The 56,397-nt window shown below is 69.9% G+C and carries 54 protein-coding genes (1 of these 54 only partly in view); 35 read left to right on the top strand and 19 right to left on the bottom strand.

The genetic code is table 11. The annotated features are described in order from the left end of the window. The 4 genes from ABTX24_RS09850 to ABTX24_RS09835 form a co-directional block, all read left to right on the top strand. On the top strand, positions 1-46 hold the 3' portion of the coding sequence (locus ABTX24_RS09850) for an SDR family NAD(P)-dependent oxidoreductase (RefSeq protein ID WP_350839226.1). It extends 833 nt beyond the left edge of the window; 46 of the gene's 879 nt are visible here — the last part of the coding sequence; its start codon lies beyond the left edge, outside the window; the stop codon is at positions 44-46. Continuing rightward, positions 46-804, top strand: coding sequence for a glucose 1-dehydrogenase (locus tag ABTX24_RS09845; protein ID WP_160023228.1), 759 nt, complete (start codon positions 46-48; stop codon positions 802-804). Before ABTX24_RS09850 ends, ABTX24_RS09845 begins: the two co-directional genes overlap by 1 nt. Positions 805-921: 117 nt before the next feature. Then, on the top strand, positions 922-2,106 hold the full coding sequence (locus tag ABTX24_RS09840; RefSeq protein WP_350839224.1) for a hypothetical protein: 1,185 nt from the start codon (positions 922-924) through the stop codon (positions 2,104-2,106). Beyond that, positions 2,103-2,990: a hypothetical protein gene (locus ABTX24_RS09835; protein ID WP_350839222.1), complete on the top strand. Its 888-nt coding sequence runs from the start codon at positions 2,103-2,105 to the stop codon at positions 2,988-2,990. The genes ABTX24_RS09840 and ABTX24_RS09835 overlap by 4 nt, the downstream gene beginning before the upstream one ends. A 3-nt stretch (positions 2,991-2,993) precedes the next feature. On the opposite strand, the gene ABTX24_RS09830 is transcribed toward ABTX24_RS09835, so the two are convergent. After that, the gene (locus ABTX24_RS09830) at positions 2,994-3,629 is read right to left on the bottom strand and encodes a TetR family transcriptional regulator (protein WP_160023234.1); all 636 of its coding nucleotides are present in this window, start codon (positions 3,627-3,629) and stop codon (positions 2,994-2,996) included. A gap of 171 nt (positions 3,630-3,800) precedes the next feature. Here ABTX24_RS09830 and ABTX24_RS09825 point away from each other — a divergent pair, with 171 nt between their 5' ends. Further along, positions 3,801-5,927 (top strand): acyl-CoA dehydrogenase family protein, encoded by a 2,127-nt coding sequence (locus ABTX24_RS09825; RefSeq protein ID WP_350839220.1) that lies wholly within the window; start codon positions 3,801-3,803, stop codon positions 5,925-5,927. A gap of 7 nt (positions 5,928-5,934) precedes the next feature. Here the strand turns inward: ABTX24_RS09825 and ABTX24_RS09820 are convergent, their stop codons facing one another. After that, complete coding sequence (locus tag ABTX24_RS09820; RefSeq protein WP_350839218.1) at positions 5,935-7,158, bottom strand: alpha/beta hydrolase; 1,224 nt, start codon at positions 7,156-7,158, stop codon at positions 5,935-5,937. A gap of 72 nt (positions 7,159-7,230) precedes the next feature. Here ABTX24_RS09820 and ABTX24_RS09815 point away from each other — a divergent pair, with 72 nt between their 5' ends. From ABTX24_RS09815 to ABTX24_RS09795, 5 genes are all read left to right on the top strand, one after another. Next, positions 7,231-9,411 (top strand): acyl-CoA dehydrogenase family protein, encoded by a 2,181-nt coding sequence (locus tag ABTX24_RS09815; protein WP_350839216.1) that lies wholly within the window; start codon positions 7,231-7,233, stop codon positions 9,409-9,411. Positions 9,412-9,490: 79 nt separating this feature from the next. After that, positions 9,491-10,009, top strand: coding sequence for an FAS1-like dehydratase domain-containing protein (locus tag ABTX24_RS09810; protein ID WP_350839214.1), 519 nt, complete (start codon positions 9,491-9,493; stop codon positions 10,007-10,009). Then, a complete protein-coding gene (locus ABTX24_RS09805) occupies positions 10,006-10,410 on the top strand; it encodes a Zn-ribbon domain-containing OB-fold protein (RefSeq protein WP_350839212.1) in 405 nt (134 codons plus the stop codon). The genes ABTX24_RS09810 and ABTX24_RS09805 overlap by 4 nt, the downstream gene beginning before the upstream one ends. Further along, positions 10,407-10,790: a MaoC family dehydratase gene (locus tag ABTX24_RS09800; RefSeq protein WP_350839211.1), complete on the top strand. Its 384-nt coding sequence runs from the start codon at positions 10,407-10,409 to the stop codon at positions 10,788-10,790. The genes ABTX24_RS09805 and ABTX24_RS09800 overlap by 4 nt, the downstream gene beginning before the upstream one ends. Before the next feature lie 100 nt (positions 10,791-10,890). Then, positions 10,891-12,057 carry a lipid-transfer protein gene (locus ABTX24_RS09795; protein WP_350839210.1) on the top strand — a complete coding sequence of 389 codons (1,167 nt, stop codon included), beginning with the start codon at positions 10,891-10,893 and terminating at the stop codon, positions 12,055-12,057. On the opposite strand, the gene ABTX24_RS09790 is transcribed toward ABTX24_RS09795, so the two are convergent. Beyond that, positions 12,054-12,425: a hypothetical protein gene (locus ABTX24_RS09790; RefSeq protein ID WP_160023246.1), complete on the bottom strand. Its 372-nt coding sequence runs from the start codon at positions 12,423-12,425 to the stop codon at positions 12,054-12,056. The two genes, ABTX24_RS09795 and ABTX24_RS09790, sit on opposite strands and share 4 nt — an antisense overlap. A gap of 261 nt (positions 12,426-12,686) precedes the next feature. Here ABTX24_RS09790 and ABTX24_RS09785 point away from each other — a divergent pair, with 261 nt between their 5' ends. Together ABTX24_RS09785 and pulA are read left to right on the top strand one after the other, a co-directional pair. Next, entirely contained in the window at positions 12,687-14,060 is a 1,374-nt protein-coding gene (locus ABTX24_RS09785; protein ID WP_350839208.1) for an alpha-amylase, read from the top strand. A gap of 131 nt (positions 14,061-14,191) precedes the next feature. After that, positions 14,192-19,483, top strand: a complete 5,292-nt coding sequence (gene pulA, locus ABTX24_RS09780) for a pullulanase-type alpha-1,6-glucosidase (RefSeq protein ID WP_350839206.1) — start codon at positions 14,192-14,194, stop codon at positions 19,481-19,483. A gap of 488 nt (positions 19,484-19,971) precedes the next feature. On the opposite strand, the gene ABTX24_RS09775 is transcribed toward pulA, so the two are convergent. Genes ABTX24_RS09775 through kstD form a run of 3 tightly spaced genes read right to left on the bottom strand, consistent with a single transcriptional unit; the run spans position 19,972 to position 24,010 of the window. Continuing rightward, a complete protein-coding gene (locus ABTX24_RS09775) occupies positions 19,972-21,438 on the bottom strand; it encodes an FAD-binding protein (RefSeq protein ID WP_350839204.1) in 1,467 nt (488 codons plus the stop codon). After that, positions 21,435-22,319, bottom strand: a complete 885-nt coding sequence (gene chsH3 / locus ABTX24_RS09770; protein ID WP_350839202.1) for an enoyl-CoA hydratase ChsH3 — start codon at positions 22,317-22,319, stop codon at positions 21,435-21,437. Before chsH3 ends, ABTX24_RS09775 begins: the two co-directional genes overlap by 4 nt. After that, on the bottom strand, positions 22,319-24,010 hold the full coding sequence (kstD, locus tag ABTX24_RS09765; RefSeq protein ID WP_350839200.1) for a 3-oxosteroid 1-dehydrogenase: 1,692 nt from the start codon (positions 24,008-24,010) through the stop codon (positions 22,319-22,321). The genes chsH3 and kstD overlap by 1 nt, the downstream gene beginning before the upstream one ends. 176 nt (positions 24,011-24,186) lie before the next feature. Between kstD and hsaA the strand changes: the two genes are divergently transcribed. The 7 genes from hsaA to ABTX24_RS09730 are packed head-to-tail and all read left to right on the top strand — an operon-like array spanning position 24,187 to position 29,835. Further along, positions 24,187-25,380: a 3-hydroxy-9,10-secoandrosta-1,3,5(10)-triene-9,17-dione monooxygenase oxygenase subunit gene (hsaA, locus tag ABTX24_RS09760; RefSeq protein WP_350839198.1), complete on the top strand. Its 1,194-nt coding sequence runs from the start codon at positions 24,187-24,189 to the stop codon at positions 25,378-25,380. Next, a complete protein-coding gene (gene hsaD, locus ABTX24_RS09755; protein WP_350839196.1) occupies positions 25,380-26,285 on the top strand; it encodes a 4,5:9,10-diseco-3-hydroxy-5,9,17-trioxoandrosta-1(10),2-diene-4-oate hydrolase in 906 nt (301 codons plus the stop codon). Before hsaA ends, hsaD begins: the two co-directional genes overlap by 1 nt. Further along, positions 26,282-27,178: an iron-dependent extradiol dioxygenase HsaC gene (gene hsaC, locus ABTX24_RS09750; protein ID WP_350839194.1), complete on the top strand. Its 897-nt coding sequence runs from the start codon at positions 26,282-26,284 to the stop codon at positions 27,176-27,178. The genes hsaD and hsaC overlap by 4 nt, the downstream gene beginning before the upstream one ends. A 30-nt stretch (positions 27,179-27,208) precedes the next feature. Further along, a complete protein-coding gene (locus tag ABTX24_RS09745) occupies positions 27,209-27,790 on the top strand; it encodes a flavin reductase family protein (RefSeq protein ID WP_350839192.1) in 582 nt (193 codons plus the stop codon). Between the two features lie 58 nt (positions 27,791-27,848). Next, positions 27,849-28,184 (top strand): ArsR/SmtB family transcription factor, encoded by a 336-nt coding sequence (locus ABTX24_RS09740; RefSeq protein ID WP_160023262.1) that lies wholly within the window; start codon positions 27,849-27,851, stop codon positions 28,182-28,184. After that, on the top strand, positions 28,184-29,113 hold the full coding sequence (locus tag ABTX24_RS09735; protein ID WP_350839190.1) for a cation diffusion facilitator family transporter: 930 nt from the start codon (positions 28,184-28,186) through the stop codon (positions 29,111-29,113). Before ABTX24_RS09740 ends, ABTX24_RS09735 begins: the two co-directional genes overlap by 1 nt. Beyond that, entirely contained in the window at positions 29,110-29,835 is a 726-nt protein-coding gene (locus ABTX24_RS09730; RefSeq protein WP_350839188.1) for a cation efflux transmembrane domain-containing protein, read from the top strand. The genes ABTX24_RS09735 and ABTX24_RS09730 overlap by 4 nt, the downstream gene beginning before the upstream one ends. 20 nt (positions 29,836-29,855) lie before the next feature. Here ABTX24_RS09730 and ABTX24_RS09725 read toward each other — a convergent pair whose 3' ends face one another. Then, on the bottom strand, positions 29,856-30,266 hold the full coding sequence (locus tag ABTX24_RS09725; RefSeq protein ID WP_160023264.1) for an RpiB/LacA/LacB family sugar-phosphate isomerase: 411 nt from the start codon (positions 30,264-30,266) through the stop codon (positions 29,856-29,858). A 22-nt stretch (positions 30,267-30,288) separates the two neighbouring features. Continuing rightward, the gene (locus ABTX24_RS09720) at positions 30,289-30,741 is read right to left on the bottom strand and encodes a nuclear transport factor 2 family protein (RefSeq protein ID WP_160023266.1); all 453 of its coding nucleotides are present in this window, start codon (positions 30,739-30,741) and stop codon (positions 30,289-30,291) included. Between the two features lie 87 nt (positions 30,742-30,828). Between ABTX24_RS09720 and ABTX24_RS09715 the strand changes: the two genes are divergently transcribed. Further along, complete coding sequence (locus ABTX24_RS09715; protein WP_350839185.1) at positions 30,829-31,701, top strand: alpha/beta hydrolase; 873 nt, start codon at positions 30,829-30,831, stop codon at positions 31,699-31,701. On the opposite strand, the gene ABTX24_RS09710 is transcribed toward ABTX24_RS09715, so the two are convergent. Further along, positions 31,702-32,541, bottom strand: coding sequence for an LLM class F420-dependent oxidoreductase (locus ABTX24_RS09710; RefSeq protein ID WP_350839183.1), 840 nt, complete (start codon positions 32,539-32,541; stop codon positions 31,702-31,704). It lies immediately after the preceding gene. 62 nt (positions 32,542-32,603) lie between these two features. On the opposite strand from ABTX24_RS09710, the gene ABTX24_RS09705 reads away from it, so the two are divergent. Next, positions 32,604-34,211, top strand: a complete 1,608-nt coding sequence (locus ABTX24_RS09705) for a GMC family oxidoreductase (protein ID WP_350839181.1) — start codon at positions 32,604-32,606, stop codon at positions 34,209-34,211. Positions 34,212-34,221: 10 nt separating this feature from the next. Beyond that, positions 34,222-35,010, top strand: coding sequence for an enoyl-CoA hydratase/isomerase family protein (locus ABTX24_RS09700; RefSeq protein WP_350839179.1), 789 nt, complete (start codon positions 34,222-34,224; stop codon positions 35,008-35,010). 6 nt (positions 35,011-35,016) lie between these two features. Here the strand turns inward: ABTX24_RS09700 and ABTX24_RS09695 are convergent, their stop codons facing one another. From ABTX24_RS09695 to ABTX24_RS09680, 4 genes are read right to left on the bottom strand one after another with little or no spacing between them, the layout of a single operon-like run. Beyond that, on the bottom strand, positions 35,017-35,220 hold the full coding sequence (locus ABTX24_RS09695) for a hypothetical protein (protein WP_160023276.1): 204 nt from the start codon (positions 35,218-35,220) through the stop codon (positions 35,017-35,019). A gap of 7 nt (positions 35,221-35,227) precedes the next feature. After that, positions 35,228-35,488, bottom strand: a complete 261-nt coding sequence (locus ABTX24_RS09690; RefSeq protein ID WP_160023278.1) for a BON domain-containing protein — start codon at positions 35,486-35,488, stop codon at positions 35,228-35,230. After that, positions 35,485-36,225 carry a metallophosphoesterase family protein gene (locus tag ABTX24_RS09685; protein ID WP_350839178.1) on the bottom strand — a complete coding sequence of 247 codons (741 nt, stop codon included), beginning with the start codon at positions 36,223-36,225 and terminating at the stop codon, positions 35,485-35,487. The genes ABTX24_RS09690 and ABTX24_RS09685 overlap by 4 nt, the downstream gene beginning before the upstream one ends. Further along, the gene (locus tag ABTX24_RS09680; RefSeq protein WP_350839176.1) at positions 36,218-36,811 is read right to left on the bottom strand and encodes a nucleotidyltransferase family protein; all 594 of its coding nucleotides are present in this window, start codon (positions 36,809-36,811) and stop codon (positions 36,218-36,220) included. Before ABTX24_RS09680 ends, ABTX24_RS09685 begins: the two co-directional genes overlap by 8 nt. Positions 36,812-36,882: 71 nt before the next feature. Here ABTX24_RS09680 and ABTX24_RS09675 point away from each other — a divergent pair, with 71 nt between their 5' ends. From ABTX24_RS09675 to ABTX24_RS09620, 12 genes are all read left to right on the top strand, one after another. Next, positions 36,883-37,431, top strand: a complete 549-nt coding sequence (locus ABTX24_RS09675; RefSeq protein WP_160023282.1) for a TetR/AcrR family transcriptional regulator — start codon at positions 36,883-36,885, stop codon at positions 37,429-37,431. 1 nt (position 37,432) lies between these two features. Beyond that, entirely contained in the window at positions 37,433-38,665 is a 1,233-nt protein-coding gene (locus ABTX24_RS09670; RefSeq protein ID WP_350839174.1) for a cytochrome P450, read from the top strand. 112 nt (positions 38,666-38,777) lie between these two features. After that, positions 38,778-39,554: an SDR family oxidoreductase gene (locus ABTX24_RS09665; protein ID WP_350839172.1), complete on the top strand. Its 777-nt coding sequence runs from the start codon at positions 38,778-38,780 to the stop codon at positions 39,552-39,554. Further along, a complete protein-coding gene (locus tag ABTX24_RS09660; RefSeq protein ID WP_350839170.1) occupies positions 39,551-40,921 on the top strand; it encodes a cytochrome P450 in 1,371 nt (456 codons plus the stop codon). The genes ABTX24_RS09665 and ABTX24_RS09660 overlap by 4 nt, the downstream gene beginning before the upstream one ends. Next, positions 40,918-41,112: a ferredoxin gene (locus ABTX24_RS09655; RefSeq protein ID WP_350839168.1), complete on the top strand. Its 195-nt coding sequence runs from the start codon at positions 40,918-40,920 to the stop codon at positions 41,110-41,112. Before ABTX24_RS09660 ends, ABTX24_RS09655 begins: the two co-directional genes overlap by 4 nt. Further along, complete coding sequence (locus tag ABTX24_RS09650; protein WP_350839166.1) at positions 41,113-41,712, top strand: hypothetical protein; 600 nt, start codon at positions 41,113-41,115, stop codon at positions 41,710-41,712. Next, a complete protein-coding gene (locus ABTX24_RS09645; protein WP_350839164.1) occupies positions 41,709-43,193 on the top strand; it encodes an aldehyde dehydrogenase in 1,485 nt (494 codons plus the stop codon). Before ABTX24_RS09650 ends, ABTX24_RS09645 begins: the two co-directional genes overlap by 4 nt. A 115-nt stretch (positions 43,194-43,308) precedes the next feature. Next, the gene (locus ABTX24_RS09640) at positions 43,309-44,055 is read left to right on the top strand and encodes an SDR family oxidoreductase (protein WP_160023293.1); all 747 of its coding nucleotides are present in this window, start codon (positions 43,309-43,311) and stop codon (positions 44,053-44,055) included. Further along, complete coding sequence (locus ABTX24_RS09635) at positions 44,052-44,924, top strand: NAD(P)-dependent oxidoreductase (RefSeq protein WP_160023295.1); 873 nt, start codon at positions 44,052-44,054, stop codon at positions 44,922-44,924. The genes ABTX24_RS09640 and ABTX24_RS09635 overlap by 4 nt, the downstream gene beginning before the upstream one ends. 17 nt (positions 44,925-44,941) lie before the next feature. Then, positions 44,942-45,340: a carboxymuconolactone decarboxylase family protein gene (locus ABTX24_RS09630; RefSeq protein WP_350839162.1), complete on the top strand. Its 399-nt coding sequence runs from the start codon at positions 44,942-44,944 to the stop codon at positions 45,338-45,340. Then, complete coding sequence (locus ABTX24_RS09625; protein ID WP_350839160.1) at positions 45,337-46,947, top strand: FAD-dependent oxidoreductase; 1,611 nt, start codon at positions 45,337-45,339, stop codon at positions 46,945-46,947. Before ABTX24_RS09630 ends, ABTX24_RS09625 begins: the two co-directional genes overlap by 4 nt. Positions 46,948-47,129: 182 nt before the next feature. Then, positions 47,130-47,555 carry a nitroreductase/quinone reductase family protein gene (locus ABTX24_RS09620; protein WP_350839158.1) on the top strand — a complete coding sequence of 142 codons (426 nt, stop codon included), beginning with the start codon at positions 47,130-47,132 and terminating at the stop codon, positions 47,553-47,555. A gap of 3 nt (positions 47,556-47,558) precedes the next feature. Here the strand turns inward: ABTX24_RS09620 and ABTX24_RS09615 are convergent, their stop codons facing one another. Genes ABTX24_RS09615 through ABTX24_RS09600 form a run of 4 tightly spaced genes read right to left on the bottom strand, consistent with a single transcriptional unit; the run spans position 47,559 to position 53,219 of the window. After that, positions 47,559-48,815 carry a hypothetical protein gene (locus ABTX24_RS09615; RefSeq protein ID WP_350839156.1) on the bottom strand — a complete coding sequence of 419 codons (1,257 nt, stop codon included), beginning with the start codon at positions 48,813-48,815 and terminating at the stop codon, positions 47,559-47,561. Next, positions 48,812-50,395, bottom strand: coding sequence for a succinic semialdehyde dehydrogenase (locus ABTX24_RS09610; protein WP_350720122.1), 1,584 nt, complete (start codon positions 50,393-50,395; stop codon positions 48,812-48,814). Before ABTX24_RS09610 ends, ABTX24_RS09615 begins: the two co-directional genes overlap by 4 nt. 34 nt (positions 50,396-50,429) lie before the next feature. Next, positions 50,430-52,052, bottom strand: a complete 1,623-nt coding sequence (locus tag ABTX24_RS09605; RefSeq protein ID WP_350839154.1) for a GMC family oxidoreductase — start codon at positions 52,050-52,052, stop codon at positions 50,430-50,432. A 3-nt stretch (positions 52,053-52,055) separates the two neighbouring features. Beyond that, positions 52,056-53,219, bottom strand: coding sequence for a steroid 3-ketoacyl-CoA thiolase (locus ABTX24_RS09600; RefSeq protein WP_350839152.1), 1,164 nt, complete (start codon positions 53,217-53,219; stop codon positions 52,056-52,058). A 199-nt stretch (positions 53,220-53,418) separates the two neighbouring features. Between ABTX24_RS09600 and ABTX24_RS09595 the strand changes: the two genes are divergently transcribed. Then, complete coding sequence (locus ABTX24_RS09595; protein WP_160023311.1) at positions 53,419-54,642, top strand: cytochrome P450; 1,224 nt, start codon at positions 53,419-53,421, stop codon at positions 54,640-54,642. Here the strand turns inward: ABTX24_RS09595 and ABTX24_RS09590 are convergent. Beyond that, positions 54,633-55,142 (bottom strand): GNAT family N-acetyltransferase, encoded by a 510-nt coding sequence (locus tag ABTX24_RS09590; protein ID WP_350839150.1) that lies wholly within the window; start codon positions 55,140-55,142, stop codon positions 54,633-54,635. The genes ABTX24_RS09595 and ABTX24_RS09590 overlap by 10 nt on opposite strands. 85 nt (positions 55,143-55,227) lie before the next feature. After that, positions 55,228-56,241, bottom strand: a complete 1,014-nt coding sequence (locus ABTX24_RS09580; RefSeq protein ID WP_502890802.1) for an NAD(P)-dependent alcohol dehydrogenase — start codon at positions 56,239-56,241, stop codon at positions 55,228-55,230. Between the last annotated feature and the right edge of the window lie 156 nt (positions 56,242-56,397).

The following is a 56,397-nucleotide window of genomic DNA, read 5'->3' as shown; positions in this document are numbered from 1 at the left end:
GTTCTCGGCCGACTCGATCATGCAGCTCAAGCTGAAGGAGCAGTGATGGCACGTCTCGAGGGCAAGACCGCGATCGTCACCGGTGGTGCGCAGGGGCAGGGAGCCGCCATCGCGCGCGCCTTCGTGTCCGAGGGCGCGAAGGTGGTGATCGCCGACGTGGCCGACGAGCCCGGCAAGCTGCTCGCCGACGAGCTCGGCGACGCCGCGCTGTTCGTGCACCACGACGTGAGCTCGGAGGAGTCCTGGACCGCGCTGGTGGCGCAGACCGCCGAGACGTACGGCCCGGTCAACGTCCTGGCCAACAATGCCGGCATCCTGCGCTTCGGTGAGATCCTGACCCAGCCCGTCGAGGAGTTCGAGCTGCTGTGGCGGGTCAACACCCTCGGCTGCTTCCTCGGCATGCGCTCGGTGATCTCGACGATGAAGGAGAACGGCGGCGGCTCGATCATCAACGCCTCCTCGATCGAGGGCCTGGCCGGGATGGCGTTCGTGGCCGGCTACACCTCCACCAAGTTCGCCATCCGCGGCATGACCAAGGCCGCCGCGCTCGAGCTCGGCCCCAGCGGCATCCGGGTCAACTCCGTACATCCCGGCATGATCGACACCCCCATGACCCGCGGCGTCGGTGCCGACGATGCCGCCATGGAGTTTGGTGCCTCCAAGGTCGCCCTCAAGCGCGTCGGGCACCCCGAGGACATCGCCCCGCTGTACGTCTACCTCGCCTCCGACGAGTCCAGCTTCGTCACCGGCGCCGAGATCGCCATCGACGGAGGCGCCACCGCCACACACGCCTACGGCGGCTGACGGGCCGGAGGTCGGCTGCCCCGGCATGGGTGAGTCGGCCACACGAGGGGCACGTCTCCGGCATACTGCGACCCGAAGTTTTTCAGTCACCGGGGACGAACCGAAAGCCACCAGAACTTGTCTCGACGACGCAGTGCGTTCGCCACCACGGCCGTGGTCGCGGTCTTCGCCTGGTTCTACTCGTTCGCGTTGGCGGTCCCGATCGACACCGGAAGCGTGTCCGCGCTCTGGCAAGCGCGCGGACACGAGTGGTTCGGGGCGTTCCTGGCTCGGATGCTCGACGGCCTGTCCTTCCTCTGGGGATCGGTGATCCGTTACGAGTACGCCGTCGCGCCCGACTCCGCGTGGCCGGTGCTGGTCTTCGTCGTCCTCCTCTCCGTGTTGGTCTACGCGAGCCTCCGAACCGGAGCGGACGGCCCCTACGCGGTCGCGGGCCGGGTGCTGGGTGCGTCCCTGCTGGCGGGCGGGATGACGAACCTGTTCGTCATCCTCGGGGACGTCACGGCCTCCCCGGACGGGGCCGCGATGCTGTCGGGGATGGTGTGGTCGCTCCCGGACGACGGGATCTGGCTCGGCCTCGGCCTCGGACTGGTCGGTGGCGTGGTGGTGGCGCACGTGGTGGCGTTGGCCCAGCTCACGGCCGCTGCGATGGAACAGGGCGAACGTGACGACTCGCCTGCGCCGGTGGAGACGCCGAGGCTCAGCGCTGCGCAGGGACGAGCGCGAGCCGTTCGGGTCGCGATCTGGGGTGCGCTCCCGACGCTGGCTCTCGCGCTCGTCGGCGGCTTCGCCTGGGACTACGGTCCCGACGTCTACTCCGACGCCGCCGTCGGTGCGCGCCAGGCCTGGGTGCAGATGGTCTGGTTCGCCCATGCCAGCCTTGCCGCGCCCGATGACCCCTACTCGCTCGGTGGCACGTTCGACACGTTGATCTGGCTACCGCGCACGCTGAGCTCAGTCGTCCTGGTGGCACTCATCTGGCTCGCGATCCGTCTGATGATGGCGCGCTGGCAGCGCGGCGTCGAGCCGAGCGCGCTCGGTGTGGTCATGCGGTGCTGGGGCACGGTCGCGGTGCTCGCCGTGGTCGTCGGTCTCGTCGAAGGAGCCGTCTTCCCGGCTCCCGAGCTCGCGCTGCCTGCCTACACCCGGGCGTTCGACAACGTCGCCGACGCGCTTCGCTTCGCTGCCTGCTTCGGCTGGGCGACCGGAGTCGCCGTGGCGCTCGCGCTGCGGCTGTCCGGCGGATCCGTGTCTGAGCCGGAGCCGGCTGAGCGTCTACCCGAGGGGAGCATGGACCGATGACCAGGCAGAGGGCCGAGGAGCCCGAAGAGGCCGCGACGGAGGCACCGGCACCGGCCGGGGACGTACGCCGCCGGGGTGTGTTGCCGTGGACGGTGTCGCTGCTGAAGAAGCCGACCGCATGGGTCGTCGGCGTGGTCCTGGTCGCGCTGGGGGCGACGTTCGGCTCCGGCCTGCAGAATCTCTTCACCGGCCTCCTGCCCGAAGGGTGGAGCGATCCGGGCAAGGGCATCCACCTGGTGGACGTGCGCAGGCGGGAGATGAGCGGGCCGGTGCTGATCCCGGACGGTGCGAGCGCCGCGCCGTTCAAGAGCTTCGACCAGGCGCGCAGTGCGGTCAACGATCTCGACTGGCAGGCGAAGCACGAGTGGTACGCCGTGGAAAACGTGACCTGGGAGGTCACCCTGGTCGGCCGGCACAGTGAGGACGTGGTGATCACCGATCTGCGGCCGAAGCGTTCCAGGCCGTGCACGTCGATCCTGCGCCAGGGCACGGTCGTGGAAGACGTTCCCCAAGGTGGAGGGGGAGACAAGATCCTGCTTCGGACGGACCTGGGCGCGCCGGTGCCGGCGCTGACCTCCGAGGAGGACGGTTCGCCCTACTTCGCCAGCCGGACGGTGACCCTCTCCAAGGGGGAGACGGTGGTCATCCCGATCACGGCGTCGAGCTCGGGGCCGACCTGCCGCTGGGTGCTCGAGGTCGACTACGTCGACCACGGCAAGCGCGAGTCGATGATCATCAAGGCTCCCGGCGGCCGCGAGTTCGGGATCACCGGCACCCCCGAGGGGCATCCCTATCGGCTCAGCTGGATCCATGAGTGCGAGCGGGCGATGAGGCCCGAGGACTGGGCTGAGCGCAAGAAGGACAAGAACTACTGCCCGAGGTGATCCTCAGCGCAGCAGCAGGCGTACGGCTACGTCGATCGACTTCTCGACGTCCTTCTCGTCCATGCGGCCGGTGACCCAGGAGATGAGCGCGGAGAGCCATACGTCGGAGATGATCCGGATGATGGCGGCCTCCTCCTCGGTGACCTCGCCGTGGTCGGGGGTGCCGTGCATGGCGCGAGCGATGACGGTGGTCAGGCTGGTGCCGACCTCGTGGATCTCGCCGGTCACCGACTGATCGGCGAACATGAAGGCGCGGACCAGGGCCTCGGTGAGCTTGGGCTGCTTCTGCAGGGCGCGGGTGCGGCGGTTGAGGACGTACATGATCCGCTCGTGGGCGGTGTCGCCCGGCGTCGCGCGGACGGCGGAGCGGTCGACGTCCTTGGTGAACTCACGCGCCAGCGCGGAGACCAGCAGGTGGATCTTCGAGGGGAAGTAGCGGTAGAGGGTGCCGAGCGCGACCTCGGCCTGCTCGGCGACGGCGCGCATCTGCACGGCGTCGAAGCCGCCCTCGGCTGCCAGGGTGATCGTGGCGTCGAGGATGCGCCGACGGCGCTCTCGCTGGGCTGCGGAACCGCCGGTGGGTGCGGTGGCCGGCCTCGGGCCGTCGGTGTCGCGTGGCTCCGTGCTGACGGACGTCACTGTGGGTCCCCCTAGGACTATGACCGGATCTCGATCTGTGGCTCTCAGGCTAACCGCAACGGCGCCCGAGAGTGAAACACGTTCCTTCGTGAGTCTAGACTTGTAACACGTTCTACATCAGTCTCTATTCCTGAAGGCCGCAGAACCAGGCGGAAATAGTAGGAGGTCTCTGTGCCGATCGGCATCACCGACGAACACCAAGCCCTCAGCGAGAGCCTGCGGGACTGGGCCAAGGGGCTGGGTGGCATCGCGATCGCCCGCGCCGCCGAGGGCGCCGCATCCGCGGACTTCGACGAGGTGTGGCGAGGTGTCGAGGAGTACGGTGTTGCCGGCATCGCTGCGCCCGAACCGAACGGCGGTGGCGGGACGCTCCTGGATGCGGCCGTCGCGCTCGAGGCGTGCGCTCACGAGCTGCTGCCGGGGCCGCTGCTCGGCAGCACGGTCGCTGCCTTCCACGCGGGAGCGGCCGGGCTCGGCGACGTGGTCGCGGCCGTCACCGCCGGCGGCTGCGGGATCGCGCTCGGCCCGGACCTCGAGCTCGGCGACAGGCTCCGGGGAACGGTTCCTGTCGTCTACGACGGTGGCGGAGCCGCCCGGCTGCTGCTCGGTGCCCGCGGCGCCGAAGGCGAGGAGCGCTGGTTCTTCGTGGCGGCGGAGCAGGCGGACGTACGCCCTCAAGCGGGTCCCGATCTGACCAGGCGGGTCGCGGAGGTGCGGGTCGACATCGATGCCCGCGAGGCCGTCGAGGTTGCGGGCCTGCGTGCCGAAGCGGTGCGGCGTACGGCTCTCACGCTCGCTGCCGCGGAGGCCTCCGGGATCGCGCAGTGGTGCCTGACGACGGCCGTGGAGTACGCGAAGGTGCGCGAGCAGTTCGGGGCGCCGATCGGGTCGTTCCAGGCGATCAAGCACCTGTGCGCCCAGATGCTGGAGACCGCCGAGGCGGTGGCCGCTGCCGCGTGGGATGCGGCCGCGTCGGCCGAGGGCGGCGACGTCGACCAGTGGGCCTTCGCGGCCGAGGTGGCCGGCGTCACCGCGCTGGACGGTGCGGTCCGGGCGGCCCAGGACTGCATCCAGGTCCTCGGCGGCATCGGCTTCACCTTCGAGCACGACGCCCATCTCTACCTGCGCCGCGCGGTCGCCCTGCGGAGCCTCCTCGGTGGTGGCGACGCCCATGCGGTCGCGCTGGCGGAGCACGCCGTGGCCGGCATCCGCCGTTCGGTCCGTGTCGACCTCGACGGCAAGGACGACGCGATCCGTCCCCGAGTGCGAGAAGCCGTGGCCGCGATCGCGGCGCTTCCCGAGGCGGAGCGCCGGGACGCGCTCGTCGACGCGGCCCTTCTCGCGCCGCACTGGCCCGCTCCGTACGGGCTCGGCGCCGGTCCGGTCGAGCAGCTCGTCATCGACGAGGAGCTCGCCGCGGCCGGGGTCTCGCGCCCCGACATCAAGATCGCCGGGTGGGCCGTGCCGACCATCCTGAAGCACGGCACCGACGCCCAGCGCGAGCAGTTCGTCGACGCCTCGCTGCGCGGCCGGATCGTCTGGTGCCAGCTCTTCAGCGAGCCCGGCGCCGGCTCCGACCTGGCCTCGCTGGCGACCCGCGCCGAGCGGGTCGAGGGCGGCTGGCGGCTCACCGGCCAGAAGGTGTGGACCTCGCTCGCGGCCGACGCCGACTGGGCGATCTGCCTGGCGCGTACGAACTCCGACGTCCCCAAGCACAAGGGCATCACCTACTTCCTGGTGGACATGCGCAGCGAGGGGATCGACGTCCGTCCGCTGCGCGAGCTGACCGGTGACGCTCTCTTCAACGAGGTCTTCCTCGACGCTGTCTTCGTGCCCGACGAGCTCGTCGTCGGTGAGGTCGACGGCGGCTGGCGCCTGGCACGTACGACGCTGGCCAACGAGCGGGTCGCGATGGCCTCGACCAACCTCGGCGGCAGTGTCGAGCGCGCGGTGGTGCTCGCCGGCGGTCGCGGTGAGGCCGATCTCGCCAGGGTCGGCCATGCGGTCGCACTCTCCACGGTCTGCGCGCTGCTCGGCGTCCGCTCCACGCTCAAGGCGCTCGCCGGGCGAGGACCGGGCGCGGAGTCCTCGGTGGCCAAGCTCCTGACCGTACGCAACCGCCAGGACGCCTCCGAGCTCGTCGTCGACCTCCTCGGCCCGCTGGCGCTCACCGACGACCCGCAGGTCCGCGAGGACCTGCACCAGTCCCAGCTCACCCGCTGCCTCTCCATCGCCGGCGGCACCACCCAGGTGCTCCGCAACGTGGCAGCAGAGCATCTGCTCGGGCTCCCGCGCTGAACCGGTGTCAGCCGAGTCGGGCACCGGCCCGGTCACGATGCCAGAGCAGCCAGCGCTCGACGGCCGCCACAGCGTGGTGAGCCCGGATGCCGCCGAAGACGTCGAAGGCGTGCTGGGCGCCCGGCATCTCGACGTACGTCACCGTGGCCTCGGAAACCTCGCGCAGCCGAGCGACGAAGGCGAGGGCCTGGCGCTTGGAGACCAGAGTGTCGAGCGCCCCGTGGAGCACGAAGAAGTCGGGGGCGTCCTCGGTGATGTGGTGGATCGGTGAGGCCTGGCGGAAGTCCTCGATGGTGGCGCCCTCGGGCATGACCTTGTGGGTCCACAGCCCGTCGCGCACCCGAGCGGTGTAGCGGTCACCGTCGTCGCCGGCCACGTCGTAGACCCCGTAGAACGGTACGCAGGCCGCCACGCGTGTGTCCGCGCCCTCGAAACCGGGCTGGAACGGTGCGAAGCCGGGCGTCAGCGCGGCGAGCGCGGCCAGGTGGCCGCCCGCCGAACCGCCTGTGGCGACGACATAGTCGGGGTCGCCGCCGTAGTCGGCGATGTGGTCGTGCACCCACGCCAGGGCGCGTTTCACGTCGACGATCTGCGCTGGCCAGCGGTGCTTGGGGGCGAGCCGGTAGTTGATCGTCACGCAGACCCAGCCGTTGGCGGCGGCCATCCGGTTCATCAGCAGCTGTCCCTGCTGCTCCTTGGAGCCCAAGGTCCAGGCGCCGCCGTGCACGTGGAAGAGCACGGGCGCCCTGCTGACCTCGATTCCGGCCGGGCGGTAGATGTCCAGCCGGGCGCGGCTGCTGTCGCTGTCGGTGTACGCGATGTCACGGATCACCTCCACGGCCGGGTTCTTCATGCGGAACGGCCGGGCGAGCTGGGCGAGGTCGAGCGGCGTGCGTTCGCCCGGGGGCGCTCCGAGGGTCTCGGTGAGTGCCTGGTCGAGGAGGCCGCGTGCGGAGCCGGCGCGGTGGACGTTGAGCGCGAAGCCCGCCGCGGCGGCGCCCGCGAGTGCCAGCCCGAGCGGCGAGACCTTGCGCCGGGCCGCCGAGACGGCGGTGTCCGCGATGCCGAGCGCGAGCAGCTGCGGAGCCAGGTCGCCGGCGAGCCACCCGGCGGCGAAGGACCCGATGGCGCCGCGGGGACCGGTCCGGTCGACGGGTGGCCACAAGGCGTTGGCGGCGAGGCCGGCCAGCGCCGCCTGGCGGAGGGTGTGCGCACGGGGGAGTCGGGCCATGAAGCCGAGGTTAGCGGGCCATCGCGGGGCACACTGCTGACATGCAAACTAGAACACGTTACAGTTCGGTGCATGGGAGACGAGACACTCGATGCGGTACGCAGCGTGGTGGCCGAGGTCCTCGCCCGGGAGTCCGACCGCAGCGACTGGTCGGCCTGGGCGAGCGCCGGGCTGACCGCACTGCCGGTGCCAGAGGTGTTCGGCGGCGAAGGCTTCGGGCTCGGCGAGATCGCGGTGCTGCTGCGGGAGGCGGGGCGCCAGGCGGTCCGCGTGCCGGTCTGGGAGACCCTCGCCGTCGGTGCGCTGACGGTCGCCGGCCACGGGACGCCCGAGCAGCAGGACTCGATCCTGCCCAAGGTGGCGAGCGGCGAGACGCTGCTGACCCCGGCGTGGCTCGAGCCGGGACGACCCGAGACCCCGGTGGCGACCTTCCGTGACGGCGCCGTGAGCGGCCGCAAGACCGGGGTGACGTACGCCGCCGAGAGCTCGCGCCTCTTAGTCACCGCGACTGCCGCCGACACCGGGGAGCCGGTCGTGGTGCTCGTCGACCCGAGCGGTCCGGGCGTCACGCTGGCTGCCGCGAGCGTGTCCGGCGAGGTGCCCCAGCACACCGTCGTGCTCGAGGACGCGCCGGCAGAGCCGCTGGGCCCGGGGGCCTTCGAGGCTCTGACCGGTCTCGCGGCCGCTGGGTTGGCGGTGAGCGCCGCGGGCGTGCTCTCCGGCGCCCGGGACCTGACCGCCGGCTACGTGAAGAACCGGCAGCAGTTCGGCCGTGCCCTCGCCGAGTTCCAGGCGGTCGCGCTGCAGCTGGCCGATGTCTACGTCACCTCGCGCACGCTCGACCTCGCAGCCGACAACGCGATCGCCGCCATCGCGGACGGGCGAGCGGCCGCGGTCGACCTGAAGGTCGCCGCCTACTGGGCCAGCCAGGTCGCGCCGTACGCCTTCCGCACCTGCCACCATCTCCACGGCGGCATGGGTGTCGATGTGACCTACCCGCTGCTCGCGTACACGACCTGGGGCACCGACATCGCCCACCAGCTGAACACCTCGGCAGCCGACGTCCCGGTCGAGACCGCCGAGGCCAAGAACCTCGAGCTCACCGAGGCGCAGCGCTCGCTGAAGGCCGAGGTCAGGGCCTACTTCGCCGGCCTCTCGCACGAAGGCGAGCCTGGCGACCCCGGCCCCGAGGGCTCCTGGGACCGGCACGGCCCGACCTATCAGAAGCTCATCAAGCAGCTCGGCGACGACGGCTGGATGGGCGTCGGCTGGCCCAAGGAGTACGGCGGCCACGGCCTCGGCGAGGTCGAGCAGACGATCTTCGCCAACGAGGCGCAGTACGCCGACGTGCACCTGCCGGCGGTCACCCTGCAGACGGTCGGCCCTACGCTGATCCGCTACGGCACCGACAAGCAGAAGGAGATGTTCCTCAACCGGATCCTCGCCGGTGAGGTGCACTTCGCGATCGGCTACTCCGAGCCCGAGGCCGGCACCGATCTGGCCTCCCTGCGCACCACGGCCAGGCTCGACGGCGACCACTACGTCGTCAACGGCCAGAAGCTGTGGACCACCGGGGGCCATGCCGCCGACTACATCTGGCTGGCCGTGCGTACCGACCCGGACGCCCCCAAGCACAAGGGCATCTCGATCCTCATCGTCGACACCACCGACCCTGGCTTCTCCTGGACCCCGATCATCACCGCCGACGGCTCCCACCACGTCAACGCGACGTACTTCAACGACGTCCGCGTCCCCGCCGACATGCTGGTGGGGGAGGAGAACAAGGGTTGGAAGCTGATCACGACCCAGCTCAACCACGAGCGCGTCATGCTCGGCCCGGCCGGCCGGATCGAGGGTCTGCGCGACCGCGTCTTCCGCTGGGCACTGTCCCAGGGCATCACCGAGCGCCCGGAGGTGCGCGCGCTGATCGGGAAGACCACCGCCGTCTTCCGGGTCAACGAGCTGCTCAACTGGGAGGTTGCGCGCGCGGCCGAGAGCGGCGAGATCGAGGTCGCCGACGCGTCCTCTTCGAAGGTCTTCGCCGCCGACCAGGTCCAGCACCTGCTCGCCGACCTGATCGCACTCGTCCATCGCCATGGCGACCCCGGTGATCCCGCCACGAAGAGCCTGCTCGACTACCTCGACGCCCAGGCGAAGCGGAACCTCGTGCTCACCTTCGGCGGCGGCGTCCAGGAGGTCCAGCGCGAGCTGATCGCCATGTTCGGGCTCGGGATGCCGAGGGTGCCGCGATGAGCGAGCGTCAGCGAGCGACCGTCGGATCTGTCATCGGGCCGCGTCCGTATTATGGCGCTCGCGCTACGGAGGTGGCCCGATGACCGCCGAGAAGCAGACGCTGGTGGACGAGGCCGTCCACGAGAAGATCATGGCCGCCGCCGAGGAGATCACGGCATGGGGCGAGGCGGCCGAGCGCGACGCCCGCGACCTTGTCAACCAGCCCACGATCAACAACTGGCTCGAGGCGATGGGCCTGGAGTCCGAGCGGTTCCACCAGGGCGAGGCGCCGCCGTCGATGGCGCAGGTGTGGACGATGTACGGGCAGGGTGGTCGGCATCCCGACCGTGATCCGTTGCACGCGATGATGAACGTGCTCACCGACGCCGGCTTCCACGGCGTCCTCGGCACCAACTCCGAGCAGAGCTACGACCGCTACCTCCGCGTCGGTGAGCAGGTTCGCGTCACCACCGCGCTCGACTCGGTCGTCGGTCCGAAGCAGACCGGGATGGGCGTGGGCTACTTCGTCACCTCGAAGAGCACCTGGTACGTCGGCGAGGAGCGCGTGGCGACGATGCTGTTCCGCGTCCTCAAGTTCATCCCCAAGGCGACGGCATGAGCGGCCCGGTGCGGCCGGTGATCGGCCGGGACAACGCGTACTTCTTCGAGGGCACCGCCAAGCAGGAGCTCCGCATCCAGAGCTGCAACGCCTGCGGTGCCCTGCGGCACCCGCCCGGCCCAGCATGCCTGGCGTGCGACGCCTACGACCGTGGCTACGTCGTCGCGAGCGGCGAGGGGACGGTCTACTCGTTCACCGTCGTCCACGCCCCGAAGCTGCCCGGCAAGGAGCTGCCGCTGGTGGTCGCCCTGCTGGACCTGCCCGAGGGCGTACGCCTTGTGGCGGAGGTGACCGGCGTGCCACCTGAGGGCGACAAGAGCCTGCGGATCGGCGAACGCCTGGTCGTGGACTGGAACATCATCGACGAGGAGCTGACGCTCCCGATCTGGAGGCGACCGTGACGTTGCGGACCGGAGAGAAGCTGCCCGCCTGGGAGCTCCCGATCACCCCGACGCTGGTCGTCTCGACCGCGCTCGCGACCCGTGACTTTCAAGACGTGCACCACGACCGCGACCGTGCCCAGGCGGCCGGCTCGAAGGACATCTTCATGAACATCCTGACCTCGACTGCGCTGTGCGAGCGCTACGTCACCGACTGGGCAGGCACCGAGGTACAGATCAAGGGCATCGCGATCCGGCTGGGCGCCCCGGCCTACCCCTACGACACGCTGTCGTTCTCCGGTGAGGTCACCGAGGTGGCGGACGGCGTCGCCACCATCAAGGTCACCGGATCGGTCTCCCTCGGTGCCCATGTGACCGGGACCGTGAGGGTCGCCGCATGAAGGCCGGCGGCGGGGTAGTCCGGGAGCGAACTGCCCAAATACTCGCCGGTAATAGGCAGTTCGCTACCGGACTACCCCGATCGCGACCTCTGGAGAGCGCATGACCACCCTCAGCAACAGCGCCGCGATCGTCGGCATCGGGGCGACCGATTTCTCCAAGGAGTCCGGTCGTTCCGAGCTCCAGTTGAGCGTCGAGGCGACCAGAGCCGCGCTCGCGGACGCCGGCCTCACGCCCGCGGACGTCGACGGGCTGACCACGTTCACCATGGACACCAGCTCCGAGATCGCGCTGGCCCGCGAGCTCGGGCTCGGGGACCTGAGGTTCTTCTCGCGGATCAACTACGGCGGCGGAGCGGCCTGCGCGACGATCCAGCAGGCCGCGATGGCGGTCGCGACAGGTGTCGCCGACGTCGTGGTCGCCTACCGCGGCTTCAACGAGCGCTCGGGCCAGCGATTCGGTCAGGTGCAGCCCTGGGCCGCCCAGCAGGTCAACACCAACGGCATCGACAACGCCTGGACCTACCCGCTCGGCCTCTCGACCCCTGCGGCGACGGTCGCCATGCAGGCGCGGCGCTACATGCACGACTACGGCGTGACCAGCGAAGACTTCGGCGCCGTGGCCGTCGCCGACCGGCGCCACGCCGCGACCAACCCCGCCGCGTTCTTCTACCAGAAGCCGATCACGCTCGAGGACCACCAGGCGTCCCGGATGATCGCGGACCCGCTCCACCTGCTCGACTGCTGCCAGGAGTCCGACGGCGCCGTCGCGATCGTCGTCACCAGCCTCGAGCGGGCCCGCGACCTGCCGAACCCGCCGGTCACCATCGCCGCGGCCGCCCAGGGCAGCGCCGCCGACCAGTACGTGATGACCTCCTACTACCGCGACGAGATCGGCATCCCCGAGATGGGCGTCGCCGCCAAGGACCTCTGGCGCCAGTCCGGCCTCACCCCGGCCGACATCGACACCGCCGTCCTCTACGACCACTTCACCCCCTACGTACTCATGCAGCTCGAGGAGCTCGGCTTCTGCGGCAGGGGAGAGGCGAAGGACTTCGTACGCGACGGGGCCATCGAGCTCGGCGGACGACTGCCCGTCAACACCCACGGCGGCCAGCTCGGCGAGGCCTACCTGCACGGCATGAACGGAATCGCCGAGGGCGTACGCCAGGTGCGCGGCACCTCGGTGAACCAGGTCGCCGGCGCCGCCCATGTGCTCGTCACCGCAGGCACCGGCGTACCCACGAGCGGGCTGGTGCTCTCCAGCTAGTCGGTGATGTCGCCGGAATAGCCGTACGTCGTATCGTGCCAGGTGCCGTTGGCCGCACTGGTGGCGTGGAACTCGCTCCACGTGATGTTGGCGTTGGTGATGGGCGAGAAGTACATGGCGGGCGACGGCCGCGGCCCGGTGCAGGTGCCGGTTGCGTCGCACTGCCAGTCGAAGTCTGCGACGTGGCCGCTGAGCGGGTACTGGGGATTGAACTCGCCGGTCAACCGGAGGATGCGCAGGCCGTGGAAGGTGCCGGTGAGGCCCGCGCTGATCGTTCCGGTGCCGCCAGGGCTTACGCCCGCGAAGCTGGTCCAGGTGCCGTCGTACTCGATGCGGAAGCAGTAGTGCTTCTGACCGATCTTCCACACCTGGACATGCTGGAGATAGGTGTCGAGGGCCCAGACGTGGCCGTCGCTGGCGACGCCGTCGATACGCCAAGTTGACGATTCGGTGGTGCTGGCCGGTCTTCGACTGCGCTGAAATTTTGCGCAAGCTCTTGCAGCGAGAGAGGCGAGCGGGTTGACGTGTGACGGCGATCACCCTACGGTCGTGCTGCAAGATCTTGCAGCAAGATTCATATCCCCTACGCAGGAGGAACCATGGCCAGACAATTCCTCACGAAAAGGGCCATGGCTGCCGCACTTGCCCTCTCGGCGGGAGCTGCTGTCGCGCTCACGATCCCGGTCTCGGCCCCGGCGCAGGCCGCGCCACCGGGAGACAAGGACGTCACCGTGGTGATGTTCGAATGGAACTTCGCCTCGGTGGCCCGCGAATGCACCAGCACGCTGGGCCCGGCCGGCTACGGCTACGTCCAGGTGTCCCCGCCGCAGGAGCACATCCAAGGCTCGCAATGGTGGACGTCCTACCAGCCCGTCAGCTACAAGATCGCGAGCCGACTGGGTGACCGCACCGCCTTCAAGAACATGATCGACACCTGCCACGCCGCCGGCATGAAGGTCGTCGCCGACGCCGTCATCAACCACATGTCCGCGGGCTCCGGCACCGGCACCGGCGGCTCGTCCTACAGCAAGTACGACTACCCCGGCCTCTACTCCTCCTTCGACCTGGACAACTGCACCGCACAGATCAGCAACTACCAGGACCGCACCAACGTCCAGGAGTGCGAGCTGGTCGGCCTCGCCGATCTCGACACCGGCGAGGAGTACGTCCGCGGCAAGATCGCCGGCTACCTGAACGATCTGCTCTCGCTCGGCGTCGACGGCTTCCGGATCGACGCCGCCAAGCACATGGCCGCCTCCGACCTGGCCAACATCAAGTCCCGGCTGAGCAACCCCAACGTCTACTGGAAGCAGGAGGCCATCTACGGCGCGGGGGAGGCGGTCTCGCCCAGCGAGTACCTGGGCAACGGCGACGTCCAGGAGTTCCGCTACGCCCGCGATCTGAAGCGGGTCTTCAACAACGAGAACCTCGCCTACCTGAAGAACTACGGGGAGGGCTGGGGCTACATGTCCTCGGGCAGCTCGGCCGTCTTCGTCGACAACCACGACACCGAGCGCGGCGGCGACACGCTCAACTACAAGGACGGCGCCAACTACACCCTGGCCAACGTCTTCATGCTGGCCTGGCCCTACGGCTCGCCCGACATCCACTCCGGCTACGAGTGGAGCGACAAGGACGCCGGTCCGCCCAACGGCGGCGCCGTCAACGCCTGCTGGCAGGACGGCTGGAAGTGCCAGCACGCCTGGCCCGAGATCAAGAAGATGGTCGCCTTCCGAAACACCGCTCGCGGCCAGGCCGTCACCAACTGGTGGGACAACGGCGCCGACGCCATCGCCTTCGGGCGTGGCAGCAAGGCGTACGTCGCGATCAACCACGAGTCCTCGTCGCTGACCCGCACCTTCCAGACGTCGCTGGCAGCGGGCACCTACTGCGACGTACAGGCCAACAGGAGCGTCACCGTGAACGGCTCCGGCCAGTTCACCGCCACCCTCGGGGCCAACACCGCCCTCGCGCTGCACGTCGGCGCGACGACCTGCAGCTGACCCCGCCCTGCCGACCGTCCGGCGCCGACCCCCATGGGCGCCGGGCGGCCGGTCTCCACCGCATGCCCCCGCACAATCCAGAGAGGCCCTCACAGGTGAATCGAAGAAGTGGCGCACACGGCGCGCCCCGCTTGGCAGCGACCGTGGTCGCGACCGCACTGCTCGCCACGGTGCTGCAGACGGCCACGTCGACGCCGGCGACCGCCGCCGCCCCGAAGCCGCCGTCGGACGCCAAGCTGGCTGCCGAGCCGGCCCGTCACGAAGCGACCAAGGAGCAGTTCTACTTCGTGCTGCCCGACCGGTTCGCCAACGGCGAGACCGGCAACGACAAGGGCGGACTGACCGGCAGCCGTACCGAGACCGGGTTCGATCCGACCGACAAGGGCTTCTATCAGGGCGGTGACCTCCAGGGCCTCACCGAGCGGCTCGACTACATCAAGGGCCTCGGCACCACCGCCATCTGGATGGCGCCGATCTTCAAGAACAAGCCGGTCCAGGGAGAAGGCGCGAACGCCTCGGCCGGCTACCACGGCTACTGGATCACCGACTTCACCCAGGTCGACCCCCACTTCGGCACCAACGAGGACCTCGAGACGCTCATCGACGCGGCCCACGCCAAGGGCATGAAGGTCTTCTTCGACGTCATCACCAACCACACCGCCGACACCGTCGACTACGCCGAGAAGAAGTACGGCTACCGTCCCAAGGGCGCCTTCCCGTACCTGGATGCCGAGGGCCGTCCCTTCGACGACGCCGAGCCGGACTCGGACGCCGCGAAGGTCGATGAGGACTCGTTCCCCTACACCCCGGCCAACACCGGCGAGATGGTGCCGTCCTGGCTCAACGACCCGACGCTTTACCACAATCGCGGCGACTCCACCTGGGAGGGCGAGTCGACCACCTATGGCGACTTCAGCGGCCTGGACGACCTGTGGACCGAGCGCCCCGAGGTCGTCGAGGGGATGACGAAGATCTACCAGCGGTGGGTCCGCGACTTCGACATCGACGGCTTCCGCATCGACACCGTCAAGCACGTCGACCTGGACTTCTGGACCGAGTGGGCGACCGCCCTGGACGCGTACGCCGCCAAGCAGGGTCGTAAGGACTTCTTCATGTTCGGCGAGGTCTACTCCGCCGACAGCGACATCACCTCGCCGTACGTCACCCGCGGCCGCCTCGACGCCACCCTGGACTTCCCGTTCCAGGACGCGGCCCGTGCCTACGCCTCGTTGGGCGCTCCTGCTGACCGGCTCGCCGGAGTCTTCGCGGACGACTACAAGTACGCCACGGACAAGGCCAACGCCTACGAGCAGGTCACCTTCCTCGGCAACCACGACATGGGCCGGATCGGCACCTTCCTCGCCGCCGACCACCCCGACGCGACCGACGCCGAGCTCGTCCAGCGCGCCCGGCTCGCCAACGAGCTGATGTTCCTCTCCCGCGGCAACCCGGTCGTCTACTACGGCGACGAGCAGGGATTCACCGGCGCCGGCGGCGACAAGGACGCCCGCCAGACGCTGTTCGGCTCGAAGGTCGCCGACTATCTCGACGATGACCAGATCGGCACCGACCGCACGCATGCCGACGACGCGTACGACACCACCCACCCGCTCTATCGGACCATCGCCGCTCTGGCGAAACTGCGCAAGGACCACCCGGCGCTGACCGACGGCACCCAGCACGAGCTCTACGCCCGGGACTCCGTCTACGCGTTCTCGCGCACCGGAGAGGACCGCGAGTACGTGGTCGCGGTCAACAACACCGCCGAGGCGAAGACCGTCACCCTGTCCGTGGAGTCGGCCGCCTTCACGACGATCTACGGCGGCGATGCCACCGAGACCGCGGCCGACGGCGCGATCGAGGTGACCGTCCCGGCGCTCTCCTCGGTCGTCCTGCGCGCCGACGCGGAGCTCCCGAAGGCCACCGCGAAGCCCACCCTGTCGCTGACCGCGCCGGACCCCGGCGCCACCGGCACGGTCACCCTCTCCGCGGACCCGGGGGAGACCGACGGAGCCCGCGTCGTCTTCGCCGCCCAGGTCGGCAACGGCACGTGGCGCACGCTCGGCTCGGTCGACCACGCCCCGTACAAGATCACCCAGTACGTCCCCGACACCGTCGCCGCCGGCACAGCGCTGCGCTACAAGGCGGTGGTGGTCGACCGCGACGGGCGCACCGCGAGCGACCTGGCCGAGACCACGGCCGGACAGGCACGCGAGGCCGAGAACCCGAGCGCCGTCGACCGCGACTACGCGGTCGTGCACTACCGGCGGGCCGACGGCGACTACACCGGCTGGAGCCTACGGGCCGGGGACCAGAGCGGCGAGTTCGTCGGCCGCGACGCCTACGGCGCCTTCGCCTGGATCAAGCTGCCCGACGGTGCGTCCTCGGTGACGTACACGGTCGAGAAGGACGGCGCCGCCGACGGCGGCGAGCGGACGATCGATCTCGCCGAGACCGGCGAGGTCTGGGTCGAGGCCGGCGGTGACGGCCAGCAGACCACCAGGCCCGACGGCGTCTACCCGGTACCCGACACGTCCAAGGCGGTCATCCACCTGCACCGCGCCGACGGGAACTACGACGGCTGGGGCCTGCACACCTGGACCGGTGCCGCTCAGCCGACCGAATGGTCCAAGCCGCTGCAGCCCACCGGCGAGGACGCCTACGGCGTCACTTTCGAGGTGCCGCTGGTCGACGGCGCCACCTCGCTCAACTACATCGTCCACAAGGGCGACGAGAAGGACATTCCCAACGACCGCTCGCTCGACCTGACCACGTACGGCCACGAGGTGTGGTTGAACTCCGGCGACACCGGCTACCTGCTGCCGTCGGTCGGCTCGGCACCCGAGCTCGACCTGTCCAAGGCGCACGCACAGTGGATCGACGAGACAACCGTGGTGCTGCCCAAGGAGATGGCGAGCGGCTCGGCGCTGTCCACGCAGCTGGTCTACGACCGTGACGGCGGCATCACCGTGGAGGACGGTGCGCTGAGCAGCGAGGGCCGCTGGCTGCGGCTGCAGAACGCGTCGCTGACCGATGAGCAGAAGGCGGAGTTCCCGCACCTGCGGGACTACGCCGCCTTCACCGTGGATCCCCGCGATCGTGACCGGATCCGGGAAGCGCTCGGGGGCCAGCTGCTGCTCACCCAGCGCATCGGAAACGGCGCCCTGGTCACGGGCACCGGCGTGCAGACGCAGGGGATCCTCGACGACCTCTACGCCGCGAAGGCCGAGAAGGCGTCGCTCGGACCGGTGTTCAAGGACGGCAGGGTCACCCTGTCGGTGTGGGCGCCGACCGCCCAGGAGGTGAAGCTCGAGCTCGGTACGAAGAAGGTCTCGATGCGCCGTGACGACGCCAGCGGCGTCTGGTCGGCGACCGGCTCCGCCACGGCGTGGCGCGGCAAGGAGTACCGCTACGCCGTGACCGTGTGGGCGCCGAGCGTGCAGAAGCTCGTCACGAACAACGTCACCGACCCCTACTCGGTCGCGCTCACCGCCGACTCCGAGCGCAGCCTCGTCGTCGACCTCGGCGACAGGTCGCTCGCGCCGAAGGGCTGGACGACCCTGAAGAAGCCGAAGGCCGTGGCGATGAAGGACGCCCAGATCCAGGAGCTCCACATCCGCGACTTCTCCGTCGAGGACGAGACCAGCGACCATCCGGGTGGCTACCTCGCCTTCGCCGACGAGGACAGCGACGGGGTCAGGCACCTGCGCAAGCTGGCCGAGGCCGGTACGTCGTACGTCCACCTGCTGCCGGCCTTCGACATCGCCACGATCCCGGAGAGGAGGAGCGACCAGACCACGCCCGACTGCGACCTGGCGTCCTACGCGCCGGACAGCGACGAGCAGCAGGAGTGTGTCGCCGCGGCAGCGGCGAAGGATGCCTACAACTGGGGCTACGACCCCTACCACTACACCGTCCCGGAGGGCTCCTACGCCACCGATCCGGACGGCACCGACCGGACGGTCGAGTTCCGGCAGATGGTGAAGTCGCTCAACGAGGACGGGCTGCGGGTCGTGATGGACGTGGTCTACAACCACACCACCAGCAGCGGCCAGGCGAAGACCTCCGTGCTCGACAAGATCGTGCCCGGCTACTACCAGCGGCTCCTCGCCGACGGCTCCGTCGCCAACTCCACCTGCTGCTCCAACACCGCCCCCGAGAACACGATGATGGGCAAGCTGGTCGTCGACTCGATCGTGACCTGGGCCAAGGAGTACAAGGTCGACGGCTTCCGCTTCGACCTGATGGGGCACCACCCCAAGGCCAACATCCTGGCCGTCCGCAAGGCCCTGGACACCCTCACGCTCGAGAAGGACGGCGTCGACGGGAAGAAGATCATCCTCTACGGCGAGGGCTGGAACTTCGGCGAGATCGCCGACGACGCCCGCTTCGTGCAGGCCACCCAGAAGAACATGGCCGGCACCGGCATCGCCACCTTCAGTGACCGCGCCAGAGATGCCGTACGCGGCGGCGGCCCGTTCGACGCCGACCCGGGCGTCCAGGGCTTCGCGAGCGGCCTCTACACCGACCCCAACTCCTCGGCCGCCAACGGCACCGAGGCGGAGCAACGGGCGCGGCTGCTGCACTACCAGGACCTGATCAAGGTCGGGCTGTCCGGCAACCTCGCCGACTACTCGTTCACCGACACCGCGGGCAACCGGGTGAAGGGCTCGCAGGTCGACTACAACGGCTCGCCGGCCGGCTACGCGGAGGCGCCTGGAGACGCGCTCGCCTACGCCGACGCCCACGACAACGAATCGCTCTACGACGCGCTCACCTTCAAGCTGCCCGCCTCGACCAGCACCGCGGACCGCTCGCGGATGCAGGTGCTCGCCATGGCCACGGCCGCGCTCTCCCAGGGTCCGGCGCTGTCCCAGGCCGGCACCGACCTGCTCCGCTCGAAGTCGTTGGACCGCAACTCCTACGACTCCGGCGACTGGTTCAACGCCATCCACTGGGACTGCGACGCCGGCAACGGCTTCGGTCGCGGTCTGCCGCCGGCGGCTGACAACGAGGACAAGTGGCCTTTCGCCAAGCCGCTGCTGGCCTCGACCTCGGCGCCGGGCTGCTCGGAGATCGATGGTGCCTCGGCCGCCTACCAGGACCTGCTGAGGATCCGTACGGACGAGCCGGCCTTCCACCTGTCCACCACCGGTCAGGTCCAGGAGAAGCTCGCGTTCCCGCTCTCGGGGAAGGACGAGACGCCGGGTGTGATCACCATGCGCCTCGGTGACCTCGTGGTCGTCTTCAACGCGACCACGACGACGCGGCAGCAGACGGTGAAGGACGCCGAGGGTGCCGGCTACCGCCTGCACCCGATCCAGGCCGAGGGATCGGACGAGGTCGTGAAGACGGCCACGTTCGATGCGGGCTCGGGCACCTTCACGGTGCCTGCCCGGACGGTGGCGGTCTTCACCCGCTGAGCGGGACGATCGACCCTGGAACGTACGCGGCCCCGGCTCATCGAGCCGGGGCCTGCGGCTTCCTGGTCGGGAAGCTCGGCGTCAGGATCAGGAAGGGCTGTTGCCGGCGATTGCGCCGACCACCACGAGCGTGATGACAACCAGGGCGGCGATGACCATGAGGCCGGCCGGGCTCCGGAAGTCGAACATGGGGATTCCTTTCGGCTAGTTCGGCGACAGGCGTCGAGTGGGGACGATGGCCTGCGGACGCGTCGGGAGGGCCACACCGGCGATGCCCGTGGCGTCGCGTATACATAACCAGCCCGGCTCACGACGCGCGTAGGGTACAAAGTCCCAATTTTTACCGAAGCCATTCACCTCTGAAGAGATATGTGATATGGCAACAGTCCGCTTGATACGCGTCCGCAAAGACTAGCCGGAACCCGGCGCCGCCCGGCGATCGGTCTCGCCGGACGCGCCGAGGTTGTGAGGCCCGTCACCCGTGGCGGTCAGTCCAGCCCGGCGGCATGCCGCCCGGCGCGCCGGCCGAAGTAGGAGCCGTCGCCGAGCTGCATGCCGGAGGCGTAGCCCTTGGCGTCCTGGGCGAGGTTGGCGGCACAGGCTCCGGCGGCGTACAGGCCCGCGATCGCGGAGCCGTCCTCGCGGCGTACCTCTCCTTCGACGGTGGTCGCCAGACCACCCATGGTGAACCCCGCGTACATCGCCTTGCCGAGGGAGAGGTCGTAGGCGCCCCACGGGCCGGTGTCCTGCGGCTCGGTCCACTCCGGCGCCTTGTCGAGCTCGGGATCCACGCCGTTGGCGGCATGGGTGTTGTAGGAGGTCAGCGTCGCGTTCAGGGCGTCGAAGGGTACGCCCAGGCCGGCCGCCATCTCCTCGACCGTCTCCCAGCCGTCGATGAACGGGCACAGCGGCATCTTCGGGTGCTCGATGTGCGCCGAGTCGACGATCAGGAACGCCGCCGAGTCCGGCTGCTCCATGACGAAGGCGGCCGTACGTGCGTGGTAGGAGTCCTCGGCCACGAACCGCTTGCCGTGCTTGTTGACGATGATCCCGGTGAGCAGGATCGAGGGCGGGTAGAACGGTGCGGTCTGGAACGGCTCGTCCATGAACCGCCAGCGGCCGCCCGCGGAAGCGCCCAGGCGCAGTCCGAGGCCGTCGTCGTAGGTGGAGGCCAGCGGGAAGAGCTTCTCGCCGAGCCGGGGTGTGTGCTCGGCGACCATGTCGGCGTTGCCGACGAAGCCGCCGGCGGCGAGGATCACCGCCTTGGCCCGGATCGCGCCACGCTCCTCGAACCGGCGCCAGGCCAGGCCGACGATCCGGTCGCCCTCCATCACCAGGTTGGTGGCACCGGTCTCGTAGCGGACCACCGCCGACGTCTCGGCCAGCCGGTCCGCCATCCGGTCGACCACCAGCTTGGCGCCGCCGGTGTCACCCGGGACCGGCACCTTGTGGCCGCGCGGCGCCGGGACGGCGAGGTCGCGGAAGGGGTGGACCTTCTCGTTGCCGGTGTACATCAGCCCCTCGGTGCCGGGCTGGATGACGGCCTTGCCCGGCCAGAAGGTGCGCTCGAACTCGAAGCCGAGCGCCTCGAGCCAGTCGAAGTGCTCCACCGAGTCGTCGCAGTAGGCCCGGATCTTGTCGTCCTCGGGCTCCTTGGAGACGGCGTGGATGTACTTGAACATCTCCTCGGCGGAGTCCTCGATCCCGGTCGCCTTCTGCACTGCGGTGCCGCCGCCGAGGTAGAAGTGGCCTCCGGCCATCGCCGAGGTGCCACCGGGCTCTGCGGCCCGCTCCAGGAGGATCGTGCGGGCACCCGCCCGGACCGCCTCCAGCGCCGCGGCCCCGCCCGCCACGCCGAAGCCGACCACGATCACGTCGGTCTCCTCCGACCAGCCACCGAAGCGCTCCTCGACGTCGGCAGGGGAGAGTACGTCGGGCAGTGCCGTGCCGCTCATCGCGCCTCCAGAAAGCAGTCGGCGAGGACCGGGGCGCCGTCACGGGCAGGATTGTCGGAGGAGATCGTGGCTTTGATCAGGATCTTCGGCTCTTCGTCCCACGCCTCGATGGAGATCGTCTCGCCGGGGAAAACGATCCCGGCGAAGCGGGCGCCGAACCCGGCGACCCTGGTGGCGTCCCCGTCCAGGAGCAGTGCGGTAGCCTCGCGCAGCACGATCCCGTAGGAGCACAGCCCGTGCAGGATCGGCTTCGGGAAGCCCGCCTTCGCGGCGAACGCGGGGTCGGCGTGCAGCGGGTTGCGGTCGCCGCACAGCCGGTAGAGCAGCGCCTGCTGCTCGGTGACGTCGTACGCACCCACAGCATCCGGCGCGCGGTCGGGAACCGGCAGCGACATCGACGGCCCGCGCTCGCCGCCGAAGCCACCCTCGCCGCGTACGAAGATCGAGCTCCTGACCGTCCACAACGGATCGCCGGACGGGGTCGTGGCGACACCCTCCTGGACGATGACGGCGGCCTTGCCCTTGTCCCAGACCTCGGCGATCCGGGTGGAGATGACCGCTTCTCCCGAGGTGGGGATCGGGCCGTCGACGCGGATCTCCTGGGAGCCGTGGAGCACCGATGCCAGGTCGATGTCGCAGCCCGGCAGGTCGAGTGAGGGCGGCTCGGTGACGTGGAAGGTCGGCGCCACGACCCCGAAGGACGGCAGCACCGTCAGGGCGTCCGAGTCCAGCGTGTAGCGCAGCGCAGCCGGGTCGGTCGCGTCACCGGGACGTGATCCCGCGCCGATGCCGAGGTGGTAGAGCAGCACGTCGGACGAGGTCCACGAGAACGACTGGGACGGAAGCTCCGCGCCGATGGCCTTGGTCGGGTCGATGGGCATCAGTTGCCCTCCTCGGGTGAGACAGCCTTCACCGCGCAGTCCTCGGCGGCCAGATAGCCGAAGACCAGGGCGGGGCCGATGGTGGCGCCGGGGCCGGCGTAGGTGCGGCCCATCACGGCGGAGGAGACGTTTCCGGCGGCGTACAGGCCCTCGATCACGGAGCCATCGGGTCGCAGGACCCGGGCCCGCTTGTCGGTGACCAGACCTCCCTTGGTGCCGAGGTCGCCGGGAGCCATCTTGACGGCGTAGAACGGCGCCTGGTCGATGACGTTGAGCGAGCAGTTCGGCTTGACGGTGGGGTCGGAGTAGTACTTGTCGTAGGTCGACTCGCCGCGGTGGAAGTCCTCGTCCACGCCGGACTCGGCGAAGCCGTTGAACCGGGCCAGCGTCTCGCGCAGGCCGTCGACCGGCACCTCGATCTTCTCGGCCAGCGCCTCCACCGTGGCGGCCTTCACCACGACGCCGCTCTTGAGCCAGCGGCCCGGGAACGGCTGCCCGGGGCCGAGGCCGGCGAAGATGTAGCGGTTGCGGTAGCGCTGGTCGAAGACCAGCCAGGCCGGGACGTGCGAGATGCCGGTCTCCTGGCCCTTGTAGATCTCGTGTACGGCCTCGACATAGGGGAGCGCCTCGTTCATGAACCGCTTGCCGGCACCGTTGACGATGATTGACCCCGGCAGGTTGCGCTCGGCGAGCGCGAACCACGGCCGCCCGGGGAACGGGATCGTCGGACCCCACCAGGACTCGTCCATCAGGTCGGTGTCCGCACCGGCCGCGATCCCGGCCAGGATCCCGCCGCCGGTGTTGGAGAAGGCACCGGTGGTCCACTCGACCGAGGTCGGGGCGGGCAGGTACTTCTCTCGCATCTCCAGGTTGCGCTCGAAGCCTCCGGAGCCGAGGATCACGCCACGCCGCGCCCGGATCACCGTCGTCGGACCGTCCTCGCCGCGGCGCACCTCGACGCCGACGACCCGGCCGCCCTCGGTGACCAGGCCGACCAGCTCGGTCTCGTAGCGGACCTCGACGCCGGCATCGATGAGGCCCTTGCGCAGGCCGATCGCGAGCGCCGCGCCCATGGCGTACATCTTCTTCCCGAGGAGTCCGGCGAGGATCCGCGCGACCGCGATCTTGACCATCGTGATCGGGCCCCTGATCGTGCGCATGCCGAGGCTGATCTTGCGGAAGTCGGCCTGGGTCACGACCATGTTGGCCGGCGACTTCGTATAGGGCGGATGCAGCCGCGAGAGCTCCTCGCCGATTACCCGGGCATCGAGTGGAGCCGGCTCGACGGAGCGGCCGGCGCCGCGACCGCCGGGGGCCTCGGGGTGGTAGTCGGCGTAGTCGGGGACCCAGTTGAACCGCACCGGCGTCATCTCGCAGACGAAGGAGAGCACCTCCGGGCCGCGGTCCAGGAACGTCTCGCGCCGCTCGCTCGGCACGACGTCTCCGACGATCGACTCGAGGTAGAGGCTGGCGGCCTCGGGGGAGTCCTTCTGGTGGGCCGCCTCGAGGGCGTGGTTGCGCGGGATCCAGACCCCGCCGCCCGAGCGGGACGTCGACCCGCCGAAGTAGGCGCTCTTCTCGATGACGACGGTCTCGAGCCCGTGGCGGCGGGCGGCCGCGAGCGCGGCGGTCATTCCGGCGCCTCCGGCGCCCACGACCACGACGTCGTACGTCTCGTCGGTCTGTCCCATGGTGCTCCCTCAGCTTCGACTGTCCCAGAACTGAAACACGTTCTACCATAGACGACAGTCGACGAAACATGCCCGGGGACTCGACAAAACTGAAACGTGTTCTAGTATTGATCCATCGGCAGCGCACGAACCGCGCCGTCCGAGGACATTGGGACACCATGCAGGAAGGCAGAGCGGTGAGCGAACCGACACAGCGCCCCCACAAGGACGCACAGACCGTCAGGGACGGGGTGCAGGACCTGCTGCCCACGATCAGGGAGCGCGCCGAGGAGACCGAGCGTCTCCGGGTCGTGCCCGAGTCGAGCGTCAAGGAGCTGGAGGAGGTCGGCTTCTTCAAGCTGCTGCAGCCGGCCCGGTTCGGCGGTCTCGAGGCGGACCCGGTCGACTTCTACACCTGTGTGCGCGACATCGCCTCGGCGTGCGGATCGACGGGCTGGGTCTCCAGCGTCCTGGGTGTCCACCCCTGGCAGATCGCACTCTTCGACGACGAGGCCCAGCAGGCGGTCTGGGGCGAGGACCCCGACACCCGGGTCTCCTCGTCCTACGCGCCGATGGGCAAGGCGGCGATCACCGAGGGCGGCTTCACGCTCTCCGGCCGGTGGTCGTTCTCCTCCGGCTGTGCCCATGCCACCTGGGTGCTGCTCGGCGGCCTCGTCTTCAGCGACGAGGGCCAGGTGGTCGACTTCCGTACGTTCCTGGTGCCGCGCGAGCGCTACGAGATCGTCGACGTCTGGAACGTCGTCGGCCTGGCCGGCACCGGCTCCAACGACATCGTGGTCGACGACGTCTTCATCCCGGAGACCTTCACCCTCTCGATGGCCGAGACCGGACGCTGCAAGGGTCCCGGGCAGGCGGTCAACACCGGTGACCTCTACAAGCTGCAGTTCCACTCGCTCTTCACCACCACGATCACCACGCCGATCATCGGCATGGCCCGCGGCGCCTACGAGGAGCACGTGACCATGCAGCAGAACCGGGTCCGCGCCTCCTACGGTGAGAAGGCATCCCTCGACCCCTTCGCCGCCGTGCGCGTGGCGACCGCCTCCTCCGACATCGACGCCGCCTGGGCGCTGCTGATGGCCAACATCCGCGAGCAGCAGACCTACGTCGCCCGCGGCGAGAAGATCCCGATCACCCAGCGGCTGCGGATCCGCCGCGACCAGGTCCTCGGCACCCAGCGCGCGATCGACGCGATCGACCTGCTCTTCGAGGCCTCCGGTGGCCGGGCGCTGGCCAACGGCACTCCGCTCCAGCGCGCCTGGCGCGACGCCCACGCGGGCCGTGTCCACGCCGCCAACGATCCCGAGCGGGCGCTGCAGATGTACGGCGCCTCCGAGTTCGGGCACAAGGTCGACCCGGGGATGTACTGATGGCACTGGTGAAAGAGGACGTCGCTCACGACGTCGCGATCAAGACCGAGGCCGCCGGCGAGATCTCGCTGCGCTACTACGACCTGCGTGCAGGTGGCGACGACCGCCTACCGCTGGTGATGCTTCACGGCGGGGGTCCCGGGGCCTCGTCGTGGTCCAACTTCGGCTCGGCGCTCGAGGGCTTCGCGGCCGACTTCCGCACGATCCTGGTCGACCAGCCGGGTTTCGGCGCCTCCGACAAGCCGGAGGTGGTGGGCAACTACTACCGCTTCGCCGGCGACGCGGTGATCGCGCTGCTCGACGAGCTGGGCCTGGAGAAGGTGCACCTGCTGGGCAACTCGCTCGGCGGCGGGACGGCCATGCGGATCGCGCTGACCTATCCCGACCGGGTGGGGCGGCTGGTGCTGATGGGGCCGGGCGGGCTCTCGCTCAACCTCTTCCATGCCGATCCCACCGAGGGCGTACAGCGCCTGATGGACTTCTCCGGCGACCCGACCCGGGAGGCGCTCAAGGCGTTCATCTCGACCATGGTCGTCGATCAGAAGCTGGTGACCGACGAGCTGGTCGAGGAGCGGTTCGCCGACGCCACTGCGCCCGGCGCGCGCGAGGCGATGGCGTCGATGGGGTGGTCGTTCTACAACCCCGAGACCGCCGAGGACGGCATGCTGTGGCGCGAGGCGCACCGGCTCAAGCACCACACCCTGCTCACCTGGGGTCGTGAGGACCGGGTCAACCCGCTCGACGGAGCGTTCCCCGCCCTGAAGCTGATTCCGAAGGCGCAGCTGCATGTCTTTCCGCGCTGCGGGCACTGGGCACAGATCGAGGCCGCCGACGAGTTCCGCGAGATTGCGGTCGCGTTTCTCAAACGGCACAGCCTGAAGAGGCACAAGGAGCGTACGAAGTGATCGACATCAAGTCCATGGGCTACGTACGCGTCACCAGCACCGACCTGGAGGCGTGGCGTACGTTCGCCGGCAAGGTCCTCGGGCTGATCGAGGCGAAGGGCCCGAACCAGGAGCACCTCTACTACCGCATCGACGAGGTCTCGGCGCGGCTGGTGATCGAGCCGGGCGAGGTGGACCAGCTCAGCTGCGTCGGCTGGGAGGTCGCCGACCACACCGCGCTGGCGCAGGCCCGGGAGCACCTGGAGAAGTCCGGGGTCGAGGTGGAGGAGGGGTCCCCCGAGGAGCTCGCCGAGCGGCGGGTGCAGGAGATGCTGCGCTTCCGCGACCCCTTCGACAACGTCTTCGAGCTCTTCCACGGCATCACCTACGAGCGACGCCCCGCGGTCTCGCCCTACGGTCACACCTTCGTGACCGGCGAGCAGGGGATGGGTCACGTGGTGATCCCGGTCTCCGACGACGTCGAGGCGCTGGAGTTCTACCGCGACACGCTCGGGTTCCGGCTGCGCGACTCGATGAGCATGCCCGGCGAGTTCGCGGGCAAGGAGCCCGGCACCAAGATCTGGCTGCGCTTCCTCGGGATCAACCCGCGTCACCACTCGCTGGCGTTCCTGCCGTTCCCCAACGACTCCAAGTGCGTCCACATCATGCTCGAGGTCGACAAGCTCGACGACGTCGGCCGGGCGCTGGAGCGGGTGAAGAAGTACGGCGCGAAGCTCTCGGCGACGCTCGGGCGGCACATGAACGACGAGATGGTCTCCTTCTACGTGAAGTCGCCGGGCGGCTTCGACATCGAGTTCGGCACCGAGGGCCTGCAGGTCGACGACCAGAAGTGGGTCGCCCGGGAGTCCACGGCCGTCTCGTACTGGGGTCACGACTTCGGCGTAGGCCAGTGATCGGGTATGCGTATAGAGGTGCCTGATGGGATGTCTCCCGATGCCGCCGAGAGCTGGCCGCATCCGGAGCTGATCGAGTCCTTCCACGGTCGCTTCGACTTCGAAGCGCCACCGTCGCCACCGGAGACCCCTGCCGACGCGGAGGCGGACGCCCGGTTCCGTACGGTGCTGGGCCGGTTCGCCTCCGGGGTCACCGTGATCGCGGCGCAGACCGCGGAAGGCCCGGTCGGGATGACCTGCCAGTCGTTCTCCTCGGTGTCGCTGCGGCCGCCGCTGATCCTCTTCGCGCCGACCAAGTCATCCCGGGCCTGGGCCCGGATCCGTCGCGCGGGGCACTTCTCGGTAAACATCCTCGCCGCCGGCCAGGAGGCCGTCTCGAACCAGTTCGCCTCGCGTGCCGCGGACAAGTACGCCGACATCTCCTGGACCCCGTCGGCCCACCACGGCGACCCGCATCTCGACGGGGCCGTCGGCTATCTCGACTGCGCGGTCCACTCGGTCCACGAGGAGGGCGACCACTATCTCGTCGTCGGCCGCGTCCTGGACCTCGAGGAGGGCTCCGCCACCGAGCCGCTGCTGTTCTTCCGCAGCAACTACCGGGAGCTTGACTGACAGGTCCCCGCCATGGTTCAGCTTTTGCTGAATACATGTTTCGATGTACTGTCGCGGCATGGTCACCGCCACCGCCTCGTCCCTGGACGCGCTTGCCCGGTTCGGGCACGCCCTCTCCGACGCCACCCGAGCCCGGGTCCTGATGCAGCTGCGCGAGGGGCCGGCCTATCCGGCCGAGCTGTCCGAGTCGCTGGGCGTGACCCGTCAGTCGATGTCGAACCACCTGGCCTGCCTGCGCGGCTGCGGCCTGGTCGTCGCCGTCCCCGAGGGCAGGCGGACCCGCTACGAGCTCGCCGACGGTCGCCTCGCGCATGCGCTGGCTGACCTGCACGACCTGATCCTGGTCACCGACCCGGAAGCGTGCCGCGACTCCGCCGAGCAGGGCTGCTGCTGATGGGCCACGGACACGGGCACGGGCACGGGCACGGGCACGGGGCAGCTGTGGGCCACGCCGGCGGCAGGCACCGGTGGCGGCTGGCCGTCACCTTCGCCATGGTGGCGGCGTTCCTGATCGTCGAGCTCGTCGCAGGCCTGTGGTCGGGGTCGTTGGCACTGATCTCCGACGCCGGTCACATGACCGCGGACGTCGTCGCGCTGGGCGCGGCGCTGGTCGCGACCCGGATCGCCACCCGCGCCGACACCACCGGTCGCCGCACCTACGGCTCCTACCGGGTCGAGGTGTTCGCCTCCGGCCTGACCGTCCTGGTGATGCTCGGGGTCGCGGTCTACGTCGTGCTCGAGGCGATCGGCCGCATCGGCGAGGGCTCCGAGGTCCAGACCGGTGCGATGCTCGTGGTCGGCGCGATCGGCCTGGCCATCAACCTGGTCTCGATGCTGCTCCTGCGCGCGGGCGCGAGCGAGTCGCTCAACCTCAAGGGCGCCTACTTCGAGGTCGTCGCCGACGCCGCCGGAAGCGTCGGCGTCATCGCGGCCGGGCTGCTGGTCGCCGCCACCGGGCAGCCGTTGTGGGACACCGCCGTCGCCGTCGCGATCGGGGTCTTCGTCGCCGTACGCGCTGTCGCGCTGGGCCGTCAGGTCCTGGCGGTCCTCGGCCAGCACGTCCCCGAGGGCATGGAGATCGACCAGATCGTCGCCGACCTCGAAGCGGTCCCGGGCGTGGAGAACGTCCACGACCTGCACGTGTGGACGTTGACCTCCGGGATGCACGTCGCCACCGCGCATCTCGTCCTGGATGCGGGCACCGATGCCCAAACCGTGCTGGCCGAGGCGCAGACCGCGCTCGCCACCCGGCACCAGATCGAGCACGCCACCCTGCAGACCGAGACCGCCCCGACCCGGCAGTGCCATGAGGTGACCTGGTGAGCTCCGAGCTGCCGATCCACGTCATCGGCCGACGCGAGGATGTCTCGCCGCCGGTCTCAGGCCCCGATCCGTCCCGCAGGGCTGTCCTGGTGCGACGGGTCCGCCTCCTGGTCGCCTTCACCATCGCCTACAACGTGATCGAGGCCGTGGTGGCGATCGCGGCCGGAGCGATCGCCGGCTCGGCGGCGCTGCTCGGCTTCGGTCTCGACTCGGTCATCGAGGTCTCCTCCGCCCTCGCGGTCGCCTGGCAGTTCGCGGGCCGTGATCCCGAGGCCCGCGAGAAGACCGCGCTGCGGATCATCGCCTTCTCCTTCTTCGGCCTGGCCGCCTTCGTCTCCTACGACGCGGTCACGGCGCTGGTGGCCGGCCATGCCGCCGACCACTCCGGTCTCGGCATCGGCATCGCCGCGCTGAGCCTGCTCGTCATGCCCGCCGCCTCCTGGATCCAGCGCCGTACCGGCAACGAGCTCGGCTCCCACTCCGCCGTGGCCGACTCCAAGCAGACGCTGCTGTGCACCTACATGTCCGCCGCACTGCTTCTGGGGCTGCTCGCCAACAGCGCCCTGGGCTGGTGGTGGGCGGATTCGGCAGCCGCGCTCGTCATCGCCGCGCTGGCGGTGGGGGAGGGCGTCAACGCCTGGCGCGGCGACGTCTGCTGCTCACCGGCCGGGGCGCGCCTCGACGACAACGAGGGCTGCGACGGCGGCTGCGCCTGCTGCTGACCGGGTGTCCGACGCGGCGCTCACAGCTCGCCGAGACGTCTGATCGCGGCGGCTTCGTCGGGATCCGGCTCGGTCTCGTCGAGGAATGCCCGAGTGACTTCGACCGCGACGTCGGGGGCGAGGCGCTTGAGGCTCATCGCCAAGACGTTGGCGTCGTTCCACAGGCGCGCGTTGCGGGCGATCCAGGGCTCCCAGGCGAGGGCGGCGCGTACGCCGGGGACCTTGTTGGCGGCGATCGCCGTGCCGGTTCCGGTCCAGCACATCACCACGCCGACGTCGGCGCGGCCCTCGACGACCGCCCGGCCGATGCCGGCGCCGAGGTCGGGCCAGGAGTCGGTCTCGATGATCTCGACGTCGCCACGCTCCCGCAGCTCGGCGAGCACGGCCGTGGTCGTCTCGTTCTCGTCGTCGCTTCCGAAGGCGATCCGCATGGTGCCGAACCTACCGCCGTTCTCAGGCGTGCGTCGCCGGTCCGCCGGGTCCGGTCAGCCTCGCGCTGGGCTGGTCCTTCAAGCTGGTGGTGAGCTCCCAGGTGCGCTGGTAGCCGGTGTGGGCGATGCGCCAGCCGAGCGGCGTACGGGTGTAGCGGTCCTCGTAGAAGGCGGCGCCCTCGAGGGCGAACTCGTAGGCGGGGGCGAAGACCTTGTCGTAGAGGTACCAGCGGCCGGTGGCAGCGTCTCCGTCGACCGCGATCTCGGGGTGATGGAGGTGGTGCATCGTGATGATCTCCGCGGGCAGGTTGGTCCGCATGTAGTCGACCAGCTCGGCGGGCGAGGTGAACGAGAGCCCGGCGTAGTCGGCGGTGGCGTCATCGCTGAAGCAGGTGGCGAACTCGTCCCACTGCTTGGTGTCGAGGAGGCGTACGTAGCGGTACTTGAGCTGCTCGATCTCGCTGATGTCACTCATGGGCCGATCATAGTAGAACGTGTTCTATTATGGGTGGTGTCTACGTGAGCTGTGCGGTGACGTTCGACCGTCGGTCGGCCGTACGTCATGACGAAGACCGCCGCCGAGGTGCAGGATCGCGGTGTGGACGGGATGGTCGAGCTGCGCGAGCGGCGGGCGGCGCTGTTGGCGAACCGCCACCTGACCTGGGTGTTCGGAGCGGACGACCCGGGTGTGGTGGTGCATGAGGCGTGGGCCGGCGAGATCCGGCTCCGGGTCCACGTCCCGCGAGCCCGCTCGGCCGCGCTGCGGCCGATCGTGCTGGCCTTTCATGGCGGTGGCTGGTGCTGGGGATCGCCCGAGCAGTCGCGCTGGATGGCCGGCCGGATCGCGGCTCGCACCGGGGCGATCGTGGTCGCGCCGGCCTACCGGCTCGCCCCGGAGCATCCCTATCCGGCGGCGGTCGAGGACTGCTGGGCCGTGCTGGCGTGGGTCGTAGAGAACGCCGACGAGCTCGGCGCCGATCCGACGAGGATCGCCGTGCTGGGCGACAGCGCCGGCGGCACCCTGGCCGCGGTCCTGGCGCTTCGCGCCCGGAACGAGGGTGAGTCTCGGATCCGTGGCCAGGTGCTGATCTATCCGCTCGTCGATCTCGTCGGTCTGCGTGGCCCGGGGCTGGGCGGGATCGTGGAGCACTACCTCGGCAACGACGTGTCGCTCGCCGAGGAGTGGTCGGTCTCGCCGCTGCGGGCGCGGTCCCATGCGGGTCTGCCGCCCGCCCTGGTGCTCACCGCGCGGTTCGACCCGATGCGCTCGCACGCCGAGCGCTACGCCGACGCGCTGCGTACGGCTGGGGTGGAGGTCGCCGTTCATTGCCCGCGGCTGGCGACCCATGCCTATCTCACGCTGCCGGGCATCTCGCCGGCCTCGCGAGCCGGCCTGGCGCGGATCGTCGGCTTCCTGCGCGAGCGGCTGGGCTGATCAGCCGAGGTCGAGCCTGCCCGCGAGCTTGTCGAGGTAGGTGAGCACGCCGGCCGGCTCGGTGTCGGGTACGCCCCAGATCAGCTCGTCGGCCACCGACCACTCGGCCAGGTCGTCGGGTGTGGGTCGCTTCGCGACGAGGACGCGGACCTCGGGCTTGCCCTCGCGGCCCGCCGACTCCCACTCGTCCTGCAGCGTCTTCACCTTGTCGCCGATGTCGGCCTCGGTCGGGGTCGACATCCAGCCCTCCGCGTTGCGGGCGATCCAGCGCAGCGTCTTGGGGCCGCCGCCGGCGCCGACGATCGTCGGGATCCGGCCCTGTGGTGGCTTCGGGTAGGCCCACGACGGGCCGAAGGAGACGAACTCGCCCGCATAGGCCGCCTCCTCCTCGGTCCACAGCGCCCGCATCGCCTCCAGGTACTCCTTCAGCGCGGTGCGCTTGCGGTCGCCCGGGATGCCGTGGTCGGCGAGCTCGTCGGTGTTCCAGCCGAACCCGACCCCCAGCGAGACCCGGCCGCCGGAGAGGTGGTCGAGGGTCGCGATCGTCTTGGCGAGCGTGATCGGGTCGGACTCGACCGGCAGTGCGACGGCGGTGGAGAGCCCGATCCGCGAGGTCACCGCGGCGCAGGTACCGAGCGTGACCCAGGGGTCGAGCGTACGCAGGTAGCGGTCGTCGGGGAGCTCGGTGCCGCCGGTGGGGTGCAGGGCGTCGCGGCGCACCGGGATGTGGGTGTGCTCGGGTACGTAGAAGGTGTCGAAGCCGCGCTCCTCGGCGGCGGAGGCGAGCTCGGCGGGCGCGATGCCGCGGTCCGAGGTGAACAGGACGATGCCGTGGCGCATGACACAACAGTAGAACGTGTTCTAGTCTTTGCGGAAGGGATCGCCGGGAGAGAGAAGTGAACATGGAAGCCGACTACATCGTCGTAGGCGCCGGGAGTGCGGGCTGCGCCACCGCTCGCCGGCTGGCCGAGAGCGGCGCCAGCGTGATCGTGATCGAGGCGGGCACCAAGGACACCGCCTTCGGGATCAAGAACCTCCTCGAGCTCCCCGGCGCGGTCGCCGCGATGCTCTCCACGCCACAGCTGAAGAAGCTGGTCGACTGGGGCTACAAGTCGGTCCCGCAGAGCGCCGCCCTCGACCGGGTCATCCCGATGACCCGCGGCAAGGTGCTGGGCGGCTCATCCTCGATCAACGGCATGCTCTGGGTGCGCGGCAACCGCCAGAACTTCGACGACTGGGCGGCCGACGGCGCGACCGGATGGTCCTACGACGACGTGCTGCCGGCGTTCAAGCGGATGGAGGACTTCGAGGGCGGCGGCGACGAGTTCCGCGGCCAGGGCGGGGCGGTGAAGGTGCGCTACCAGAAGGACCTCACGCCGGCGACGCAGAGCTGGCTCGACGAGGCACCCAAGCGGCTCGGGGTCAGCGCCCTCGACGACTACAACGGCAAGGAGCAGGAGGGCGTCGGCGTCGTCCAGCTCAGCGCCTCCGAGGGGCGCCGCTACTCGGCCTCGAAGGCCTACCTGCGCGAGCAGCCGCTGGACAACCTGCTGATCCTGACCAAGGCCCAGGTCACCCGCGTACGCATCGAGGGCTCGCGCGCCACCGGTGTCGAGGTCGTCGGCGCCGACGGCGACAAGCAGACCATCCGGGCGAGCCGCGAGGTCATCGTCGCCGCCGGCGTCTACGGCTCGCCACACCTGCTGATGCTCTCCGGAATCGGTCATTCCGACCACCTCCGCGACCACGGCATCCAGGTCCACGCCGACCTTCCCGTCGGCGACAACTTCCACGACCACCTCTTCGTGCCGGTCTCGTTCCGGATGGACTCGGCCCTGCGACGGCCCACGCCCGCCTACTTCGCCGCCGGGTTCGCGAAGTCGCGGCTCACCCGCAAGGGCTGGGCGGCCGGCTCGCAGTTCGAGGCCTTCGGCTTCGTACGCAGCGCCCTGGCCGGCCAGGTCCCCGACCTGCAGCTGCACGTCCTCTACTGGGTCTACCCGTTCCCGAACCAGGACGGCGAGAAGGCCATCCGGCCGCCGACGAGCAAGCCCGGCCTGTGCATCCTGCCGACGCTGATCTACCCCGAGAGCCGGGGCACCGTACGCCTGGCCAGCGCCGACCCGCTCGCGCACCCGCTGCTCGACCCGGCGTACCTGACCTCGGGCAAGGACACCGAGGTGCTCCTCGACGGGATCGCGAAGGTGCGCGAGATGATGGTCGGTCTCGGGGACAACCAGGGCGAGATCTCGCCCGGCCCGTCGTACTCCACCCCGGAGGCGACCCGTGAGCTGCTGCCCAACATCGTGCACAGCGTCTACCACGGCGTCGGCACCTGCCGGATGGGGTCGGACGAGCGCGCCGTGGTCGACCCGTCGCTGCGGGTGCTGGGCATCGACGGCCTGCGCGTCGCCGACGCGAGCGTGATGCCCTCGATCACCGGCGGCAACACCAACGCGCCCTCGATCATGATCGGCGAGCGTGCCGCCGACCTGATCCTAGGCCGATAGGAGACCCCCCATGTCCGACCTGCTGCTGAGCCAGGACCGCGCCCGCGTCCGTACGCTCACCCTCAACCGTCCCGACCAGCTCAACGCGTTCAGCCAGGCGCTCTACGTCGCCCTGGCCGAGGCGCTGCGCGAGGCCGACGAGGACCCGGAGGTGGCCGTCGTGCTGCTGACCGGGAACGGCCGCGCCTTCTCGGCGGGCACCGATCTCGTCGAGATGAAGGAGACCGCCTCGGGTGGCGACGAGAGCGCCGCCCACGGCTTCATCGGCCTGGTCGACTCGCTGGCGGCGTTCTCCAAGCCGCTGGTCGTCGCCGTCAACGGACTGGGTCTGGGGATCGGCGTGACGCTCCTGGGCTTCGCCGACCTCGTCCTCGCCTCGGCGAAGGCGAGGTTCAAGACACCGTTCACGACGCTCGGGGTCGCGCCGGAGGCCGCCTCCAGCTTCCTGTTCCCGCGGCTGATCGGACGCCAGAACGCCGCCTGGATGCTGATGTCGGGGGAGTGGTTCGGTGCCGAGGAGGCGCACGAGATGGGGCTCGTGTGGCGGGTCACCGAGCCCGAGGAGCTCCTCGAGGTCGCCTGGGACCACGCCGCCATGCTCGCCGCGAGACCGATCAGCAGCCTGGTCGCGGTCAAGGAGACGATGACCGCGTCGCTGCGCCCCGGGATCGAAGCCGCCCGGGAGCTCGAGAACGCCAAGTTCGCCGAGCTGCTCGGCGGACCCGCCAACATCGAGGCGCTCGTCGCCTTCGCCGAGGGCCGCGAGCCCGACTTCACCAGGCTTCCGCCCGGGGCCTGAGCGGGCTCAGCGCGCTCGGTGGGCTCCGGGGGCTCGCTGGTCGAAGCTCCCGTACCGGTCGCTGCCGTCGAGATGGTATTTGCGCTCCATCTCGGTCAGGTCGTCCTCGATCTGGCGGCCGCGGCGCCGGTCGAGGAGCGCGGCGATCAGGGTCAGGACACCCCAGAAAAGGATCATCCCGATCACGACCGCGACGATGGTGCCGTTCATCTAGGTTTCAGCTCCTTCGTGGGTCTATCTGCTCGTGCTGCGGTCCGCCCGGCCCGGGCTCGGCGCTGAGCACGATGTAGTCGACGATGTCGATCCCGGGGTCGTGCTCCCTGATGACCTCGAGGACCGTCGCGCGACGCTCCTCGGAGGCCACCTCGCCGGAGACGACGAGGTGGTCACCGCGTACCTGGAGCCGGATGCCCAGCTCGTGCGTGCGCGGGTCGGTCGCGATCGCGCGCTCGAGATCTCGCGTCTGCTGCTCGTTCATGCCGACCTCCTGGGGACGACGTCGTAGACACGGAACGCCGCCTGGATGACGGGCTGGGCGACGTTGCGTACGGGCACCCCGGCCGGGGTGAGACCCTTCTCGCGTCCGGCGTGGGCGTGGCCGTGGAGGGCCAGGTCCACTCCCGTCTCGTCGATCGCCTCACCGAGCCGGTAGTTGCCGAGGAACGGCCAGATCTCCTTCGGCTCGCCTACGAGGGTGTCGTCGACGGGCGCGAAGTGGGACAGGGCGACGGTCACGTCGGGCCCGTCGCCGAGGTCGTCGAGGGCCTTGCGCAGCACATCTGCGGTCTCGATGCCGTGGCCTGTGAACGCCTTCATCTGCGGCTCTCCGAAGTCAGCGGCGGAGCGGCCGAGGAAGCCGAGACAGAAGCCCTTGACGCCGGCGACGCCGAGCAGGCCGGCACTGGTCTCGATGGTGGTCGAGGTGCCCTCGAGCACCGTTATCCCGTGGTCCTCCAGGAGTCGCGTGATGTCCCCTTCGGCTCCAGAGTGATAGTCGTGGTTGCCGAGCACGACGAGGACCGGTACGTCGGCGGCGTCGAACTCGTCGGCGAACGCCTCTGCCTCCTCGACCGTCCCGTGCTGGGTGAGGTCTCCGGCGACCAGCAGCGCATCGGCCTCCTCGGAGATGTCCGTGAGCAGCGGCGCGTAGCGGCCGCGCAGGTCGTCGGCCAGATGTACGTCACCGACTGCTGCCACGCGAATCGGGTCAGCCATCGTCGCCTCCCATACTGCTTCCGTCCATGATGGCGAGCGCGTCGAGCAGACAGATCGCGGTCTGCGCGAAGGGGCTCCGCTTCGCCTCCTGTCGCACCAGCCGCCAGTCGATCTGCTCGCGCAGGGCGCGGGCGGCGCCGAGAATCGGGGAGAGGTCGCAGGCGTGCTCGCTCAGGGCCAGCATCCGCGAGATGAGCAGGTCGGTCCCGGACATGACAGGCATGGTGACGGAGTCGACCGGCAGGTCGGTGCACCGAGCCAGCAGCTCGTCGTCGACGGGGCCTGTCGGGAGCCGGTGGATCAGGTCGACGACCACGGTGTCGCGCCCGACCTTGACCAGCCAGTCCTCCGGGGCGCCGACCGGATCCATCCCGTTCAGTACCAGCGCGCGCACGGCGTCCTCGACGCACTCCTCGGGGAGTACGAAGTCCACGTCGTGGGTGCTCTCCGGCCCGCCTCGGGTCCAGACCGCGTACCCGCCGGCGAGTGCGAACGGGACCTCGGCGGCCTTCAGGGTCGCACCGACCAGCTTGAGGACGTCGCGTTGTCGCTGGAGCTCCACGCCCAGCACGTCTGTTCTCGACATGTTGGTGCGGTACCCCGATTCGACCGCGTTCACCCCTTGCCCGAAACGAGAACGTGTTCTAATCTGGACACGTGTCCAGCGCAACGAGCACCCGCCAGGCGGAGACGGTCGAGCGAGTGTTCGCGGCAGGTCTGGCGGAGCTGCGGCAGGTCGGGCACGAGGCGCTGACCGTCCGTTCGGTCGCCGCCCGGGCCGGGGTCTCCCCGGCCACTGCCTACACCTACCTCGCCTCGAAGAACCATCTCTTCGCCGAGCTCTTCTGGCGCCACCTGGCCGTGACGCCGGCGGTCGAGGAGACCGGGTCCCGCGTGGAGCGGGTGCAGGCAGCCGTACGCAGCCTGACGACCCGGATCGCTGAGGAGCCTGCGCTCGCCGCGGCCGTCACGCCGGCGCTGCTGGGCAGCGATGCCGATGTCGAGCGGCTGCGGCTGCGGATCGGAGCCGAGTTCGCCGCCCGGTTCGAGGCGGCGCTCGGCGACGGTGCGGCCGAGGCCGAGCGGGAAGCCCTGCTGCTCGCCTTCTCCGGCGCGCTGCTGCAGGCGGGCATGGGCCTGATGACCTACGACGAGATGGCCGACCGGCTCGCCCCAGTCGTCGCCGTGATCGTCGGGAAAGAGTGAGATGACCAGCGCCACGACCGAGATCTTCGACCCCTACGACTACGACTTCCACGAGGACCCCTACCCGGTCTATGCCCGGCTGCGGGACGAGGCGCCGCTCTACTACAACGCCTCCGACGACTTCTGGGCACTCTCCCGGCATGCCGACGTGCACGCCGCTATCAAGGACGACGTCACCTTCTCCAACCGCATGGGGGTCTCGCTCGACGCCAGCGCCTGGAACGCCGACGCCCACCGGGTGATGTCCTTCCTGGCCCTGGACGGCAAGGAGCAGACCCGGCTGCGCAAGCTGGTCTCGGCGGGCTTCACGCCGCGCCGCGTACGCGAGCTCACCCCGCAGATCCAGGCGCTCGCCGACCACTACCTCGACGCGCTGGTCGCGGCCTGCGCCGAGACCGGCGAGGCGGACTGGATCGCGGAGCTCGCCGGCAAGCTCCCGATGGACGTCATCTCGGAGATGATGGGCGTCCCCGTCGCCGACCGCGACGAGGTGCGCCGCCTGGCCGACCTGGTGGTGCACCGGGAGGACGGCGTACGCGACGTGCCGGAGGCCGGGATGACGGCCGCGCTCGAGCTGATCGGCTACTACGCCGAGATGGTCGCGCAGCGGCGCAAGCAGCCCAGCGACGACCTCACCTCGGCACTCGTCGAGGCCGAGGTCGACGGCGACCGGCTGCTCGACCACGAGGTGATCGCGTTCCTGTTCCTGATGGTCGTGGCCGGCAACGAGACCACCACCAAGCTGCTCGGCAACGCGCTCTTCCACCTCGGCGCCCACCCCTCGCAGCTCGCCGAGGTCTTCGCCGAACCCGAGGACACCGCGCCGGTGGGCTCGTGGATCGAGGAGACCCTGCGGCACGACACCTCCAGCCAGATGCTGGCGCGCTACGTCGCCGAGGACGTCGAGCTCCACGGCCAGGTCGTCCCGGCCGGGTCGAAGCTGCTCGTCCTGCTCGGCTCGGCCAACCGCGACGAGCGCGTCTTCACCGCCCCGGACGTCTTCGACATCCATCGCCCGTCCGACGAGCTCGGCAGGATCATGAGCTTCGGCGTCGGCCGGCACTTCTGCCTCGGCGCCAACCTGGCCCGGCTCGAGGCCCGGGTCGTGCTGGCGGAGCTGGTGCGGCGTACGACCGGGTTCGAGGTCCATCGCGAGCGCGCGGTCCGGGTCCACTCGACCAGCGTGCGCGGGTTCGCCGAGCTGCCGGTCACCTTCACCTGGAGGGCGCGATGAGCGGGGCGGATGCTCACCGAGGCAACTCGGTCGGCAGCCACCGACTTCGTGGAGTTCCGCGAGGTCAGCACGCATTCGCCGAGCTACCTCGGTCAGCATCCCTGGAGGACGCATGAAGTACGCACAGCCCGACCGCCGTCCGGCCGTGATCACCGGCGCCTCCTCCGGGATCGGCGCGGAGACCGCGAAGGCGCTGGCGACCGCGGGTCTCCCGGTCGCGCTCGGCGCCCGGCGGCTCGACCGGGTCGAGGAGATCGCCGCCGCGATCCGCGCCGACGGGGGAGAGGCGGTCGCCCACCCACTCGACGTGACCTCGGACGAGTCGGTCGCCGAGTTCGCCGCGAAGGCGGTCGCCGACCTGGGCGAGATCGAGGTCGTGGTCAGCAACGCCGGCGTCACCCATCCGGGAGCGACCGTCGACGTCTCCACGGAGACCTTCGGCGGCCAGGTCGACATCAACCTGCTCGGCGCCCACCGGATCCTGCGCGCCTTCGGGCCCGGGATGATCGAGCGGCAGCGCGGCGACCTGGTCTTCCTCTCCTCCGACGTGGCGGTCAGGCCGCGACCGTTCATGGGGGCGTACGCAGCCTCCAAGTGGGGTCTGGAAGGCATGGTCAACGCGCTCCAGATGGAGCTCGAGGGCACCGGGGTCCGGGCCTCGATCGTGCGACCCGGTCCCACCCACTCCGACATCGGCAACGAGTGGCCCGCCGAGCTCGGCGGGTTCGTGCTGGAGCAGTGGGTCAGGTGGGGCCTCGCCCGCCATCCGCACTTCCTCAAGGCCCGGGCGCTGGCCGACGCGATCACGTCGGTCGTGACCGCCAAGCGCGGAGTCCACATCAGCACCATCGACGTCAACCCCGAAGCCCCTGTACAGGAGCCACGATGACGATCCCCACCGTCTCCACCGTCCTGGACGACCAGGACCCGAGCGTCCCCGAGATCATCCGCGGCACCGGGCACCTGCCCGAGATGCGGGTCGACCCGATCTTGCTGTTCTCCCGCGTCCGCGAGGAGTGCGGCGACCTCGGGCGCTTTCGCCTCGCCGACAAGGACGTCGTCCTGGTCACCGGTGCCGAGGCCAACGAGGCGTTCTTCCGAGCGCCCGACGACGTGCTCGACCAGGCGGCGGCGTACCCGTTCATGACGCCGATCTTCGGCAAGGGCGTCGTCTTCGACGCCTCTCCGGAGGAGCGGCAGCAGATGCTGAAGAACCAGGCGCTGCGCGGCGACATGATGCGCGGGCACGCACAGACGATCGAGGCCGAGATCCGCCGGATGATCGCCGGCTGGGGCGAGGAGGGGGAGATCGACCTCCTCGACTTCTTCGCCGAGCTGACCATCTACACCACCTCGGCGTGCCTGGTCGGGAAGCCGTTCCGTGAGGAGCTCGACTCGTCCTTCGCCCAGCACTATCACGAGCTCGAGCACGGCACGGACGCGATCGCGTACGTCGACGCCTACGCCGACATCGAGAGCTTCCGGATGCGCGATGCCGCCCGCGACAAGCTCGTCGCGCTGGTGCAGGCGATCATCGACAAGCGGATCGCGCGGGGCAAGGTCGCTCGTGAGGAGCGCGACCTCCTCGACGTCCTCATCTCGATCGACATGGACACCGACACCATCACCGGCGTCTTCATCTCGATGATGTTCGCCGGCCACCACACCTCCTCCGGCACCGCGTCGTGGGCGATGATCGAGCTGCTGCGGAACCCGTCGGTGATGGCGGACGTCGTCGGCGAGCTGGACGAGCTCTACGCGGACGGCAGCGAGGTGTCCTTCCAGGCGCTGCGCTCGATCCCGGTGCTCGAGGCCGCCTTGAAGGAGACGCTGCGGCTGCACCCTCCGCTGATCATCCTGATGCGGCTGGTGCGCGAGGACTTCGAGCTGCTCGGCGAGACCATCCCCGCCGGCACCCTGCTCGCCGCCTCGCCACGGGTCTCCAACCGGATCGAGGCCGACTTCCCGAAGGCGGACTCCTTCGACCCGAGCCGCTACATCGACCCGCGCCAGGAGGACATGCAGAACCGTTGGACCTGGATCCCGTTCGGCGCCGGCAAGCACCGCTGCGTCGGCAACGCGTTCGCGATGATGCAGATGAAGGCGATCTTCTCGGTCATCCTGCGCGACTACTCGTTCGAGGCGGCGCAGCCGCTGGAGTCGTACGCCGACGACTTCACCAAGATGGTGATCCAGCTCCAGCAGCCCTGCCGTGTGCGCTACCGGCGGCGGCCCGTGGGTGGTGGCGGAGCATGAAGCTGACAGCCGACCCCGGGCTCTGCCAGGGGCATCAGGAGTGCCTCGCCGAGGCCCCGGAGCTCTTCGCCTTCGACGACGACAGCTACCAGGTCGTCGTACGCATCACCGAACCGTCCGGCGGTCAGCTCGATGCCGCGCGTGCGGCCGTGAAGTACTGCCCCGCTTTCGCTCTCACCCTGGAGGACTGAATGGACCGCGCCGAGATCGAGGGGTTCTGGGCCCACTGGCTCGACCTCAACCGGAAGGCGGAGGCCGACGGCAACTGGTCGCCGCTCGCCGACGTGTACGCCGAGGACGCGACGTACGGCTGGATGTACACCCCCGACGAGCACTTCATGGCCGTTGGCCGCGAGCAGATCCGGGAGTGGGCGCTCGGCACCGAGATGGCCGGGCTCGAGGGCTGGCACTACGACTACCAGGCGACGGTCATCGACGACGTCAACGCGATGGTGATCGGCTTCTGGCGGCAGCGGGCCGGGATCGTCGACGACGCGACCGGCGAGGAGTACGAGATCCTCGGCATCGGTGGCTCCTGGTTCGGGGTCGCACCGCGGCCCGACGGCGACGGGCTGGAGTTCGCCTGGCAGCGGGACTGGTTCGACCTGGGGTCCACCGCGACCACCTTCCTCGACATCGTCAAGGCGAAGAAGGCCACCGCCGGGCTGCTGGAGCGGATGTCGCTGAACGGCATCGAGCAGCCCGGCCACTACCGCCTCGCCGACCTGCCCTCGACCGTCTGGCCGCCGCCCGTCGCGGCCGGGAACTTCGTGACCCAGGAGCCCGTGTGACGACCCGAAACCCCACCAACCCGCCCGCCCAGCAGCTCGTCGACGGCAAGCTCGGCGCGGCCGCATCCGGCGAGACCTACGCGATCCTCAACCCCGCCACGGGGCAGGAGATCGGGCGCGCGCCCGACTCGACGGCCGAGGACATGGACGCCGCCATCGCCGCCGCCCGCAAGGCGTTCGACGAGACCGACTGGTCGACCGACGTGGCGCTGCGGATCCGGTGCCTGCGCCAGCTCCACCAGGCGCTCCTCGACAACGCCGAGGCGCTGCGCGAGCTGACCACTGCCGAGGTCGGCGCGCCCGCGTTCCTGGTCGCCGGGCCGCAGTTCGACACCCCGGTCGAGACGTTGAAGTGGACGATCGACCTCGCCGAGTCCTTCGAGTGGGAACGCGACCTCGGGGTCGGGGTGACGATGGGCATCTCCTCGCGGCGGACCGTGCGGCGCGAGGCCGTCGGCGTCGTCGCCGCGATCACGCCGTGGAACTTCCCCAACCAGATCAACCTGGCCAAGATCGGCCCGGCGCTGGCGGCGGGCAACACGGTGATCCTCAAGCCCGCCCCGGACACGCCATGGCTGGCCGCGGAGCTGGGCCGGCTGGCGGCCGAGCACACCGATCTCCCGCCGGGCGTCTTCAACGTCGTCACCCCGCGCGACAACCGGGTGGCCGCGATGCTGGCCGAGGACCCGCGGGTCGACCTGGTCTCCTTCACCGGGTCGACGGCCACCGGGCGGGCGATCATGGCGGCCGCCGCGCCCAGCCTGAAGAAGGTCTTCCTCGAGCTCGGCGGCAAGTCCGCGGCGATCGTCCTCGACGACGCCGACATCGCCTCGGCCGCCTCGATGGCGGCTTTCTCGGTGGCCGTTCACGCAGGTCAGGGCTGCGCCCTGACCACCCGGCTGCTGGTGCCTCGGGAGTCCTACGACGCGGCCGTCGAGGCGGCCGCCGGGACGATGTCGTCGCTCGGCGCGGGCGATCCGGCCGATGCCGGCACGATCTGCGGCCCGGTGATCTCCGCGGTCCAGCGCGACCGGATCCTCGGCTACCTCGCGCTCGCCGAGGAGGAAGGTGGCCGCATCGCCACCGGCGGAGCCGTCGCGGTCCAGGACGGCGACCTCGCCGGCGGCTTCTGGATCCAGCCCACCGTCGTCGCCGGCCTCGACAACACCGCCCGCGTCGCCCGCGAGGAGATCTTCGGCCCCGTGCTCACGGTGATCCCGCACGACGGCGACGACGATGCCGTACGCATCGCCAACGACTCGCCCTACGGCCTCTCCGGCGCCGTGGAGTCCGGGTCGCTGGAGCGCGCGAAGTCGGTGGCAGCGCGGATCCGCACCGGCACCATCGGCGTCAATGGGGGCCAGTGGTTCGGCCCCGACGCGCCGTTCGGCGGCTACAAGCAGTCCGGCCTCGGCCGGGAGATGGGCGTCGAAGGCTTCGAGGAGTACCTCGAGACCAAGCTGATCGCTGAGCCCGCATGAATCCGACCCGGCTCATCCTGACGAAAACCGACGCCGAGTCGGCTCGTCATGACGCGCCGACTCGGCAGGGACTGATGTCAGGATGCGCCGACTCGGCGCGGGAGAGGACGGACGGATGAGGTTCGAGAACAAGGTCATCGTCGTCACCGGGGCGGCGCAGGGGATCGGCGAGGCGTACGCCAAGGGGTTCGCCGCCGAGGGCGCCGCCGTCGTCGTCGCCGACCTGAACGAGGAGAAGGGGCAGCAGGTCGCCAAGGAGATCGAGGCGGCCGGCGGCGTCGCCCGGTTCGTACGCTGCGACGTCTCCGACCACGCGTCGGCGGCCGCGCTGGTGGCCGAGACGACCGAGGCGTACGGCGGGATCGACGGGCTGGTCAACAACGCCGCGATCTACGGCGACATGGCCTTCGACCTGCTGATCACCGTCGACTGGGACTACTACGAGAAGTTCATGAGCGTGAACCTCAACGGCGCGCTGGTGATGACCCGCGCCGTCTACCCGGCGATGCAGAAGCGGGGCGGCGGGGCGATCGTCAACCAGTCCTCCACCGCGGCCTACCTCTACTCCGGCTTCTACGGGCTGGCCAAGGTCGGCATCAACGGGCTGACCCAGCAGCTCGCCCACGAGCTCGGCGGGATGAACATCCGGGTCAACGCGATCGCGCCGGGGCCGACCGACACCGAGGCGACCCGGGTCCAGGCTGGCGACGCGGCGAGAGAGATGACGAAGGGCATGGCGATCAAGCGCCTCGGCACCACCGAGGACATGGTCGGGACCGCGAAGTTCCTCCTCTCCGAGGACTCCGCGTGGATCTCCGGCCAGATCATCGCCGTCGACGGCGGCGGGACGTTCCGGCTGTGACCGCGGCGCCCAGGACACGTGCGGGGTTCGTCGGCCTCGGCAACATCGGCAAGCCGATGGCGCTCCAGCTCGCCCACAGCGACGGGATCGAGCTGTGGGTGCACGACATCGCCGAGGAGCCCGTCGCCGAGCTCGGTGGGGCCGGTGCGAAGGCGGCGGGCTCGGTCGCTGAGCTGGCTTCCGCCGTCGACGTACTCAGCGTGATGGTGCGCGACGACGACCAGGTGCGCCAGGTGCTCGCCGAGGTGCTCACGTCCGTCGGTGACCGTCCGGGGCACGACCCGCTGACGGTCCTGGTGCACTCGACCGTCGCCCCGGAGACGCCGGCCGAGCTGGCCGCGACCGCCGAGCCGCACGGGGTGAACGTGCTCGACGCCCCCGTCTCCGGCGGCCCGATGGGAGCCGCCGAAGGCACCCTGGCCATCCTCGTGGGCGGCAGCCCGGAGGCGTACGCAGCGGCCGGCCCGGTCCTGACCGCGATGGGCTCCAAGGTGGTCCATGCTGGCCCGGTCGGCGCCGGGACGAGGTTCAAGCTGGCCCGCAACCTGCTCCACTTCGCCTCCTTCACCGCCGCCACCGAGGCCCAGCGGCTCGCCGAGGCGGCGGGTCTCGACCTGGTGGCGCTCGGCGACGTCGTACGCCACACCGACGCGATCACCGGTGGACCGGGCGCGATCCTCTACCGCGACACCACCGCCCCGATTGCTCCCGACGACTTCTGGCACGGCGTCTTCGGCCACGTCGTGGCGCTGGGGGAGAAGGATCTCGGCTTCGCGATCGAGCTCGCCGAGGAGCTCGACGTCGAGGTGCCGCTCGCCCGACTCGCCCTCGACCGGCTGGCACCCGGGCTCGGGCTCCCCAAGGACTGAACGAGGAACACGGAATCATGAACGACGACACCGACAAGTTCGCCGACCTTCCCGAGAAGCGCGCCCGAGGCCTGCGCAAGATGGAGGAGGTCTACGGCTTCGACATGGCCGACGGCGAGGGCGACTTCTTCGGCTACACCGCCGACCATCTCTTCGGGGACATCTGGCAGCGCCCGGGCCTGACCACCCGCGACCGCCGGCTCCTGCTGATCGGCCTGCTCGCCGGCCAGGGTGCCGCGGACGTGCTCGGGATCCAGATCCCCGCGGCGTACGCCAACGGCGAGCTCTCCGAGGACGAGCTGCGCGAGATCGTGGTGTTCCTGAGTCACTACGCGGGCTGGCCGAACGGTGCCAGGATGAACACGGTGGTCGAGGAGACCATCGGGAAGGCCCGGAGGAAGGCTCAGCGCTCATGACGTACGTCATCACCCAGTCGTGCTGCAACGACGCCTCCTGCGTGGAGGTCTGCCCCGTCGACTGCATCCACCCCGCGCCCGACGAGCCGGGCTTCGGTGCCGCCGAGATGCTCTACGTCCACCCCGACGAGTGCATCGACTGCGGAGCCTGCGAGGACGCCTGCCCGGTCAACGCGATCTACCCGGACTACGAGGTCCCGGACGCGTTCGCGCCCTACGTCGACATCAACGCTGCCTTCTTCGAGTTCACCGGCGAGCAGGAGGAGCCCGCGCCGCTGCCGCCGTTGGGCCCGAAGATCCCCGGCGGGCCGCTCAAGGTGGCCGTGGTCGGGGCCGGCCCGGCCGGTTGGTACGTCGCCGAAGAGCTCGCCGCCACCCGCCGCTGCGACGTCGAGATCACCGTCATCGACCGGCTCGCGACCCCCTACGGTCTGGTCCGCTACGGCGTCGCCCCGGACCACCTGGACACCAAGGAGATCGTCTCCGGCTTCGCGAAGACGGCACGCCACCGCCGGGTACGGACGCGCTACAACGTCGAGATCGGGCGCGATGTCACCCACGAGGAGCTGCTCGGCGCCCACCACGCGGTCGTCTACACCACCGGCGCCGGTGAGGGCCGCAGTCTCGGCCTGCCGGGGGAGGAGCTGCCGGGCTCGACCTCGGCGGCGGAGCTCGTCGGCTGGTACAACGGCCATCCCGACCGAGCCGATCTCACCTTCCCGCTCGCGCACGAGCGGGCCGTCGTCATCGGCAACGGCAACGTCGCCCTCGACCTGGCCCGGCTGCTGCTGGCCGACGAGGCTGCCCTGACCGCCTCCGACCTGGCTCCGGTCGCGCTCGCGGCCCTGGCGGCCAGCGGCATCCGCGAGGTCGTCGTCACCGCCCGGCGGGGTGCCGAGCACGCCGCCTTCACCAGCCCCGAGCTGCGGGCACTGGCCGACGACCCGGGTATCGACGTCGTCGTCGACGAGGCGGACCTGACCGCCCTGCCGACCGAGGCCGACACGACCGAACGCAACGCCGCCACCTTCGGGGCGCTCCAGAAGGCCGACCTGCTCCGCGACCTGGCCACCCGGCCGCGTACCGACGCCGCGAAGCGGCTCGTCCTCCGCTTCGGCCTCACGCCCACCGAGATCCTCGGCACGGAGACCGTCGCCGGGGTGCGCTTCGACAACGGCGAGGAGCTCGAGGCCGGGCTGGTGGTCCGGGCCACGGGCTACCGCTCCGCAGGGGTCGACGGCGTCCCGAACGAGGCGGGCACCGGCCGCTTCCCTAACGAGGCCGGCCGGGTGATCGGGGCCGAGGCCACCTACACCGCGGGCTGGGCGAAGCGTGGTCCCAGCGGCGTGATCGGCACCAACCGCGCCTGCGCCGCCGAGACCGTACGCACCCTCCTGGACGACTACGCCGCCGGCGCGCTCACCGACCCTGCGGGCGAGTCCCTCGACGACCTCCTGGCGGCGCGCGGCGTGATCGTGGTCGACCAGACCGGCTGGAACACGCTCGACACCCACGAGTGCGAGTCCGGCAAGGAGATCGGTCGACCGCGCGCGAAGGTGACCGACCGGGAGGAGCAGGTCCGCATCGCGGCTCTGGCCCGAGTCTGACCTCGCCCCCAGCCGAGTCGGCGCATCCTGACAGAAAACAACGCCGAGTCGGCGCGTCATGACGAGCCGACTCGGCAGGAATTTCGGTCAGGACGAGCCGACTCGGCGTTCGGTTTGACCGGTGCCCGTTGGGCAGGTCTGCGAGAGTGGGTGAAAACCGATTCCTCGGGGAAAGGCACTCCATGTCAGGCAGCGACTACAAGGACTGGAACCAGTCGATCATCGATGAGTTCCGCTCGAACGACGGCAACGTCACCTCGGTGCCGTTCGGGCGCGGGCTCGTACTCGTGCACCACACCGGCGCCAGGACCGGCACCGAGAGGGTCTCGCCGGTGGCCAACCTCCACCCGGATCCCGACACCTGGCTGATCGCCGCCTCCAAGGCCGGCGCGCCCGAGAACCCGGCGTGGTACCACAACCTGCTGGCCCACCCGGAGACCAAGATCGAGACGCCCGACGAAGGGGTCGTCGAGGTCGAGGTGACCGAGTTGACCGGCGCCGAGCGCGACGCCGCCTGGGATCGCTTCAAGGCGATGAGTCCGGGTTTCGGCGAGTACGAGGCGAAGACCGACCGGGTCATCCCGGTCCTCGCGCTCCACCGCCGCTGAACCTCAGACCGGTGTGATCGGCAGCGACCGGCGCGGCTCGAACGCGAAGTCCGCGCCGGTGCTGAACCTCACCACCGTGACCTCGTCGGCCTCGGGAGCGGGTTCGGTGCGGCGTACGATCTCGACCCGCCAACCGTCGTCGACGGCGTCTCCAACGGACCGGACCTCGACGTCGAGGTGAGCGTCGAGCGCCTGCACCGCGACCCGGAGCGGAATGAACCATTCCGGTCCGATCAGGGACACCCAGGCACCGTCCTCGTCGGCCGCCGAAGGGCGGACGGTCATCGCGTCGGCCTCCACCTCGACCGAGACGTACGCAGCGGGGTTGAGCATCGGATGGAGCGCGAGCAGCCGCAGCGCGCCCTTGGTGTCCGGCGGCAGCGAGAGCGCCCGGGCGAGGCGCGCGCCGGCGATGCCGGCGACCCCGACCAGCTGCTTGCGGCGGATCTCCAGGAGCTGCTCGGGCGAGGTCACCCGGGACTCCAGCGCGAGAGTGAAGCCGCGGTCGAGCAGCGCCATCTGCAGGCACACCTCGTCGGCGATGCGGACCAGCGCCGAATGGGAGAAACCGGCCAGGTCGAGGTCGGAGACCAGCGGCCCGGCGTAGTCGGCCGAGCCGTCCTCGGACGGATCGATCGGCGCGAGCTCGAGCCCGGCCGCGCGCGAGCGCTCGTTGACGGCCAGCTCGGGGATCGCCACCGCCTCCGGGTGGGCGTCGTCGATGGTCACCGTCCAGCGGCAGTGGGGCATCCGGTCGGCCGGGGTCCGAGGCGGCCGGTGCACCGGGCGCACCTGGGCCCGGGGGTGGGTCGCGATGGCGGTGGCGTCGAACGTCGGATCCTCGATGTCGTGGCACATCCCGCGGACGTACTCCTCGCCCATCGGCTCCACGTCCATCAGAGCGCCGCAGTGGTCGAGGTGGAACTCGCCGTGGCGGGCGTCGTGGACGGTGTAGCGGAAGTCCATGAACTGCGGGGGCGCGCCGATGTCGAGCTGGAGGCCCTTGAAGATCGTCGGTACGTCGCCCTGCCCAGCCACCGCCGGCGCGTAGCCCAGCGCGGCCTGCATCCGCCGGGTGTAGATCGGCGAGGCGGCGGCCCACTCGACGATCGCGATCCGGAGCATCTCCTCGCGCCCGAAGGCGGAGATGCACCACGCCATCCCGGAGCGGTCGATCAGCTGGCCGATCAGGAGGAGCTCGCGGACGACCTCGGCGAGCTCCTCCCGGGCCAGCTCGGCATAGCGGGAGGCGGGAGTCAACGGATGTGGAGCTTCCGCATCCAGCGCAGCGACGCCTGCATCTGCTTGGCGTAGTCGTCGAAGGTCTGCTTGCCCTGCGGCCCCATGACCTGCTTCTTCAGCGTGGCGACGTTCTGGGTCTCGGTGTACTTCAGCAGTCCCTGGTCGCCGTGACGAGCCCCGACACCGGACTGCTTCATGCCGCCCGACGGGGTCGACTTCGAGGCGTACGCGGTGGCGAGGCCGTCGTTGATGTTGACGTTGCCCGACTCGATCCGCGCCGCGACCTCTTGGGCGCGCTTGAAGTTCGTGGTCCACACCGAGGCGTTGAGCCCGTAGTCGGTGTCGTTGGCCAGCTCGATCGCCTCCTCCAGGGTCGAGTAGCGGTGCAGCGAGACCACCGGCCCGAACGTCTCCGTCACCCCGTGGAGCATCTCCTTCGTGGTGCCCTCCAAGATGGTGGGCTCGAAGAAGGTCGGCCCGATGTCGGGACGTGCCTTGCCACCGGTCAGCACGGTGGCGCCCTTGGCGACCGCGTCCTCGACGTGCGACTGCACCCGCGCCAGATGGTCGGGGGAGACCAGCGCCCCGAGGTCGGGTCCGAAGGCGTACGCCGCCTCGATCCGCATCCCCTCGACGGCGGCCACGAACTTGTCGCGGAACTCGTCGTACATCGCCTCGGGGATGTAGATCCGCTCGATGTGCATGCAGATCTGGCCGGTGTTGCCGAAGACGGCGAACATCGAGCCGCCCACGGTCTCGTCGATGTCGGCGTCGTCGAGGACGATCATCGGGTTCTTGCCGCCGAGCTCGAGGCAGGCGCCGATCAGGTTGCGGCCCGCCTGCTCGCCGATCACCCGGCCGGTCGCGGTCGAGCCGGTGAACATCGCGTAGTCGACGTTGTCCAGCATCGTCGGGCCCACGTCCGGACCCTCGCCGCAGACCACCTGGAACAGGCCCTTCGGCAGGCCCGCCTCCTCGAGCAGCGATATCCCGAACAGCGGCGAGAGCGCCGTCTTGTTGTCCGGCTTGAGCAGCACCGCGTTGCCGGCCATGAGTGCCGGGATCGCGTCGGAGAGACCGGTCGCGAACGGGAAGTTCCACGGCGCGATGATCCCGACCAGGCCCCGCGGCGGGTGGCGCTCGATCGAGCTGGACAGCACCGGCATCACGCCCGGGCGCTTCTTGTCCTTGAGCAGCTTCGGCGCCCGCTTGAGGTAGTGCGAGATCACCATCGGCGGGTCGCAGACCTCTTCGAACGCGATCCGGCGGGCCTTGCCCGACTCGGCCTGGATGAGGTCGGCGATCTTGTGCTGGTTGCGCAGGATCAGCTCGTGGGCGCGCTTGAAGACGGCTAGCCGCTCCCGGAGCGGGGTCGCCGCCCACGCCTGCTGGGCGGCCCGGCCGGCTTCGGCGGCCCGCTCCACGTCTGCCGGTGAGGACTGCGGCAGCGCCACCAGCACCTCACCGGTGTAGACCTCGGTCAGCTTCCAGGACGCACCCGTCGAGGACGGGACCCGGGAGACCAGCTCGGCCAGCAGCTCCTCGGTGATCCAGTCGGGGCGGCGTACGTCTGCTGTCTTCGCGGTGTCAGTGCTCATGTCTGCTTCCGATCAGCGGTTGTCGAGGACGGCTCTACAGATTTTCGTCAAGGACGAAGGTTGCGCAACGGTCACCGATCATGACCGCGGGAGCGTTGGTGTTGCCGCCGATGATCGACGGCATGATCGAGGCGTCGGCGACGCGGAGGCCGTCGATGCCGCGTACGCGCAGCTGCGGGTCGACCACGGCCCGCTCGTCGACGCCCATCCGGCAGGAACCCACACCGTGGTAGATCGAGGTCGCCCGGTTGGTGACCTCGTCCTTCATCGCCTCGGCGTCGATCGCCTTGCCGGGATGGATCTCCGACTTGACCTGGTCGCCGAAGGCCGGGGAGGCCATGATCTCGCGGATCATCTCCACGCCCTCGAGCAGGACGCGCTTGTCGTCGGGCTCGGCGAGGTAGTTGAAGTCGATCAGCGGCTCGGCGGTCGGGTCCGCGTTACGCAGCCGCAGCGTCCCGCGCGAGCGCGGGTAGATGAGCGACGACATCACCGTCAGGGCCGCTCGAGGGTCGACCTCGTGACGGATCGGCGCGTCCTGGTTGGGGGAGGGATAGGCCCAGGGGAGCACGTGCAGCTGTAGGTCGGGTACGTCGGTGGCCAGCGAGGTGCGGACGAAGCCGACCGTCTCGAAGACGGTGTGGCCCAGGATCGACCTGCCGACCGTCTGCTCCTTGAGGACCGCCTTGCCGAAGTAGCCGGCGGTGCCGTGGTGCAGCGCGGTCGGCATCTCCCAGGTGGTCGGCACGAACATGTGGTCGTGCAGGTTGTCGCCGACCGGCAGCTCGTGGATCGCGGTGATCCCGTGCTCGGCGAGGTGGGCGGAATGACCGATTCCGGAGAGCATCAGCAGCTGCGCGGAGCCGAAGACACCGGCGGAGACGATGACCTCCTGGGTCGCCGAGATCGTCTTCGGACCCTGTCTGGTGAGGATCTCGACGCCCCTCGCCCGGCCGTTCTCGATCACGATCCTCGAGACGTGCACCTGGGTGAGCGTGGTCAGGCTCGGCAGCTGCTGGTCGTGGAGGTAGCCCCGCGAGGCCGAGTAGCGCAGCCCGTCGATCGCGCTCTGCTGGAACGTCGCGACGCCCTCCTGCTCGGCGCCGTTGTAGTCGTCGAGCACCTTCACGTCGAGGGTCTCGGCGGCGGCGCGCTGGAAGGAGAGCGACGCCTCGGTCGGCCGCGGGTGCTTCATGACCTTGATCGGCCCACCCGTGCCGCGGTAGTCGGAGCCACCGCCCTCGTAGTCCTCGACCCGCCGGTACGCCTCGTTGACCGAGTCCGCGTCCCAGCCGGTGTTGCCCTCGGCCGCCCAGGCGTCGTAGTTGGCCCGGTTGCCCCGGACCCACAGCAGGCCGTTGATGGAGGAGGAGCCGCCGAGCACCTTGCCGCGGGGCTGGGGGAGCTCGCGGTTGCGGGCGTGCTGCTGGGGGACCGTGTGGTAGCCCCAGTCGACGAGCTTCTTCAGCCGAGGCTCGGCGTGCATCGGGCCGATCATGCCTGGCTTGGTCACCAGGTAGTTGCGCCTGTCGTTCTTCCCGGCCTCGAGCAGGATGACCGACTTCCCTGCCGCCGCCAGGCGGCCGGCGACGGCACAGCCGGCGGAGCCGGCGCCGACGACGACGTACTCGGCCTCGGTGACCTTCTCCCGAGCCATAGGTCAGATCCTCTCGATGATCGTGGCGGTCGCCTGAGCGCCACCGGCGCACATCGAGACCAGGGCGGTGCTCGCGTCGCGACGCTCGAGCTCGTGCAGCGCGGCGGTGAGCAGCCGGGTGCCGGTGGAGCCGACGGGGTGGCCGAGCGCGATCGCGCCGCCGTTGACGTTGATCTTCTCCTCGGGGACCTGGTGCACCGCGGCCCACGACATGACCACGCCGGCGAAGGCCTCGTTGACCTCGGCGATGTCGATGTCACCGATCGTCATCCCGGTGTCCTTCAGCGCCTTCTCGGTCGCCTGGACGGGCCCGTCGAGGTGGTAGTACGGATCCGAGCCGACCAGGTTGGACGTCACGATCCGCGCCCGAGCCTTCAGGCCCAGCGAGGCGGCGACCGCGGAGTCCATGAGCAGCAGCGCCGAGGCGCCGTCGGAGATCTGCGAGGAGGTGCCGGCGGTGTGGGTGCCGCCCTCGAGCACCGGGCTGAGCCCGGCCAGCTTCTCGAGCGAGGTGTCGCGGATGCCCTGGTCCTCGGTGACGGTGCGAATCTCTCCGGTGGCCTTGCCCTCGTCGTCGAGCATGGGGGCTTCGACGGCGAAGATCTGGCTCTTGAAGTGCCCGGCGCCGCGCGCCTGGCGCGCCTTGACCTGCGACCACAGCCCGAACTCGTCGACCTCGTTGCGGGAGAACCCGCGGTTCTTCACGATCCGGTCGGCGCCCTCGAACTGGTTGGGCAGATCGATGTTCCAGTCTTCGGGACGCGGATCGCCGGCGCCCTTGGGCACGTTGGCGCCCAGCGGGATGCGTGACATCGACTCGATGCCGCAGGCGATGCCGACCTTGATCTGGTCGGAGGCGATCATCGCGTTGATCAGGTGGGTGGCCTGCTGGGCCGAGGAGCACTGCGCGTCGATGACGGTGGAGCCGGTGTGGATCGGCAGGCCTGCGTGGAGCCAGGCGCGGCGGACCATGTTGTTGGACTGCTCGCCGGCCTGGGAGACGCAGCCGCCGATGACCTGATCCACCAGGTCAGGGTCGAGACCTGCGCGCTTGAGCACCTCGACCTGGGCGGCGCCGAGCAGAACGCCCGGGTGCAGGCCCGCGAGCCAGCCCTTGCGCTTGCCGATGGGGGTACGGACGGCTTCGACGATGACGGGCGTGCCCATGGAACCTCGCTCTTCGGGGGTTTCGACAAGTCGCTGGTGCGCGGGCGCGCACCGTCACGCCTGATGACGTGACACCGGTTACACTCGATTGTTCCAAATTAGAACGTGTTCTCGTTTGGCGCAACCCTTGTGTGATCCCGGGCACTGTGTGAACATAAACTAGAACGTGTTACAGAAAAGACCTCGAAGGAGCACACCCGTGACCGCTCTCCCCGTGGATTTCGATCCGACTGATCCCGTGCTCAACGAGGAGCGCGTCCCGCTCCAGGAGTTCATGGAGCTGCGGCGTACGGCTCCGGTCTTCTGGATCGAGCAGAAGCCCGAGGCGCGAGCAGGGTTCCTCGACACCGGCTTCTGGGCGGTCAGCAAGCACGAGGACATCCTCGCCGTCTCCAAGGACAGCGAGAACTTCAGCACCAACGAGAACGGCGTCATCATCCGGTTCGCGCCGGACATGACCCGCGAGCAGGTCGAGCTGCAGCGCGCCATGCTGATCCACCATGACGCTCCCGACCACACCAAGCTGCGTCAGATCATCAGCCGTGGCTTCACCCCGCGTGCGATCAACGCTCTCAAGGACCGTCTGGTCGAGCGGGCCAACAGCATCGTCGACGACGCGCTGGCCAAGGGGGAGGGCGACTTCGTCGCCGAGGTCGCCGCCGAGCTCCCGCTCCAGGCGATCGCCGAGCTGCTCGGCGTCCCGCAGGAGGACCGGCGCAAGCTCTTCGACTGGTCCAACCAGATGCTCGCCTACGACGACCCGGACTACAACGCGGACCCCGAGGCCGCCTCGATCGAGATCCTGACGTACGCGATGACGCTGGCCGCCGAGCGCAAGGCGGACCCCAAGGACGACATCATCTCCAAGCTCGTCAACGCCGAGCTGGAGGGCGGCGCGCTGGGCGATGACGAGTTCGGCTTCTTCGTCATTCTGCTCGCCGTCGCCGGAAACGAGACCACCCGCAACGCGATCTCCCACGGCATGCAGGCCTTCTTCGAGAACCCCGACCAGTGGGAGCTGTGGAAGAACGAGCGCCCCGACACGATGGTCGACGAGGTGATCCGCTGGGCAACCCCGGTGACCGTCTTCCACCGCACCGCGATCAACGACGTCGAGGTCGGCGGTCAGCTCGTCAAGGCCGGGCAGCGCGTCGGGCTCTACTACGCCTCGGGCAACCACGACGAGGACGTCTTCGACGACCCCGACACCTTCGACATCACCCGCGAGCACAACCCCCACCTCGCCTTCGGCGGCCACGGCGCCCACTACTGCATCGGTGCCAACCTGGCCCGGATGGAGGTGCGGATCATGTTCGACGTGATCGCCGACCGGATGCCCGACCTGAAGCCCAACGGCGCCCCGCGCCGGCTGCGTCACGCCTGGATCAACGGCATCAAGGAGCTCCCGGTCACCTACGCCTGATCGCCAGGCACGACGACATTGGAGAAGTGGGGCCGGCGGAACGGATAGCCCGCCGGCACCCACTTCCTCAGCGCTTCGTAGACCATCTCGTAGAGCCCCTGCTCGTACGCCTCGGTGGTCACCCACCAGCTGACGTCGACGTCGTACGTCGCCAGCTCCTCGCTCAGCTCCTGCCGTACGCCCAGTGGGTAGAGGTAGGCGCACCCGACGTAGCCGAGCCCAGCGGTCTCCAGGACGTAGGAGAACGACTTGTTCTCCTTCCACTCGCCCTCGTGCCAGACCAGGTCGATGTAGTCGTCCTCCTCCGACGTCGGCCCCTCCGGCCACCCGCCACCCCGGGTCGCGTTGATGAGCTCCCGGTCGGCGTTGATGGCGCGTACGTCATCGACCAGGCAGTCGCGCGACAGCGGCCGCGCCGTCAGCTCGCCGTGCGTGAGCACCTTCGGCGCCTCGAAGCCTTCGGGGACGACGAGCAGCTTGCTCAGTCCTGCGTAGCTCATCGCGCTCACCCCAGCTCCCCGGCGAGCTGCTTGGCAAGCGTGGAGTCGGTGACGGCGCAGGTGTGGCACTCCATGGCACCGCACGCTATCGGAGGCCGTGGTTGAGATGGACAGAACGGGAGTGGCGCGTCAGCGCATCGTCACGACGATCTTGCCCTGGTTGTCGCCGCTCGCGAGACGCGCGTACGCCGCCAACGCCTCGCTCAGCGGGAACGTGCTGTCGATGACGGGCGTGACGACGTCGCTCGTCACCAGCGCGGTGATCGCCTCGAGGTCTGCGCGCGACTGGGGCACGACGAGTACGCCGACGACCTTGCCGGTCCGTGCTTTTGACGAGCGGGCGGGCGGGCAGAGCGGCGAGCAGGATCCGGGTCGAGCCGCCGACCATCCGGTAGGTGCCGCCCGGGCGCAGGGCGCGGTGGACGCGGAAGGGGGAGCGGTGAGCGACCAGGTCGACGATCAGGTCGTAGCGTTCGCGGTGGTCGGCGTGATCGGCCCAGTCCTCGGCCTCGAAGTCGACGGTGGTGCTCGCGCCGATCCGGTGCATGAAGTCGGCCTTGTCGGCCCGGTCGACGGCGGTGACCTCGGCGCCCCGGGCTTTGGCCAGCCCGACGACGAGCGGTCCGCCCGCGCCGCCTGCGCCGTTGACCAGCACTCGGTCGCCGGGATGCACTCGTCCTTCGATGGCGCGCCAGGCGATGCAACCGGCCTGCGGGATGGAGGCGGCTTCGACGTACGTCAGACCCGCCGGCTTGCGCGCGAGCAGCCGCGGCTTCGTGGCGACGTACTCGGCCAGCCCGCCGCGGTAGCCGGCCAGCTCCCCGAAGACCTCGTCGCCGACGGCGAACTCGCTCACCTCGTGCCCTACGGCTGAGACCACACCCGCGATGTCGGACCCCGGCACCGGTCGCCGGGGTCTGCGCAGGCCGCCGACGCGCGAGTAGAACGGCGAGCCGGCGAGGTTCTCCCGGTCGGACCCGTTCAGTGAGCAGGCATGGACCTCGACCAGCACCTCGTCGGCAGTCGGCTCGGGCACCGGGAGATCAGCCAACTCGACCGCGTCGCGCCCACCGTACGTTCTCTGGGTCAGCGCCAGCATCGCTGCCTCCTGTCTCGCGGGGCAACGCTAGCGCTCCGGCCGGAAGCCGACATCCGGTTTCGCCGATCCCCGTCGAGTCGGCTCGTCATGACGAGCCCGGTCGAGCAGGTGCCGCTCGAGTCCCTCGAGCTCTCGGCCCTGTCGGCGGTCCACGAC

Origin of the sequence: Nocardioides sp. NPDC127514, assembly GCF_040302125.1 — a bacterium.
In the GTDB taxonomy this organism is placed as follows: Bacteria; Actinomycetota; Actinomycetes; order Propionibacteriales; family Nocardioidaceae; genus Nocardioides.
Note: the sequence above shows the minus strand (reverse complement) of the source record. Positions and strands in the feature narration are given on the sequence as shown.

Coding starts and splice junctions, on each gene's coding strand:
- kstD (WP_350839200.1), bottom strand. CDS start 24,010: ATGGGACAGACCGACGAGACGTACGACGTCGTGGTCGTGGGCGCCGGA.
- ABTX24_RS09810 (WP_350839214.1), top strand. CDS start 9,491: ATGACCGCCGAGAAGCAGACGCTGGTGGACGAGGCCGTCCACGAGAAG.
- ABTX24_RS09690 (WP_160023278.1), bottom strand. CDS start 35,488: ATGAACGAGCAGCAGACGCGAGATCTCGAGCGCGCGATCGCGACCGAC.
- ABTX24_RS09705 (WP_350839181.1), top strand. CDS start 32,604: ATGGAAGCCGACTACATCGTCGTAGGCGCCGGGAGTGCGGGCTGCGCC.
- ABTX24_RS09620 (WP_350839158.1), top strand. CDS start 47,130: ATGTCAGGCAGCGACTACAAGGACTGGAACCAGTCGATCATCGATGAG.
- ABTX24_RS09795 (WP_350839210.1), top strand. CDS start 10,891: ATGACCACCCTCAGCAACAGCGCCGCGATCGTCGGCATCGGGGCGACC.
- ABTX24_RS09610 (WP_350720122.1), bottom strand. CDS start 50,395: ATGAGCACTGACACCGCGAAGACAGCAGACGTACGCCGCCCCGACTGG.
- hsaD (WP_350839196.1), top strand. CDS start 25,380: ATGGCACTGGTGAAAGAGGACGTCGCTCACGACGTCGCGATCAAGACC.
- ABTX24_RS09735 (WP_350839190.1), top strand. CDS start 28,184: ATGGGCCACGGACACGGGCACGGGCACGGGCACGGGCACGGGGCAGCT.
- ABTX24_RS09670 (WP_350839174.1), top strand. CDS start 37,433: ATGACCAGCGCCACGACCGAGATCTTCGACCCCTACGACTACGACTTC.
- ABTX24_RS09740 (WP_160023262.1), top strand. CDS start 27,849: ATGGTCACCGCCACCGCCTCGTCCCTGGACGCGCTTGCCCGGTTCGGG.
- ABTX24_RS09815 (WP_350839216.1), top strand. CDS start 7,231: ATGGGAGACGAGACACTCGATGCGGTACGCAGCGTGGTGGCCGAGGTC.
- ABTX24_RS09660 (WP_350839170.1), top strand. CDS start 39,551: ATGACGATCCCCACCGTCTCCACCGTCCTGGACGACCAGGACCCGAGC.
- ABTX24_RS09600 (WP_350839152.1), bottom strand. CDS start 53,219: ATGGGCACGCCCGTCATCGTCGAAGCCGTCCGTACCCCCATCGGCAAG.
- ABTX24_RS09685 (WP_350839178.1), bottom strand. CDS start 36,225: ATGGCTGACCCGATTCGCGTGGCAGCAGTCGGTGACGTACATCTGGCC.
- ABTX24_RS09650 (WP_350839166.1), top strand. CDS start 41,113: ATGGACCGCGCCGAGATCGAGGGGTTCTGGGCCCACTGGCTCGACCTC.
- ABTX24_RS09820 (WP_350839218.1), bottom strand. CDS start 7,158: ATGGCCCGACTCCCCCGTGCGCACACCCTCCGCCAGGCGGCGCTGGCC.
- ABTX24_RS09605 (WP_350839154.1), bottom strand. CDS start 52,052: ATGGCTCGGGAGAAGGTCACCGAGGCCGAGTACGTCGTCGTCGGCGCC.
- ABTX24_RS09580 (WP_502890802.1), bottom strand. CDS start 56,241: ATGCTGGCGCTGACCCAGAGAACGTACGGTGGGCGCGACGCGGTCGAG.
- ABTX24_RS09625 (WP_350839160.1), top strand. CDS start 45,337: ATGACGTACGTCATCACCCAGTCGTGCTGCAACGACGCCTCCTGCGTG.
- ABTX24_RS09700 (WP_350839179.1), top strand. CDS start 34,222: ATGTCCGACCTGCTGCTGAGCCAGGACCGCGCCCGCGTCCGTACGCTC.
- ABTX24_RS09665 (WP_350839172.1), top strand. CDS start 38,778: ATGAAGTACGCACAGCCCGACCGCCGTCCGGCCGTGATCACCGGCGCC.
- ABTX24_RS09805 (WP_350839212.1), top strand. CDS start 10,006: ATGAGCGGCCCGGTGCGGCCGGTGATCGGCCGGGACAACGCGTACTTC.
- ABTX24_RS09640 (WP_160023293.1), top strand. CDS start 43,309: ATGAGGTTCGAGAACAAGGTCATCGTCGTCACCGGGGCGGCGCAGGGG.
- ABTX24_RS09715 (WP_350839185.1), top strand. CDS start 30,829: ATGACGAAGACCGCCGCCGAGGTGCAGGATCGCGGTGTGGACGGGATG.
- chsH3 (WP_350839202.1), bottom strand. CDS start 22,319: ATGCCCATCGACCCGACCAAGGCCATCGGCGCGGAGCTTCCGTCCCAG.
- ABTX24_RS09725 (WP_160023264.1), bottom strand. CDS start 30,266: ATGCGGATCGCCTTCGGAAGCGACGACGAGAACGAGACGACCACGGCC.
- ABTX24_RS09775 (WP_350839204.1), bottom strand. CDS start 21,438: ATGAGCGGCACGGCACTGCCCGACGTACTCTCCCCTGCCGACGTCGAG.
- ABTX24_RS09695 (WP_160023276.1), bottom strand. CDS start 35,220: ATGAACGGCACCATCGTCGCGGTCGTGATCGGGATGATCCTTTTCTGG.
- ABTX24_RS09720 (WP_160023266.1), bottom strand. CDS start 30,741: ATGAGTGACATCAGCGAGATCGAGCAGCTCAAGTACCGCTACGTACGC.
- ABTX24_RS09745 (WP_350839192.1), top strand. CDS start 27,209: ATGTCTCCCGATGCCGCCGAGAGCTGGCCGCATCCGGAGCTGATCGAG.
- ABTX24_RS09630 (WP_350839162.1), top strand. CDS start 44,942: ATGAACGACGACACCGACAAGTTCGCCGACCTTCCCGAGAAGCGCGCC.
- ABTX24_RS09655 (WP_350839168.1), top strand. CDS start 40,918: ATGAAGCTGACAGCCGACCCCGGGCTCTGCCAGGGGCATCAGGAGTGC.
- ABTX24_RS09785 (WP_350839208.1), top strand. CDS start 12,687: ATGGCTGCCGCACTTGCCCTCTCGGCGGGAGCTGCTGTCGCGCTCACG.
- ABTX24_RS09680 (WP_350839176.1), bottom strand. CDS start 36,811: ATGTCGAGAACAGACGTGCTGGGCGTGGAGCTCCAGCGACAACGCGAC.
- ABTX24_RS09710 (WP_350839183.1), bottom strand. CDS start 32,541: ATGCGCCACGGCATCGTCCTGTTCACCTCGGACCGCGGCATCGCGCCC.
- ABTX24_RS09845 (WP_160023228.1), top strand. CDS start 46: ATGGCACGTCTCGAGGGCAAGACCGCGATCGTCACCGGTGGTGCGCAG.
- ABTX24_RS09835 (WP_350839222.1), top strand. CDS start 2,103: ATGACCAGGCAGAGGGCCGAGGAGCCCGAAGAGGCCGCGACGGAGGCA.
- ABTX24_RS09590 (WP_350839150.1), bottom strand. CDS start 55,142: ATGAGCTACGCAGGACTGAGCAAGCTGCTCGTCGTCCCCGAAGGCTTC.